Source organism: Helicobacter bilis, from assembly GCF_900198365.1.
In the GTDB taxonomy this organism is placed as follows: Bacteria; Campylobacterota; Campylobacteria; order Campylobacterales; family Helicobacteraceae; genus Helicobacter_A; species Helicobacter_A bilis_B.
The window spans coordinates 1-57,671 of record NZ_FZMS01000006.1; the positions used below are offsets into that span (position 1 = coordinate 1).

At 35.5% G+C, this 57,671-nt stretch carries 60 protein-coding genes and 3 pseudogenes (1 of these 63 running past the window's edge); 32 read left to right on the forward strand and 31 right to left on the reverse strand.

Going from position 1 to position 57,671, the window contains the following annotated elements:
- Positions 1-454 precede the first annotated feature (454 nt).
- The 4 genes from C6H08_RS00800 to C6H08_RS00815 all read right to left on the reverse strand — a co-directional run bounded on the left by C6H08_RS00800 (position 455) and on the right by C6H08_RS00815 (position 5,883).
- The gene (locus C6H08_RS00800) at positions 455-2,608 is read right to left on the reverse strand and encodes a RelA/SpoT family protein (RefSeq protein WP_034580407.1); all 2,154 of its coding nucleotides are present in this window, start codon (positions 2,606-2,608) and stop codon (positions 455-457) included.
- Between the two features lie 53 nt (positions 2,609-2,661).
- Positions 2,662-2,883 (reverse strand): DNA-directed RNA polymerase subunit omega, encoded by a 222-nt coding sequence (locus C6H08_RS00805; protein WP_004084069.1) that lies wholly within the window; start codon positions 2,881-2,883, stop codon positions 2,662-2,664.
- Positions 2,884-3,295: 412 nt separating this feature from the next.
- The gene (locus C6H08_RS00810; protein ID WP_104686066.1) at positions 3,296-4,720 is read right to left on the reverse strand and encodes an anaerobic C4-dicarboxylate transporter; all 1,425 of its coding nucleotides are present in this window, start codon (positions 4,718-4,720) and stop codon (positions 3,296-3,298) included.
- A 296-nt stretch (positions 4,721-5,016) separates the two neighbouring features.
- Positions 5,017-5,883, reverse strand: coding sequence for a hypothetical protein (locus C6H08_RS00815; protein WP_104686067.1), 867 nt, complete (start codon positions 5,881-5,883; stop codon positions 5,017-5,019).
- A gap of 328 nt (positions 5,884-6,211) precedes the next feature.
- Here C6H08_RS00815 and C6H08_RS00820 point away from each other — a divergent pair, with 328 nt between their 5' ends.
- Entirely contained in the window at positions 6,212-6,817 is a 606-nt protein-coding gene (locus C6H08_RS00820; protein WP_233708408.1) for an outer membrane beta-barrel protein, read from the forward strand.
- A 259-nt stretch (positions 6,818-7,076) separates the two neighbouring features.
- Here C6H08_RS00820 and C6H08_RS00825 read toward each other — a convergent pair whose 3' ends face one another.
- From C6H08_RS00825 to C6H08_RS00850, 6 genes are all read right to left on the reverse strand, one after another.
- Positions 7,077-7,580 (reverse strand): ribosome maturation factor RimP, encoded by a 504-nt coding sequence (locus C6H08_RS00825; RefSeq protein ID WP_034565645.1) that lies wholly within the window; start codon positions 7,578-7,580, stop codon positions 7,077-7,079.
- A gap of 4 nt (positions 7,581-7,584) precedes the next feature.
- Positions 7,585-7,956, reverse strand: coding sequence for a 30S ribosome-binding factor RbfA (gene rbfA, locus C6H08_RS00830; RefSeq protein ID WP_004084965.1), 372 nt, complete (start codon positions 7,954-7,956; stop codon positions 7,585-7,587).
- Positions 7,957-8,033: 77 nt separating this feature from the next.
- A complete protein-coding gene (locus C6H08_RS00835) occupies positions 8,034-8,483 on the reverse strand; it encodes a hypothetical protein (protein WP_034565647.1) in 450 nt (149 codons plus the stop codon).
- Between the two features lie 10 nt (positions 8,484-8,493).
- On the reverse strand, positions 8,494-9,228 hold the full coding sequence (locus C6H08_RS00840; protein WP_034565648.1) for a hypothetical protein: 735 nt from the start codon (positions 9,226-9,228) through the stop codon (positions 8,494-8,496).
- Between the two features lie 182 nt (positions 9,229-9,410).
- Positions 9,411-9,893, reverse strand: coding sequence for a DUF2147 domain-containing protein (locus C6H08_RS00845; RefSeq protein WP_034565650.1), 483 nt, complete (start codon positions 9,891-9,893; stop codon positions 9,411-9,413).
- A gap of 102 nt (positions 9,894-9,995) precedes the next feature.
- Complete coding sequence (locus tag C6H08_RS00850) at positions 9,996-10,898, reverse strand: aspartate carbamoyltransferase catalytic subunit (RefSeq protein ID WP_034565651.1); 903 nt, start codon at positions 10,896-10,898, stop codon at positions 9,996-9,998.
- A gap of 82 nt (positions 10,899-10,980) precedes the next feature.
- Here C6H08_RS00850 and C6H08_RS00855 point away from each other — a divergent pair, with 82 nt between their 5' ends.
- The gene (locus C6H08_RS00855) at positions 10,981-11,481 is read left to right on the forward strand and encodes a hypothetical protein (protein ID WP_034579684.1); all 501 of its coding nucleotides are present in this window, start codon (positions 10,981-10,983) and stop codon (positions 11,479-11,481) included.
- 235 nt (positions 11,482-11,716) lie between these two features.
- Positions 11,717-11,992, forward strand: coding sequence for a HypC/HybG/HupF family hydrogenase formation chaperone (locus tag C6H08_RS00860; RefSeq protein ID WP_034565652.1), 276 nt, complete (start codon positions 11,717-11,719; stop codon positions 11,990-11,992).
- Between the two features lie 559 nt (positions 11,993-12,551).
- Here the strand turns inward: C6H08_RS00860 and C6H08_RS00865 are convergent.
- Positions 12,552-13,265, reverse strand: a complete 714-nt coding sequence (locus C6H08_RS00865; RefSeq protein ID WP_034564991.1) for an SIR2 family NAD-dependent protein deacylase — start codon at positions 13,263-13,265, stop codon at positions 12,552-12,554.
- Positions 13,266-13,411: 146 nt separating this feature from the next.
- Positions 13,412-14,476 carry a pseudaminic acid synthase gene (gene pseI / locus C6H08_RS00870; protein WP_034564993.1) on the reverse strand — a complete coding sequence of 355 codons (1,065 nt, stop codon included), beginning with the start codon at positions 14,474-14,476 and terminating at the stop codon, positions 13,412-13,414.
- 195 nt (positions 14,477-14,671) lie between these two features.
- Between pseI and C6H08_RS00875 the strand changes: the two genes are divergently transcribed.
- Complete coding sequence (locus tag C6H08_RS00875) at positions 14,672-15,859, forward strand: sugar transporter (protein ID WP_034564995.1); 1,188 nt, start codon at positions 14,672-14,674, stop codon at positions 15,857-15,859.
- Here the strand turns inward: C6H08_RS00875 and lspA are convergent, their stop codons facing one another.
- Positions 15,860-16,339 carry a signal peptidase II gene (gene lspA, locus C6H08_RS00880; protein ID WP_020995988.1) on the reverse strand — a complete coding sequence of 160 codons (480 nt, stop codon included), beginning with the start codon at positions 16,337-16,339 and terminating at the stop codon, positions 15,860-15,862. It lies immediately after the preceding gene.
- Between the two features lie 403 nt (positions 16,340-16,742).
- Here lspA and C6H08_RS00885 point away from each other — a divergent pair, with 403 nt between their 5' ends.
- Positions 16,743-17,837, forward strand: a complete 1,095-nt coding sequence (locus C6H08_RS00885) for an NAD(P)-dependent alcohol dehydrogenase (RefSeq protein ID WP_034579682.1) — start codon at positions 16,743-16,745, stop codon at positions 17,835-17,837.
- A 96-nt stretch (positions 17,838-17,933) separates the two neighbouring features.
- Here C6H08_RS00885 and C6H08_RS11655 read toward each other — a convergent pair whose 3' ends face one another.
- From C6H08_RS11655 to C6H08_RS11670, 4 genes are read right to left on the reverse strand one after another with little or no spacing between them, the layout of a single operon-like run.
- Positions 17,934-18,134: a hypothetical protein gene (locus tag C6H08_RS11655; RefSeq protein ID WP_233708409.1), complete on the reverse strand. Its 201-nt coding sequence runs from the start codon at positions 18,132-18,134 to the stop codon at positions 17,934-17,936.
- A complete protein-coding gene (locus tag C6H08_RS11660) occupies positions 18,113-18,580 on the reverse strand; it encodes a hypothetical protein (protein ID WP_233708410.1) in 468 nt (155 codons plus the stop codon). Before C6H08_RS11660 ends, C6H08_RS11655 begins: the two co-directional genes overlap by 22 nt.
- Positions 18,489-18,767 carry a hypothetical protein gene (locus C6H08_RS11665; protein ID WP_233708411.1) on the reverse strand — a complete coding sequence of 93 codons (279 nt, stop codon included), beginning with the start codon at positions 18,765-18,767 and terminating at the stop codon, positions 18,489-18,491. Before C6H08_RS11665 ends, C6H08_RS11660 begins: the two co-directional genes overlap by 92 nt.
- 57 nt (positions 18,768-18,824) lie before the next feature.
- Positions 18,825-18,971, reverse strand: coding sequence for a hypothetical protein (locus tag C6H08_RS11670; protein WP_233708412.1), 147 nt, complete (start codon positions 18,969-18,971; stop codon positions 18,825-18,827).
- Positions 18,972-19,127: 156 nt separating this feature from the next.
- Here C6H08_RS11670 and C6H08_RS00895 point away from each other — a divergent pair, with 156 nt between their 5' ends.
- From C6H08_RS00895 to C6H08_RS00915, 5 genes are all read left to right on the forward strand, one after another.
- Positions 19,128-20,090 carry an HTH domain-containing protein gene (locus C6H08_RS00895; RefSeq protein ID WP_034579557.1) on the forward strand — a complete coding sequence of 321 codons (963 nt, stop codon included), beginning with the start codon at positions 19,128-19,130 and terminating at the stop codon, positions 20,088-20,090.
- Positions 20,091-20,170: 80 nt separating this feature from the next.
- Positions 20,171-20,743 (forward strand): hypothetical protein, encoded by a 573-nt coding sequence (locus C6H08_RS00900; protein ID WP_034579558.1) that lies wholly within the window; start codon positions 20,171-20,173, stop codon positions 20,741-20,743.
- Between the two features lie 200 nt (positions 20,744-20,943).
- Positions 20,944-21,126: a hypothetical protein gene (locus C6H08_RS00905; RefSeq protein WP_233708413.1), complete on the forward strand. Its 183-nt coding sequence runs from the start codon at positions 20,944-20,946 to the stop codon at positions 21,124-21,126.
- A gap of 221 nt (positions 21,127-21,347) precedes the next feature.
- A complete protein-coding gene (msrA, locus tag C6H08_RS00910; RefSeq protein WP_034564263.1) occupies positions 21,348-21,866 on the forward strand; it encodes a peptide-methionine (S)-S-oxide reductase MsrA in 519 nt (172 codons plus the stop codon).
- A gap of 92 nt (positions 21,867-21,958) precedes the next feature.
- Positions 21,959-22,414: a hypothetical protein gene (locus tag C6H08_RS00915; protein WP_233708414.1), complete on the forward strand. Its 456-nt coding sequence runs from the start codon at positions 21,959-21,961 to the stop codon at positions 22,412-22,414.
- 423 nt (positions 22,415-22,837) lie between these two features.
- Here the strand turns inward: C6H08_RS00915 and C6H08_RS00920 are convergent, their stop codons facing one another.
- The 4 genes from C6H08_RS00920 to C6H08_RS11170 form a co-directional block, all read right to left on the reverse strand.
- Positions 22,838-23,107 carry a hypothetical protein gene (locus C6H08_RS00920; RefSeq protein WP_104686068.1) on the reverse strand — a complete coding sequence of 90 codons (270 nt, stop codon included), beginning with the start codon at positions 23,105-23,107 and terminating at the stop codon, positions 22,838-22,840.
- A 160-nt stretch (positions 23,108-23,267) separates the two neighbouring features.
- Positions 23,268-23,426: a hypothetical protein gene (locus C6H08_RS11165; protein ID WP_004087035.1), complete on the reverse strand. Its 159-nt coding sequence runs from the start codon at positions 23,424-23,426 to the stop codon at positions 23,268-23,270.
- A complete protein-coding gene (locus tag C6H08_RS00925; protein WP_233708415.1) occupies positions 23,423-23,761 on the reverse strand; it encodes a hypothetical protein in 339 nt (112 codons plus the stop codon). The genes C6H08_RS11165 and C6H08_RS00925 overlap by 4 nt, the downstream gene beginning before the upstream one ends.
- An 11-nt stretch (positions 23,762-23,772) precedes the next feature.
- A complete protein-coding gene (locus C6H08_RS11170) occupies positions 23,773-23,928 on the reverse strand; it encodes a hypothetical protein (protein WP_158656781.1) in 156 nt (51 codons plus the stop codon).
- A 426-nt stretch (positions 23,929-24,354) separates the two neighbouring features.
- Here C6H08_RS11170 and C6H08_RS00930 point away from each other — a divergent pair, with 426 nt between their 5' ends.
- The 3 genes from C6H08_RS00930 (at position 24,355) to gdhA (ending at position 28,467) form a co-directional block, all read left to right on the forward strand.
- On the forward strand, positions 24,355-25,893 hold the full coding sequence (locus tag C6H08_RS00930) for an OmpP1/FadL family transporter (protein ID WP_104686069.1): 1,539 nt from the start codon (positions 24,355-24,357) through the stop codon (positions 25,891-25,893).
- A gap of 59 nt (positions 25,894-25,952) precedes the next feature.
- Positions 25,953-26,858: a hypothetical protein gene (locus C6H08_RS00935; protein ID WP_199773187.1), complete on the forward strand. Its 906-nt coding sequence runs from the start codon at positions 25,953-25,955 to the stop codon at positions 26,856-26,858.
- Between the two features lie 256 nt (positions 26,859-27,114).
- Entirely contained in the window at positions 27,115-28,467 is a 1,353-nt protein-coding gene (gdhA, locus tag C6H08_RS00940) for an NADP-specific glutamate dehydrogenase (RefSeq protein WP_034580080.1), read from the forward strand.
- A 257-nt stretch (positions 28,468-28,724) separates the two neighbouring features.
- Here gdhA and mqnE read toward each other — a convergent pair whose 3' ends face one another.
- Complete coding sequence (gene mqnE / locus C6H08_RS00945; RefSeq protein ID WP_034580079.1) at positions 28,725-29,825, reverse strand: aminofutalosine synthase MqnE; 1,101 nt, start codon at positions 29,823-29,825, stop codon at positions 28,725-28,727.
- 165 nt (positions 29,826-29,990) lie between these two features.
- On the opposite strand from mqnE, the gene C6H08_RS00950 reads away from it, so the two are divergent.
- The 16 genes and pseudogenes from C6H08_RS00950 (at position 29,991) to C6H08_RS01015 (ending at position 47,991) form a co-directional block, all read left to right on the forward strand.
- Complete coding sequence (locus C6H08_RS00950; RefSeq protein WP_034580078.1) at positions 29,991-31,367, forward strand: potassium transporter TrkG; 1,377 nt, start codon at positions 29,991-29,993, stop codon at positions 31,365-31,367.
- Between the two features lie 24 nt (positions 31,368-31,391).
- Positions 31,392-32,042 (forward strand): potassium channel family protein, encoded by a 651-nt coding sequence (locus C6H08_RS00955; protein WP_004084985.1) that lies wholly within the window; start codon positions 31,392-31,394, stop codon positions 32,040-32,042.
- Between the two features lie 146 nt (positions 32,043-32,188).
- A complete protein-coding gene (locus C6H08_RS00960) occupies positions 32,189-32,479 on the forward strand; it encodes a DUF3240 family protein (RefSeq protein WP_020995636.1) in 291 nt (96 codons plus the stop codon).
- A gap of 142 nt (positions 32,480-32,621) precedes the next feature.
- Positions 32,622-33,734 carry a GDP-mannose 4,6-dehydratase gene (gene gmd, locus C6H08_RS00965; protein ID WP_005219077.1) on the forward strand — a complete coding sequence of 371 codons (1,113 nt, stop codon included), beginning with the start codon at positions 32,622-32,624 and terminating at the stop codon, positions 33,732-33,734.
- Between the two features lie 28 nt (positions 33,735-33,762).
- Entirely contained in the window at positions 33,763-34,719 is a 957-nt protein-coding gene (gene thiE, locus C6H08_RS00970) for a thiamine phosphate synthase (protein ID WP_034580077.1), read from the forward strand.
- 17 nt (positions 34,720-34,736) lie between these two features.
- The gene (locus C6H08_RS00975; RefSeq protein WP_034580076.1) at positions 34,737-35,993 is read left to right on the forward strand and encodes a cytochrome-c peroxidase; all 1,257 of its coding nucleotides are present in this window, start codon (positions 34,737-34,739) and stop codon (positions 35,991-35,993) included.
- A gap of 220 nt (positions 35,994-36,213) precedes the next feature.
- Positions 36,214-37,149: an ACP S-malonyltransferase gene (fabD, locus tag C6H08_RS00980; RefSeq protein ID WP_034565595.1), complete on the forward strand. Its 936-nt coding sequence runs from the start codon at positions 36,214-36,216 to the stop codon at positions 37,147-37,149.
- Between the two features lie 8 nt (positions 37,150-37,157).
- A complete protein-coding gene (locus C6H08_RS00985) occupies positions 37,158-37,967 on the forward strand; it encodes a hypothetical protein (protein WP_233708416.1) in 810 nt (269 codons plus the stop codon).
- Positions 37,968-37,977: 10 nt separating this feature from the next.
- Positions 37,978-38,877 (forward strand): UDP-3-O-acyl-N-acetylglucosamine deacetylase, encoded by a 900-nt coding sequence (gene lpxC, locus C6H08_RS00990; protein ID WP_034565593.1) that lies wholly within the window; start codon positions 37,978-37,980, stop codon positions 38,875-38,877.
- Between the two features lie 324 nt (positions 38,878-39,201).
- Positions 39,202-39,570: pseudogene (locus C6H08_RS11675) on the forward strand (glutamine amidotransferase-related protein); the annotation flags it as partial.
- Between the two features lie 72 nt (positions 39,571-39,642).
- Positions 39,643-42,888 (forward strand): annotated as a pseudogene (locus tag C6H08_RS11680) (GNAT family N-acetyltransferase); the annotation flags it as partial.
- 372 nt (positions 42,889-43,260) lie between these two features.
- Positions 43,261-44,163, forward strand: a pseudogene (guaA, locus tag C6H08_RS12490) (glutamine-hydrolyzing GMP synthase); the annotation flags it as partial.
- Positions 44,164-44,236: 73 nt separating this feature from the next.
- On the forward strand, positions 44,237-44,980 hold the full coding sequence (locus C6H08_RS01000) for a hypothetical protein (protein WP_138154565.1): 744 nt from the start codon (positions 44,237-44,239) through the stop codon (positions 44,978-44,980).
- Positions 44,981-45,014: 34 nt separating this feature from the next.
- A complete protein-coding gene (locus tag C6H08_RS01005) occupies positions 45,015-46,013 on the forward strand; it encodes a hypothetical protein (RefSeq protein ID WP_034580074.1) in 999 nt (332 codons plus the stop codon).
- Positions 46,010-46,795 (forward strand): restriction endonuclease, encoded by a 786-nt coding sequence (locus C6H08_RS01010; RefSeq protein ID WP_034580073.1) that lies wholly within the window; start codon positions 46,010-46,012, stop codon positions 46,793-46,795. Before C6H08_RS01005 ends, C6H08_RS01010 begins: the two co-directional genes overlap by 4 nt.
- A gap of 8 nt (positions 46,796-46,803) precedes the next feature.
- Positions 46,804-47,991 carry a site-specific DNA-methyltransferase gene (locus C6H08_RS01015; protein ID WP_080745692.1) on the forward strand — a complete coding sequence of 396 codons (1,188 nt, stop codon included), beginning with the start codon at positions 46,804-46,806 and terminating at the stop codon, positions 47,989-47,991.
- 167 nt (positions 47,992-48,158) lie between these two features.
- Here C6H08_RS01015 and C6H08_RS01020 read toward each other — a convergent pair whose 3' ends face one another.
- The 7 genes from C6H08_RS01020 to C6H08_RS11175 all read right to left on the reverse strand — a co-directional run bounded on the left by C6H08_RS01020 (position 48,159) and on the right by C6H08_RS11175 (position 54,753).
- Positions 48,159-49,199 (reverse strand): methionyl-tRNA formyltransferase, encoded by a 1,041-nt coding sequence (locus tag C6H08_RS01020; protein WP_034565586.1) that lies wholly within the window; start codon positions 49,197-49,199, stop codon positions 48,159-48,161.
- 9 nt (positions 49,200-49,208) lie between these two features.
- The gene (locus C6H08_RS01025; RefSeq protein WP_034580072.1) at positions 49,209-50,060 is read right to left on the reverse strand and encodes a hypothetical protein; all 852 of its coding nucleotides are present in this window, start codon (positions 50,058-50,060) and stop codon (positions 49,209-49,211) included.
- Positions 50,061-50,136: 76 nt separating this feature from the next.
- Positions 50,137-51,447: a hemolysin family protein gene (locus C6H08_RS01030; protein WP_080732245.1), complete on the reverse strand. Its 1,311-nt coding sequence runs from the start codon at positions 51,445-51,447 to the stop codon at positions 50,137-50,139.
- 172 nt (positions 51,448-51,619) lie between these two features.
- Complete coding sequence (locus C6H08_RS01035) at positions 51,620-52,564, reverse strand: hypothetical protein (RefSeq protein ID WP_034580071.1); 945 nt, start codon at positions 52,562-52,564, stop codon at positions 51,620-51,622.
- A gap of 27 nt (positions 52,565-52,591) precedes the next feature.
- Complete coding sequence (locus C6H08_RS01040; RefSeq protein ID WP_052100018.1) at positions 52,592-53,929, reverse strand: metallophosphoesterase family protein; 1,338 nt, start codon at positions 53,927-53,929, stop codon at positions 52,592-52,594.
- A 207-nt stretch (positions 53,930-54,136) separates the two neighbouring features.
- Positions 54,137-54,586, reverse strand: coding sequence for a 7-cyano-7-deazaguanine synthase (locus tag C6H08_RS01045; RefSeq protein ID WP_233708417.1), 450 nt, complete (start codon positions 54,584-54,586; stop codon positions 54,137-54,139).
- A gap of 17 nt (positions 54,587-54,603) precedes the next feature.
- Positions 54,604-54,753, reverse strand: a complete 150-nt coding sequence (locus tag C6H08_RS11175; RefSeq protein ID WP_158656782.1) for a hypothetical protein — start codon at positions 54,751-54,753, stop codon at positions 54,604-54,606.
- A 153-nt stretch (positions 54,754-54,906) separates the two neighbouring features.
- Here C6H08_RS11175 and C6H08_RS11180 point away from each other — a divergent pair, with 153 nt between their 5' ends.
- The 3 genes from C6H08_RS11180 to C6H08_RS01055 all read left to right on the forward strand — a co-directional run bounded on the left by C6H08_RS11180 (position 54,907) and on the right by C6H08_RS01055 (position 55,878).
- Positions 54,907-55,065, forward strand: coding sequence for a hypothetical protein (locus C6H08_RS11180; protein ID WP_158656783.1), 159 nt, complete (start codon positions 54,907-54,909; stop codon positions 55,063-55,065).
- A gap of 5 nt (positions 55,066-55,070) precedes the next feature.
- Entirely contained in the window at positions 55,071-55,301 is a 231-nt protein-coding gene (locus C6H08_RS01050) for a hypothetical protein (RefSeq protein ID WP_034580070.1), read from the forward strand.
- A 289-nt stretch (positions 55,302-55,590) separates the two neighbouring features.
- Positions 55,591-55,878: a Fic family protein gene (locus C6H08_RS01055; RefSeq protein WP_052092605.1), complete on the forward strand. Its 288-nt coding sequence runs from the start codon at positions 55,591-55,593 to the stop codon at positions 55,876-55,878.
- A 38-nt stretch (positions 55,879-55,916) separates the two neighbouring features.
- On the opposite strand, the gene C6H08_RS01060 is transcribed toward C6H08_RS01055, so the two are convergent.
- Both C6H08_RS01060 and pyrC read right to left on the reverse strand, forming a co-directional pair.
- Positions 55,917-57,203, reverse strand: a complete 1,287-nt coding sequence (locus C6H08_RS01060) for a hypothetical protein (RefSeq protein ID WP_034580069.1) — start codon at positions 57,201-57,203, stop codon at positions 55,917-55,919.
- 9 nt (positions 57,204-57,212) lie between these two features.
- Positions 57,213-57,671, reverse strand: the final stretch of a protein-coding gene (gene pyrC / locus C6H08_RS01065) for a dihydroorotase (protein WP_034562487.1). The gene runs 597 nt beyond the window's last position; the window shows 459 of its 1,056 coding nt (coding positions 598-1,056); its start codon lies beyond the right edge, outside the window — the gene reads right to left on this strand; its stop codon occupies positions 57,213-57,215.

Consider the following 57,671-nt stretch of genomic DNA (forward strand, 5'->3'; position numbering starts at 1 on the left):
CAAAAAATACACTGATGACACAAATTTTGACACACATACGCATTTTATGCCCTATTTTGCGGACTTTGGATAGAATTACAATTCCAACAATGAAATCTTAAGCTATTCTTAAGTTTTAAATAAAGCTTTATTTAAGCTAGATTATAAAGGCTATTGACATGCTATAATCATAAACAACACAACACACAAGGGGAATTTTACTCTTATAATAAAATGCAATTACCCATTTATGCTAACTCACTTTATATAAGTTACAATATTACACATAAGCATATAATTTTTAAAAATTTTTTCTAGCTAACTCTTATAAACTTACATAACTAGAGAAAATATCGGTTAGAATTTTGGGTGGGGATTTAGAATTTAAACAAATAGTATTGTACGAAAAAGTTACAAAATCAGCAAACAAACTATAAATCTTTTAACACTTTAATAAATATCAGTAAGCTTTTATCTACTCTTGATACGCATCTTTGAGATTTACAAACTTAATGATTCTATATTTTTTTTGTAACGCTTCTTTGATTATCTTTGTATCTTTTTGATCAGATTCTATGATAACTTCACACACAGGTGAAAAGCTATTTTTATGTCCATCATATTCTACTTTTATGACATTATAGTTATGCTTTGCTAAGGTTGTTAGAAACTCTGCGATTGCCCCATTTTTATTTTCAAATGAAACGATAACCCTAAAGCTCACTTTTACATGTTTTGCCCATGTTACAAATAGCTGATTTACGCCTTGATTAATTCTCTCATTTGCTTTATCACAAAGCTTGTGATGCACGATTGCCCTTTGTCCATTCTTTATAGCAACTACCGAATCACCAAATTTTGGATGACAGCAATGATCAAAAATTAACTCACTAATACTTCCATTTGTATGTAGGATTAGGTTGTCGAATTTTTGCTCTTTTAGATTCAGTGTCTTAAAACGCATAAATGCAAAAAAGCTATTATCAATCTTATATTCTCGCTTAAAATCATTCTTAATTTCTTCCAAAAAGGTTAAATCTGTTGCAGCTTGCCCTATGCGATCTTCTAAGTTGTGATTCCTTATAAACTCATCAAAAAACTTATGTTCTTTATCAAAAATGGTGGTTAAAATATTTATAGCTACTTTTTTATCAATTTCTTTTATTTTATTATGACACATCGTCCGCATGTGAATCTTTGCTTTTGAAGTTTTCACAGAATCTATCCAAGTGCAACGCGTCTGTGCGACTTCACCCTTTTCGATTTTTACAATATCGCCACTCTTTAATTTTTGCAGTAAAGATACCCTTTGATTATTCACAAATGCTTTTTCAGCCATATCTCCTACATCACTATGCACCGCATACGCATAGTCAAGCACCACAGAGCCAACAGGCAAGCTAAAAGTCTTCCCATCTGGACCAAAAACGACAATATCTTCTCTGTAAAGATCATTTTTTGTTACTTCATAAAACTCTTCGGCACTTTTGCTTACACTGCTACTCTCTTTCATATCTTTTAGCCAATTAAGATTTGGCGATACACTGCCACTTTTATATTTCCAGTGTGCTGCCATACCCATTTCGGCACTTTTGTGCATATCATAGGTGCGAATCTGGACTTCATAAACCGCTCCATCATCAAACACGGTAGTATGTATTGTTTGATAGCCATTCTCTTTTGGCAATGCAATGTAGTCTTTAAGCCTTGAAGGTATAGGATTTAGATTAATATGCACGATACCTAAAGCGCGGTAGCAATCTATCTGATTTTTTACAATGATACGCACCGCAAGTAAATCTAGCATTTCGTCCATACTAATGCCCTTTCTTTGCATTTTTAAATGTATGGAATAGTTGCGTTTAATTCGGCTTTGAATCTCAAAGCTATCCCGCAGAAAGCCATTGTTTAATAAAAGCTTAGAAATCTTTTGTGTGAAATCATTTAGACGCAATTCAAGATTCTGTCTTTTCGCATTCTTTTCTTCTTGTATCTTATTGTAAGAATCAGAATAGATATAATAAAAGCTTTTATCTTCTAATTCATTTTTTAATGAAGACATGCCGAGTCTGTGAGCGATAGGAGCATAAACGACAAGTGTTTCTTCTGCGATTCTTATCTGCTTTGCCGTGCTTAGAGCATCAAGCGTTAGCATATTATGCATTCTATCGCTAATTTTTATGACAAGCACCCTTGCATCTTGTATGCTTGCTATAAGCATTTTACGGAAAGATAGGGCTTGTGCTACAAGCTTTTCATTGCTTGTATCCGAAGTAAGCTCTTCGTTGCGTATCTCAACAATCTTTGTCAAAGCATCTACTAACGCTCCGACTTCTTCGCCATAACTCTCATGGATATAGTCAATCTCACACAATGTATCTTCTACAATATCATGAAGCAACGCAGCACACACCATTGCTTCATCGCCGCCATAATGTGCTACAATACAAGCCACACATATAGGATGCACAACATAGGGTATGCCACTTTTACGCAATTGCCCCTCATGAAACCTTTGTGCGTCCTCTATGGCTTTTACAATTTTTGGTGTAATTGTTTGCAAGGATTCTAATTGCTTTAGTGCATCTTCTATTGTCTCAATTTGTGCTAAATTATCAAAAAAATCCATGTAGCAACCTTAAGGCTTATTATTGTCAATGGCTCAATACTTTGTAGAATCTATTAAAGGTGATTTGCAAGTGTTACTTTACCATCAGCTATTTCTTGCAAGGCAATATCACATGGCTCCATTTTTCTTAGATAATCATCTGGATAATTTAGCAACGGCTGTGCCCCAACACTAAGCTCTTTCACTCTTGCAAACACTAATACAGAAAGCTTATATCTATCATTCCCTGTTTGCTCTAATGCCTTAGCAATTACTTGTTCAGTCCGTGTTACCATTCTATTCTCCAAACACAAAAATAATAAAAGCTTGTATTGTAGCAAAAAAATATTAATTTATATGAATCTCATTTTTATATCATATCGCTTTGTTTTCAAAAAAAATCAGTTCCTTAGCATATTGATTTGATAAGTTTTTTATTCTGTATCTCAAAACTTCATAGCTTACTCAAATAAATGATAAGAACTAGATTTTATGATTCCGTATCCTAAACCTTCCGCCAATCCATAAAAGCAGAGAATACGGAATCTATCAAGTTATTGTTATTTTGATTTTATCGTTCTGTTGTAAAAAAAAATACAACTTCAACATGTGATGTAAGTTTGCAACCCTATTTATTGCAAATCCCGACACACACACAACACCAAAAAAACTTGTGCTTTGTGCTATTATTTAAGCCAAACATCAAAATCACAAATATCCAGCCACTAAAGCTAGAAAATATCCAGCTACACAAGAGCTAAAAACACCGATTAAGCCCGGTAAAATGAAGCTATGATTGATAACAAATCGTCCAATATGCGTTGTGCCACTTCTATCAAACTGAATAGTTGCAAGATCGCTTGGATAAGTTGGCAAAATATAATAGCCATAACATGCTGCTGCAAAGGCTACGATGATTCCAGGTTCAACCCCGATATTTAAAGCTAATGGTACAAATGCTGCAATTGCTGCTGCTTGAGAATTGACAAACTTTGAGATTAAAAGCAGCATAATCGCATAAGTCCAAACATGCGTTGTTACAATATTGCCGAGTGCATCTTTCATCATCGGCGTATGCACAGCAAACATTGTATCCGCCATCCATGAGATTCCAAATACAGCTACAAGTGCAATCATACCAGATTTAAAAATCTCATTGCTACCGATTTTTTTCACATCAGTATTTGTAAAAATAATAATAAGTGAGCCAGCAAGTAGCATAAACATCTGAATCACTGCTACCATTGAGAGTGAATCTATTTTAGGATTCCCCAACGCATCAACTTGTGCTACGCCATTTTTCATTATTTGCCCCCAATTTGGTCGTAAAGAATCAAAAATTCCAAGCAAAGCCACACAAGCAATCGCTGCTAGGAATATCCACATAGCAATCCAGCTACTCTTTGGCAAATCAACACCTAGTAAGGTTTTGCTATCACCATAGACATATTTTTTAAATTCAGGATCTTTGAGTTTAGCTTGAAACTCAGAATCTTTATCCAAATCTTTACCTCTAAACCATGAAAAGATTCCAATACACAATACACCAAAAAGTGTGCTAGGGATAGTGATTTGAAGCAGATTGATATAGCCATCAAATCCTGCAAGTTTATGCTCGGAGTTTAAAAGTAGGGCAGTAGGGCTTACAACCGCAACAGACACAGGCGAGGCAATAATCCCCATTTGTGAAGCAATGGAAGCGGCTGCCATAGGACGCTCTGGACGAATATTATTTTTAATCGCAATATCATAAACGATTGGCATAATCGTATAAACCACATGCCCAGTCCCACATAAAATCGTAAGAAAACAAGTAACAAAAGGTGCTAGAATCGTTAAGAGTTTTGGATTTTTTCTTAGCACTTTTTCTGCGATTTGCAGCATAACATCTAGCCCACCACTTGCCTGAAGTGTAGCACTCGCCACAACAACTGCTAAGATAGTAAGCATAACATCAATTGCTGGCTTTCCGGGCTTAATATGAAAGAAAAATACAAGCATTAAGATTCCAATACCGCCTAAAAGCCCAAGTGCAATACCACCTTTTCTTGCACCATAAAACAGACATATAAGCACGACTAAAAGCTGAATGCCAAACTGCCAACCTTCACTAAGATTTGTGAGAAAATCCATACAACGCTCATAAAATAAAATATGCGAAGTATAGCAAAAAAGCCCTTAAGCTTCATAATAATACTATGTGGTTTTATGTTATTAAATTGTCATTATTGTTTGTGGTGATGGGTAGATTCTATGCTTGAGGCGATAGGGTTATATCATAATAACCTTTTCAATAGATTAAATGGGGGGGGGGGGGGATTCTAAGTTTTACATGCTGGTAAGTTGTTTTACACAGCACGCAATGTAAATTTTATAACAAGTTTCTGCATACAGCCCACAAATATCATATAACAACTACACTATCTTGATTATTCAAAGTTAAGGGCGTGATTCCCTAAGTATTCCCTTGTGGGATGACCGCTTCTAAAGCTCATTAATCGCATGGGATTATAAAGCTCTTTTGGGCTTTGCAAGGCAAAGAGATTAGAATCTATTAAGTCATTTCGCACAAAAAAAGCATTTATACCATTTAAGTTTGTAGCAACTAACCTATAACCTTTTTTCTCTCCAAGATCTGCTAAAGCCTGCAGAGACGCCCCCTGTCTATCCGTGCCATCCCATACATGCTCTTTGTTGTAGGGCATAATCCAGCGAGCTGGTGGTGGGAACTTCGCATTATATTCCACGACAATTACACGCGGATGAATACACTCAATTGCCTCAAAGATATAATAATCATTTCCATCAATATCAATCGACAATAAATCAATTTCATCAATCTTTGCAGCACCATTCTCTTGCATAAGATCATTAATGTTTTCACGCGTGATAAAGGCATTCATCACCTTTAGTCGCCCCTCACTTATTGGACTAGCAAACTTCTCTTGAATCTGTGCTACATATTCACTGCTGCCCTCCATAAAGACGCCATTCCACCCTTGCAGAAGCAAAAAATGTGTATTACTCTCTAGCCCATCTTGCACGCCAAACTCCACAAAGAAGCGATTTGTCGTGCCTATACGATTAAATATCTCTTGTATGATTCCATCTTCATCATTTTGACTATATGCTTTATATCCAAAATGCTCAAGTCGCCTAGGATCGCTGTATTTTTGCGTTGAAAGTAATTGTGTTTGCAGGATTTCAGCTTGCAGTGCATGAAGATTTGAGGTATACCAACCTTGTTCTGCCATATACCCCTTTATTCGCCTTTTAAAAGTAGTGCTTAGAAACATGAGATTCCTTAAATTTAGAATATAGCCTTTACATAAGCAAACGCAACTATACAAAAAAAAAAAAAACGATTCAAGGGTTTTTGGTGTTTTCTTAATATTACATGAAATTTATCTCGCAAACATACAGAGTGGTTTGAGTTGTGATAATATGAAATGCAATTACATTTTTCTCTCTTTACATAATGTTTTATTTACCCTTGATTTGTTTTTTTTTTTTTGTAGAATGCCAAATTCATTACAAATTTTTAAGGAGAAATCATGGGATTTGAAAAGAGTATAAAGGCAAGTGTTTTATCTTTAATGCTTGTTTCTAGTATGGCTTATGCAAGTGAAAGCACAGAAGGTGCAGCCAGAGAGTAAAGGCAGGGCATTTGTTGGCTTACAGGCGGGGACTTCTATGTTAAAAGATAAGCACAAATTGATTGCAAAGCATGATAATATTACCAATAAAGATTCTATAAGCGATTGGAATTTTAGCGTTGCATCTTATGGTGTGCTTGGTGGTTATGAATATTGGTTTAGTAATAATTTGGGAGTAAGGGGATATGCCTTAGTGAGTATGTCTAGCACTTATAGAATGTATGCAACGCATTTTGGGATTGGTGCTGATGCTATGTATAATTTTGTGGAAATTGCTGGCGGAAATATTGGCGTTATTGGTGGATTGCAATTAGGTGGTGTATATTGGGGTAAAGGATATTATATAGCTTATGAACAAGATACGATTAAAAAGCCTCTTGCATTTGATATAGCGTTAAATATTGGTTTGCGTTATTCTCAAGATAAGCATGTGTTGGAGTTAGTCGGTAAGATTCCATTTATAGAATCACGCATTGGCACAAGGGATATTAGCAGGGCTACTGCTTATGCAAGCGATGAAACCTATGCTAGAGAAGTGTATTCAATCACCGCTCGTTATATGTATAGGTTTTAAGATTTGTCATTTTTACTATCCGTATTCGACCATAAAGATATGGAATCTAAGTTATGCCATTTGCGTGTAGCGAAAAATCCTTTAGAGATTTTACTACTTTAAGATATTTCGCTTTTTGTAAGCAATTGTTTATAACTTGCCATCTACTGCCGCATTTTGTATTCTATGTGCTTACTTGCGGCTAAATATTCTATACAACGGAACTGGACTATAAGATTATAGCAAAAAGCAATAAGAGCAGATATGCTACCAAATTTATTTATAAACTATAACTATCCCAATCAAAAATAGTCTTTACCTTTTTGGTTTCATTCAGTTTTATTATATGCGTTTTAGCTTCTTGTGAAGATTCTTTTAAATTATTTTGCTTTTTCTTTGCTGGTTTTAGAATCTCTTTTATAGTTATCTCTTCTGTATTATAAGATTCTAAAATGCCATTTATAATCGCTTTATTTGACATGGTTACTGCGACTTTCTGCCCTATGCTGCATAAAAAATGCTTTGGCTTTTTTAGATTTCTCTCAACACCGGGCGAACTCACCTCTAGATGATATGCCTCCAAATCGCTTAATTCTACATCTAAAAGTGGTGCAATAAGTGTGCTGATATTCTCACAATCATCAAGGCTAATACCCTCTTGCTTAAAGATTGAAATGCGTAAAATCATGCTTTCATTTTCTTTTAATAGCTCAATATCATAGAGTTCTAAGCCTTTTTGTGTGATTAAAGATTCAATCTTATCATGCAAATCTTGTGTTATCATTGCTTTATTCCTTATTTTCGTTATTGCTTGATTTGGCATTAATTTGTGCAAAAATTTTATCAAGATTATTTTGTATTTGCAAACTTTCATCAAACACTAAGGTAATCTTTGGGGCAGTATGCCATGAAGTTGCACTCAAAATGTATTCTTGTATGATGGGACGAGCTTTTTTGAAAGCTTGTAAAATCTTATTTTGCATAGCTTTATCTATGCTGCTTGATTCTATAAATACTTTGGCATCATGTTTGCCTTTTGAGCATTGCACTTTTGTAACTTCTAGTGTGTTAAGCAGACTATCGCCCAAACTTCCTAACGCTTCATTAACTATCTCTTGCAGGAAAGCTTCCCTGCGTTCCTGTAAAATCTTGTTTTGCATGTATTCTCTCTTAATTTAGATTTTATTACCCCGCACTCTAAACCCAGTAGCCATCTACAAGGAATAGATTCTATAATCTAAGCATTGAATAAATGTAGTATTTTGTTGAGATTTGCTCTCTTTGCTTTCGGCATGATAAGAAACATATCAAGCCCCCACCATATTGCCACGCCCACTAAGCCCACATAACCTGTGATAAGCAGACTGAGCGAGACAATGGCTAAATCTGACAAATGCGTAAAAACCGCACTAATCATCAATAAAGCATAAGAGATAAGCAAAAGGCTAACTTTCAACGCACCAATAACCCGATCTCCAATCATAAAGCGACCTACACCAAAAATGCCAAGTATTACACTGCCAACCCAAAACACCATTTGGACATTATAAAGCTTAAGTAAGGGCAAACCTATAACGATTTTTGCAAGCCCCACTTTATCAAGCTTTTTTAGCTTATTTTTCACAAGCGTAACGCCCTCATTTGGAATCTTGTCGTATAGATGTAGCATAATAAGTGATGGGACCATAATTTTCCTTTTACATTACAAGATTTTTTAGTTTGTTTTTAAAAAGCAAACCAAGAATCTCTTCTTCTTTGATTTGATTTGTATGGATTGTGCGTTTATGTTTTGTGCTTAAAATCTCACACAACTCCGCTATACATACAGGACAAACACGCAAGGGATGCTCATAAAAAAGCCTTGTATCTACGCCACTAGAACGCACTCGATAATCAAAGGCATTTTTTGTCGGCACACATACTTTTATTAATTCTTGTGATACTCTTTTTATTGATTCACACCGAATGAAATGCAAGTGCGGTGAATCTTGCTTTGCAAATGTGCGTTCATCAAGAACATAAATATAAGCAGTTGCCAAGTGAAGCTCTGCCCCAATGTATAACTCAAAAAATTTAGAATTGCTGTTAGATAAATCAATTTTCATTCCTTTTTGCAAGGTTTCACTATCAAAAACACTTAAATTTGCTAAATGTTGTAATATTGTTTGTGTTTTGGAAAAAAGTTGCGAATCTTTTAATGATTTTTTTATCGCATGATTGCTTTGTGCTGTGCTTGTGATATTAGATTCTATATGAGTTTTTGTAGGGTGTTGCGTTTTAGTAGAATCTATTGTTTCAATAGATTCTTTTTGTATGGGATTTTGGGTTAAATCCATGTTTGAATTTTGCAGTATGCTTGTATCTGGTATGACTATTGGCTTGATTGGATTTTGAAAGGTTTTTAGGAAAGCATGTTGTGCATTATCTTGCATTATTCTAGTCCCTTTTGGTTGCGTGTTTTATAATTGTATATTTTGGTTAGCATTCTTTACCTTTAATTTTCTTAAAAGATTTTAGCTATCAAACATTACATAAAGTCTAAATTTTCATAAGACTACAAAAAACATGATATATAAAATAGATTCTATTTCTCAATGAAAATCTCATATATTTGTCATTTTGGTAATTGTAAAGACTCTATATTTGGTCTTTTTGCTTGATAGGGTGCGATCTCTTTTTCACTCATTTTTTTCCAAACAAGAGTTTTGCCAAATACGCCTTTTTTATCCTTACTTACACGCACTTTTAGCTTACCATTATCCCACTCTGCATTTACATGATAGGTTGTGCCATTTTGAAAGTTATAGAGTTTACCATTATGATATTCATTATCTTCTTTATTATATGTAAGATTCCATAAAAAGACACTTCCACCGACTTTTCTATCGCGAAGCTTTGGATCGGGATTTTTCACATCATTGCCAGAATCTTTGCCACTTTTATTTGCAAAGCCCACACCATAAAATTTGCCATTTTTTTGAAAAATCTCAACATAAGATTCATCATCTTTTGAAGGTATTGCATACACACCAGCAATATCACTTGCAAACAACACGGAGCTAAAACACAGCATAAAACAAGTTAGAAGAAAACGCATAAAAAACCTTTAATAGAATCTAGTAAAAATAGTTGAGATTGTAACATACAAAAAAACCATATTATAAATATGTCTTACTTTGTGATATATTTTGGAGAATCTCTATGTATCATGGCATAAAAACTCCATGACAGCCATGCGGATTTTCACACCATTTTGCACTTGTGTCAGCACCTTGCAACAAGGACTTGCTAATACATCATCATCAATATCAATGTTTCTATGCACAGGTCCGGGGTGCAGTACGACAATATCTCTTCCTTCAATTAAGTCTTTAGTAATACAGAATCTATTCGCATAATCTTTCAGGCTACCATAGATTTGCGTGTTATGCCGCTCTGTTTGTGTGCGTAATGCCATGATAATATCTACTTCATCAATCACATCTTTTAGGTCATGTGCAGTTTGCAATCGTGTTTTGTATAGAAAATGTGGCGGGGCTACTAGCACGACATTTATACCAAAACGAGTGAGTAACTCAATATTGCTATTTGCTACCCTTGAGTTTTTAATATCACCAACGATTGCCACCTTCTTACCTTTTAGCACAGATAACCCACGCAAACAATCATTATCGCCAAAATGATTTGCCATTGTGTAAAGGTCAAGCAGGGCTTGTGTCGGGTGTGCGTGTGCGCCATCACCCCCATTAATGATGGGGCAGGAAGTAAAATGTGCTAGAAAGTTAGGTGCGCCAGCACTTTTATGTCGCACTATGATTCCATGTGGTTGCATAGCATTTAGCGTCGCAGCGGTATCTGCCATACTTTCACCCTTGGCAGTAGAGCTTTTTGCTACATCAAGGCTTATGACTTCCCCACCAAGATTCTTAATGGCGATTGCAAAGCTACTTAATGTGCGAGTGGAGTTTTCAAAAAATATGGTAATAAATCGTTTATTTTTTAGCGTTTCTCTATTGTCAGTCATGGCTGCAGTGCGTTCAAATATATGCTTAATCTCTTCTACATGTAAATCAGTGGTTTGTATGAGATGCCTTATACTCATGTTTTACCTTAAAGTGTAATTTAGCTAAGTATTATAACAAATTTGCTAGAATACGCAGTAAATCTTTATATGAAAGCCATGTATGCGGATAGTTTTTAGGAATCTTTTATTATTGTTTTGTGTGTTGTGTTTTGGTTGCTCATCATATTTCTCAAAGTCTGAATTTTTAGATACGCCGACTGAGCTATTAGCACAAAATAGTCGCATGGTTTTACTTTCAGGTGTTGATGAAAAGCTAAAGATTGCCGCGAGATTAACGCATTTAAACAGCCTTGATAGTAGCATTTATAATGGTAGGGAATACTTTTTTTTAGAGATATTTAACGATGATGAATATGTTATAGTCCCAGATTCTATGCAGCTTAGCATGTTTGGCAGAAAGCCCTTGTGGATACGCCCGGTAGAAGCTAGAGAGTTTGATGACTTACTCACTTTATATAATAATCTATCTAATGGCTATCTCATTGCGTTTAGATACCCATCTGTTTTTGAAAAAAAGAACATGAAAATAGAGCTTAATATAGAGACCTTTAAACCAGCAGTATTTGACTTTTCATATATTATATTGGATTCAAAGTTGTGAATTTACATGATTTTTATGAGATTCTGTGTATAAATAATTTGAAATCAAATGACATAATATTTTGCTTTCATTATAGGGAATACTTTAGTTCTATATTTTATTGCGACATGGATTTTAGTTTGTCAATGCAAGAATTATTTAATGGCAAAGTTTCTATTTGTATGGTTTTAAGTGGCATATTATTCTTATTATGTTAGCATTATGATTTTGAAAGATTCTGTCTCAAGGAAGTAATATGTGCTTAGCAATCCCCTCTAAAGTCATAAGCATAAATAAAGAAACAAATATGGCAACACTTGATACACTTGGAGTGCAGCGTGAGGCAAGCCTTGATTTAATGCAGGATAATGTGGCTATCGGCGATTTTGTCTTACTGCATGTTGGCTATGTTATGGGTAAAATTGATGAAGAAGATGCGATTGAGAGTCTAAAACTCTATGCAGAAATGCTAGCAGCCATGCAGGAAGAAGATGAAGAGCGACTTATGCTAGAAAAGGCAAATGGATTGTGAGTAGCACTTCATTTAGATTAGTTTATTTGAGGCTCTAGAGTATTTACGCTTGTGATGCTAAACATTAAACAGGATGCGTTCATGTTAAAGATTAGATTCTTCTATAAACCTGTAGTATTAGGCGTAAGGCAAATCTATATTCAGTATTTACCTAGCACTATATTCCACACCTCAAACCATCCAAATAATCATGCTTCGAACATCCGATACCCCCCCCTATTTTTTGAAACACTCTTGGTATGCTAGAAATGTTTTAAAAAATAAGCAAAGGAAGATGGGATGCTGAAAAAATAATTAGTGTGTAGCGTTTTAGCTTAAAATGGAGGCCGTGGTTACATAATTATAAACGATGTGTATGGGATTTGTTGAATCTTAACCGTGTAAAATTAAAGAATATGGGAATATGATATACTAACAACTATTATACTAGGGCTTACGAGTAGCGGTGTATGTTTTTTAGCGATATTGGAGTTTTTTGTAGATAGCGGAGCGATGAATTTCTAGAATATTGGCTGATTGGGATTCCAAGCCCACAAAAATCTAACTTGCCTTATAAGCTTTAGGCTTGCATAAACTCTCTCACAAGTCTCTCAATCTTTGGAGCAGCACTCACAGCAGATTCTATAAAGCACATACTAAAATACTCATCAAACCAGCTAGATTCTAAGTTATTTAATACACTCTTTTTTGCGTATTGGCTAAATTGTGCGACATTTAGCACTTCCCCACTTGTGCCAATGCAGACAAATAAGCTATTATCCGCCGCCCTTAGTCTCTCTAGCTCCCTATCTAGCAGGGCATAGTTTGGGGCATATTCGCTAAACATTACAATATTATGCCGCAAAGATTCTTCCCCACAAGATTCACATATAAGTTTTGGCATAGCCACATAGCCGATATTTGTAATAGTTTCGCAAGATTCACAACGCACTTCAGGTAAGAATCCGTGCAAATGAATGACATCTTTACACCCAGCCAGCTCTAATAAATCATCTACATTTTGTGTAATAACCACTATTTCTTTTGGATATTTTGCCTTAAGATTTGCTATCATCTTATGTGCGGCGTTTGGGGCGACTTGCCCTAATTGTATCCGCCTTTTATCATAGAAATCTAGCACCTTTTTTCTATCCTTAGCAAAACCACTCGCACTACATACTTCCATAATGTCAAACTCTTCCCATAAGCCATCATTATCACGGAAAGTCCGTAATCCACTCTCCGCACTAAGTCCAGCTCCGCTAAATATCATCACTCGTTTAGAATCTTTCATATTACCCCTTTTGCCTTAATAAAAAGTTGAGTTCTATTTTCTTATTATTTTGAGATAAAGTAAAAACTTTTTTCTATACTCAATGCTTCATTACGCTCAATGCAACAAGACACTTAGAATCTAATCCCTACAACCTATATTTATTTTCACTCAATATAAGATTCTAAAAGCGGCATACCACCTTGTATATCCTTACTAAAAGTTTTGCCAAGTATGGAATCTAGCTTTAATGGCGACATGCCAAAACAAGGTCTCACACATGCAATATTCTCAAGGCTTATTATCTCTCCAGCCTTAACATCTTTTGAGACAAACAGGCTACGCCCAAAGTTTCGCCCCTTTTTCTCTTTAGAATCTATATGAGATTCTATAATGGGTAGCAATCCTCTCTCTTTATCACACATTTTAGAACCTGTATCACAGAAATCTTTTGCTAACTCACAAATATCACGCACGCTATTTACCATAAGGCTAAATTCATTCACATCAAGGCTAAATGCACTATCCACACCACCTAAATTCTTATCTAAAATAAAATGCTTTTCAATCACACTCACACCACAGAGTGTCGCCATAAGTGGCACACTAATGCCTAGAGTATGATCTGATAAACCAACCTTTACATTATAGCTTTTCCATTGCTCTTTTATTGCTTGAATATTTGTGAGTTTTGCATCACTCAATGCGGCAGGGTATGCGGATATGCAATAAAGAAGTGTGATAGATTCATTATCCTTTAGAATCTCTAAAGCATTTTGTATCTCATCATCATTTGCTATTCCAAGTGAAAGAATCACGGGCTTTTTTGTCGCTGCTACTGCCTTTAAAAGTGGGGTGTGCATGACTTCAAAGCTTGCGATTTTATAGATAGGGCAGTTTAGATTTTCTAAAAACTCCACCCCTTCCACACTAAAAGGTGTGCTAAAAGATTCTAAACCTAAAGTATGTGCTAGGCTAAATATCTCTTTATGCCACTCCCATGGCATTTGTGCGTCTTCATAAAGCTCCCATAAATATGAATCTTTCCATAATCCATCATTAATCTTAAAATACTCATTTTTATAAGGCAGGGTAAGGCAGCTTGGCTTATATGTCTGCACCTTTATTGCATTTGCACCTGTTTTTGCGATGGCTTCTACACTTTTTAGGGCAATGTCTAGGCTTTGATTGTGATTTGCACTAAGCTCTGCGATAATAAATGGCGTTTGCATGTAATCTCCACATAACAGATTCTATTCAGTATTGTAAGGAAAAATCTTTAAGTTCTTGTGATTTGTGCTTGTGATTTTAGAATCTCTTTGTATTGCTATGTTTAGATTTAGCACAAGATAAACTTAGAATAAAAGACAATAATTCACACAAATTTATGCTATAAAACATTTTCATTTTATATTTTAAGGTCAAGCATGTTTCATAATAAATCTAGCATTTTTGCTTGGTTGCCCGTTTTGTGCGTTACTTTTGGTGCGTTTATCTTTAATACTTCGGAGTTTATACCTATTGGGCTTTTAGGTGCGATTGGCAATGACTTTTCTATGAGTGATTCTGAAGTTGGGGTAATGCTAACTATCTATGCGTGGGTGGTAGCCCTTGCGTCCTTGCCGCTTATGCTCTATTTTGCACAAAGCAATCTTAAATCCCTTATGTTAGGCGTTATTTTTGTATTTGTGCTTAGTCATTTCATCTCTGCTTTAGCACAAAATTTCATTATGCTTGTAGCCTCTCGCATAGGCGTAGCCCTATCTCACGCACTCTTTTGGTCTATCGCCTCTGTTATGGCGGTGCGTGCTGCCCCAAAGGGTAAGCAAAGCAGTGCATTGGGCTTTGTGATTACAGGGAGTTCTCTTGCTATGATTGTGGGGCTGCCGCTTGGGCGTATGATAGGGCTGTATGTGGATTGGCGGGTGAGCTTTTTGTGTATTGGACTTGTGGCATTATGCGTTGGCATTGCTTTCTGGCGGGTGTTTCCTACTATGCCAAATACGCAAAATATTTCGCTAAAAACGCTTCCTACACTTTTGCATAACAAGGCATTTATGAAGATTTGCTTTCTCACACTTGTATTTGTGAGCGGACATTTTAGTGCATATACTTATATTGAGCCATTTTTGGAGAATGTGGCTGGGTTTAGGGCTAATTCTGTTACTTTTATCTTGTGTTTGTTTGGGCTTATGGGTGTGGTAGGGAGTGTGCTATTTGCGAGATTCTATGAGAGATTTCATTTAGCCTTTGTGCGTCTTAGCCTTTTTGGTTTGGGTTTTAGTATGCTTTTATTGTATGTTGTGAGTGAATCTAGTCTAGCTACTACGCTACTTTGTGCGATATGGGGGCTGTGCTTTATGCTTTTTGGTGTGATTTTTCAATCACAAGTGATTGCTGCTGTGCCAAATGCTACGGCGGTGGCGATGAGTATTTATTCTGGTATTTTTAATGTCGGTATAGGCAGTGGGGCGTTGATTGGCGGCTTGGCATATACGCATTTTGGGATAGAATCTATTGGCTTTGTGGCAAGTGGGATATGTGCTTTCGCGGCGTTATATTTTGTGAGTGCTATGGGCTTTGCGAAAGTGTTTAGGAAGTTTAGGCGAGTGTAGCTATTTTTTCTTTTTATGTAAAAGTAAAGTTTGCAAGATAAAAAGGGCAATACCGCAATCAATGATAATATCAGCAAAATTAAATATAGGAAAGTCAAACTTATAATGCCAATAGATATAATCCACAACACCGCCATGTAAGAATCTATCAAGTATATTTGAAGTCCCACCTGCAAGCATAAGCGAAAAAGCAATATAATGCTGTTTAAAAAGATCTTTTTGTGCGAATAAGATTCCAACAATAAGGGCTATAAGACCTACCTGTATGTATTTTAGCCATTCCCCAAGCCATGTAAAAAATGAGAAAGCAACACCTGTGTTAAAGACAAGAGCGATAGAAATTACCGGCATATCAGCAATCATTACAAAATCATGCAAACTTTGTGGCTGTGCGATATAAATCATTGTGTATTTTATAGCTTGGTCTAGGGCTACAAGGAAAAGAAAAAGTATGCTAAAGTGTCGTATTTGCTTTGACATATTAAAACCTTATGTGAATCTAAAATAAAAGCGGCATTGTAGCAAAATGATATAAATATGTCTTTGTAGTTTTGGAAGCCATGTCTCTGCAAAATAAATACAATGGTAGAATAATCGAATATGGAGGCTAGGACCAAGGCAAACTCAATCAAAATGATTTGTTTTTCAAAAGTTAAACATATGAAGCTATATTAAATTTTTGTTTGATAAGTCGGTATAGTCCATAAAGGATATCACACAACCCTTTTATTTTTTGACATCTTCTCTCTTGACAAACACTAGGTGTTAGGCTTTATAATATCGCTCTTAAAGATTTTATGTGTTTGTCTAAACCAGCTTGTTAGCATTTTTCATAGACAGATATTATAGAATCTTAGCTATTTTACTACCCAAAGGAATTTTTATGCTTTTAGAAGAAAACTTAGCCCAAGCAAACAATGGGCAAAAAATCACCGCAAAAGGCTATGCGATTACGCATAAAGATGACACATTTAAGCCATTTCACTTCACTCGCCACGCAATGGGGGCGAATGATATTTTACTTGAGATTCTCTATGCTGGAATCTGCCATAGCGATATACACTCCGCTAGAAGTGAATGGAAAGAGGGAATCTATCCTATGGTCCCCGGGCACGAGATAGCCGGGCGTGTGGTGGCTGTAGGTAAAAATGTGAGTAAGTTTAAGATTGGCGATTATGCGGGGGTTGGCTGTATGGTGAATTCCTGTGGGGAGTGTAGTGCTTGCAAGCAGAGTCAAGAGCAGTTTTGCGAGAATGGCAAGGCGGTTTTTACCTATGACTGCCTTGATTGCTTCCACGATAATGCCCCAACTTATGGAGGCTACTCAAATAATATCGTTGTGAGTGAAAACTTTGCGATACAAGTGCCGCAAAATGCCCCACTAGAGAAGATCGCCCCACTGCTTTGTGCTGGGATCACCACTTATAGCCCCTTAAAATTTAGCAAAGTAAAAAGGGGCGATAAGGTCGCAGTAGCGGGATTTGGCGGACTTGGGCTTATGGCGGTGAAATACGCCCTGTATCTTGGGGCGGAAGTGAGTGTCTTTGCACGAAATACACTTAAGGCTCAAGTTGCTAAGAATCTAGGCGTGAAAGCCCTTTACACAAGTGCGAGTGAATGCAAAGAGCGATTTGATTTTATCATCTCTACCATTCCTACGGCTTATGATGTCAATAGCTATGTGGATTTGCTGAAATTTGGCGGTGAGATGGCGATTGTGGGGCTGCCGCCTGTGGAGCTAAAAACGCATATTGATGTAACAAGGCTTGTTTTTTCTGCGGGGAAAAAGGTGTATGGCTCGCTTATTGGCGGCATAAAAGAGACGCAAGAAATGCTAGATATTTCCGTGCAGCAGGGAATCTACCCTGAAGTAGAAATTATTAGTGTAAATGACATTGACAAAGCATATAGCAATCTTACAAACGGCAAGGCAAAATTCCGCTATGTGATTGATATGGGAAGCTTGGAGGGGGAGTAATTTTAGTAGATTTTAATTCTCCGTTTAGACGGGCTATCTCATATACCCATAACCCACATAGATTTGACAGGAAATCTAGCTAGATTCTAATACTTTTTACTTATCTTTTGGTGGGTTATCATCGTGCATTTTTTCTGGCTTGCTAGGCACTATGCTCGCATCATCGCCTAGCTCTTTTGGCTCTGGCATTCTGCCATTATCAAGGTGGCTTAATAATGCCTTTTTAAACGCTAAGGTAGAATCCACTTTATAGTATTTTCCGCCGCTATCCTTGCTTAAGCCTTGCAAAAACCCCACTTCTTCACCCAAAGCAAGCTATGAAACACCACTTGATTGATAGCAAGTTCTGGCTTTCCTTGCGTGATGTTGCGATTGAGACTTTTCATCGTGCTAAGAAGTGTTTGTGCGCGGAAGCTATCTGGAGGTGTTGGGTTACTTGCAAAAATATATAGCTCTTTTACCAGCCCATTATCCTTAGTGAAATGCTTCATACTCTCAATCATAGCGACATTAAGAAGATAGAGATACTGCGGATTTAGGCTAATCTCTTGCACCGCTTTATCAAATGATTTTGGCTCATAAAATGGTCCAAGCGGGTTTGCAAGCATACTTTTATAGTCATTGACAATCGCCTTTGTGAAGTGCTTAGGCTTATAGATTCGCTTTGCAATATAGGGGGGGGGGGGTGATTTCCTTGAAAGCCTTAATATAGAGGTGCAAACTAAAAGTGTTGCAATACACAAAGCCCATTTCCTTATAAGGCTTTTCACGCAAATAGATTCCAAAATCGCCATTTTGTTGCGAGAAATTTACTAGCGTAAAGCTTGTCTTTTTACACACAGAAGTGATACGCAAAAGCCCAGCCCCACTAGTATCAAGGCTATATACAAACTGCTTATCATCACTCATATAGCTCCCATCTTTTTGCAAGATTCCACCATTTAGGATTCTATCTGCAAAGCAAATTTTTTTATCCGTGCTAGAAGACTAGATACTCTGCCCATCTTTAGCATAAATCACGCCTTGTTGCTCTTTATGCTGCTCTAAACTCTGCTTAGAGCAGTCCATACCATTGATAAGATTATTAAGCTTTTCAAACACGACTTTTTCATCAATTTGGTCAAACTCTGTCATTTTCACTTCCTTTATGCGAGATTTACTTGTCTTTAATCATTGCGTATTTTTCACTAATCAAAGGCAAATACGCGTAGTAATAGCGGACTTTGTAACTCTAAAGTTACTTTTGGAATCTAATGCTATAATTTTATTTATATTATTTTAAGGATAAAAATGCAAAAGAAAATGACATATTTGGAAGTGGCAAAAGCTGTGTTAGAGAGTGTAACTACTCCGCTTAAAGCACCGCAAATTTGGGATATAGCGGTAGAAAAAGGATTAGATAAGAATCTAAAAAGTATCGGCAAAACCCCACAAGCAAGTATGGCAGCATTGCTATATATAGATGTCCGCGATAGGCAAGATTCTATCTTTATGAAAGCCTCTACTAAGCCCACAACCTTTTGGCTAAAGGCGAGAGAGAATGAATTGCAAAAGGGATTAGAATCTCTAATGCAGACAAGCAAGACAAACTATGAAAAGCAAAAAGAAAGGGTGCTTAAAGAGCGGGATTTGCACCCGCTGTTTGTGCGATTTGCAAAAGATTATTTTGATGTGTATGCAAAGACCATTAAGCACGAAAAAAGCAAAAAGACACAAAGCAGGCAGGATAAGTGGAACTACCCTGATATTGTGGGCGTGCATTTTCCTTTTAATGATTATAGTGAGAGAGAAACGCTAGAGCTAAGTCAGAATCTAAACCGCCGCGATTTTAAGATTTACTCCTTTGAGCTAAAAGTTTCACTTGATTTTAGCAATTTGAAAGAGAGCTACTTTCAAGCGGTGAGTAACTCTAGCTTTGCAAATGAGGGGTATTTGGTCGTATTTGAAGAGCTAGATTCTGAAGTGTTTGATGAGCTAAGAAGGCTTCATAGTAGCTTTGGCATTGGGCTTATAAAGCTAGAGCTAGAGCCTACTGAATCTTCTGTGCTTTTGCCATCGTTGGTAAGAAACTTAGACTTTAAAACCATTGATATGTTAGTGAATAAAAATGCGGATTTTAGGGAGTTTATTGACACGATAAATGGCGATATACAGACAAATGATAAAAGGCGAATTGCTCTGCAGTATTATGACAGGGTGCTAGATGATGAGAGTTTGGATAGGTATTTGAGTGAGAAGGGCTTAAGGGGTTAAGCTTTTTTAGAATCTTGCTTAAACTTTTGTGGGGAGAAGCTTGATTTGGGGTGAAAACTGAAGCTAGAAAAGGGGTGTTTATGCGACTTGTTATGATTATGCTATGTGTGATTTGGGCGATAATGACATTAGAGGCTAGTGCTTTAGAATCTAAGCAAAAATGTCTTACCCAAGAGCAGATAGAGCAAAAAGCCTTTGCTGTGCGTGTAAGCAAGGAGTGGTTTGACATAGATAAAGTGGAATCTATGTTGAGTAGGCTTAAAAGTTTATATCCGCAAGTCATATTTGTTAGGGCGTTATCGTGGGGGAATGAGAGCGAGATTCTAGCTTTTGAAGTGCCTGTAAGAGATGTGCGTGTGATAGGGCATAAGGATGATAAGAGTAGCGTTGATGATTGGTTCCCTAATGGCAAAGGGTATTGGGACTTTAGGATAAATGGGCGTGAGATATTGTCTAAAGAGCATTTGCCAAAGGGCAGTGTCTTAGCAGTCCAAAGTGCTACGCCCGGGAGTGCGAGTATTGGCGGGGTGGTGGAGTTTGTGCTTGAAAATGGGGTAAAGATAGAGCATAGAATCCACGAAGATGCCATAGGCACGGATTATTTTTACAACGCACAAGGGGAGATGTTGGTAGAGTGCAGTGCGATAGATTAAAGATTTTTTGTGTGAGATGAGAATCTTAATGGACTAAAATCACTTTAAAATATAAGAGTCTAATACAAATCCACTAAAATATAGAAGTGGAGAAAACGGACTAGATTGGCTTTGAAAAGATAAAAAAGCTTACTCTGGCAGAGGAGAAGGGATTCGAACCCTCTGAATCTTCCGTGCTTTTGCCATCGTTGGTAAGAAACTTGGATTTTAGAACTATTGATATGCTAGTGAATAAAAATGCGGATTTTAGAGTGTTTATTGACACGATAAATGGCGATATACAGACAAATGATAAACGGCGAATTGCTCTGCAGTATTATGATGAGGTGCTAGATGATGAGAGTTTGGATAGGTATTTGAGTGAGAAGGGCTTAAGGGCTTAAGCTTTTTTGCAATCTTGTGGGACTAAACTCTTGTGCGGTTTGTTGCGATTATGATTCTAGTGCTTAGCGTATTGGGAGTTAAATTTTAGAATCTTAAAAGCTTTTTAAGAGATTTTATAGGCATATAAAATAAATTTATTTCTTTGTGGCTATTTGTGTTTTATATAAACAATATAAGTAGGATTATGTCTCAAAGAAGTTTGTTGTATTAAGGGGCAAAAATGGCGGTGATTTATCTTGCTGGTGGTTGCTTTTGGGGAGTGCAGGGCTATTTTGATAGGCTTAAAGGTGTGCTAGATTCTGTTGTTGGCTATGCGAACTCTCAAATTGCAAATCCATCTTATGAACTTGTGTGTAGTGGGACAAGTGGGGCGGTTGAGACCTTAAAGCTAGAGTATGATGAATCTGTGCTTTCATTGCGTGAGATTATGGAGCGGTTTTTATCTATCATTGATCCTTGTGCGTTGAATTATCAAGGCAATGATAGGGGGACGCAGTATCGCAGTGGTGTGTATTATGTGGATTTAGAGAATGAGAATGTAATAAGAGAATGCTTGAGAGCGTGGGAGCAAAGGCAGAATCGCAAGGCAGTTACAGAGATTCTGCCTTTAGTTAATTTTTATGAAGCAGAAAGTTATCATCAAAAATATTTAGAGAAAAATCCAAATGGCTATTGCCATATTGATATAGATACTGCTTTGCGAAGTTTTGGACGAGTTCAAATAGAATCTGAGGAATAAATAATAGTTTCGATGAATTGTGATGAACTAATAATTGAATTTCGTAAAAGAGTTTCTGAAAGATCGAGCTATTTAGGGGGATATTAGATGAGATGAAGCAAGGCTTAGATGTAAGCAATCTAGGCGATGAAGCCTATCAAAACAAGCTAAAAGGACAAAGGATAGAAATGCCCGGAGGCAAAGGCATTGGCAGTGATGCTGGTATAAGAAATCGCATAGATATAAATACAATCAAGCAGTATTTTAACACTATACAAAATAGCAAAGCCTTAAAAGAAATCGCCGAGCTTTTAGGTAGACTAGAAAAAGAAAAGGAAGAAAGTGAAATACAAAAAATAAAAGAGTTAAAAAGCTATTCCTATACGCAAATAATCCCCACAAAACGCTACAAAGAAGAGATATGCGGGGTAACTTTAGGCAGAGATTTAGAGAATCTTTTACCACAAGAATTAGCAATACTAGAAGATGGGATTTTAGAACTATTGTTTACTTTAAAATATTTCACAACTGCTTGTTTTTGCTATGAAAAGCAAGGTTATCACTTTTAACCGAAAGCTTGAGTATTTATTAACATTAACCTTTTTACTTTTAAAATTCACTACGCAAAAACATATCAGCCTCCCTTTTTTTACTTTCTTTGTTTATGTTGAAATAAGTTTTTATCATTATTTTAAATATTAAAATCTATTACTTTATTGATATGTTAGCACCAATATAATGCGTATTATTTGTATAATAAATGCTACATTAATACTATTTTGTAGTTTATTTGATTAATTTTTATTATTAAATAAATATATTATTATGTTAATAAAATATTTATTTTTGATTATTTTTATGTAAAACAATATACAAATAAGTAAATTATAAACACTATATTATTATTAAAGTATATGTATATAAGGCTTTAAATAACAAGAAAATAGATATTTATATTAGCCTTATATGTGTTTATTTTCTACTTTTAGCATTTAAGCTTTATAATTTTTAGCATTCTTAGGTTCTACATGTGGCGTAGGTGTAGCAGTAAAGCCTCCATTTTGCATAGCTTGTAACATTCTCTCTTGGTAGCCTTGTCTATCTCTACCTGTTTGTCCTGCTATTCTTTGTGCCATGCCACTCATGCCCATTGCACTTGCTACCCCACTTGCTATACTTCTGCCAACGCCATTTTGTCCGCCTGTTTTATAGTTTAAATCATTTTTTGCTTGTGTATAACCTTTAAAGCCTTGTTTTGCCATAGCGCCTGCCCCTTTTATTAGAGAATTTTATTGAGTAACCAAAGTAATATTTTTATAAAACCTATCTTTGAAGCTAAAAATATAATTACAATAAGAATCAATAGAATAATTTCACTTTCAAACCAAACCTTTCCTATTTCTACAATTATATCTGTCATTTCTAGTTCCTTTTACTCTCAAAAAATGTTGATGTGAAGTCAGGTTGTCCTATGTCATTACGCTTAAATTTTTTAATTTTTTCAGGTTTAATTGTGTCTGCTTTCGCAGGATTTGTTTCTTTTATTGTATCTAATGCCATACTTGCATATAGAGTATTCATATTTTGGCATTCATATTTTGCATAACTTCATATTGTGATACTAAAACTTGCAATATCATGCTTTGTGTTCTTAGCAAGGCTTCTTGCTTTTCCTTATCATTCATCGTTCTAATTTTTGTATCGCTTAGTTGTTTTTGAATCTTACTCATCATTTCTTGTGTGTCTTTTCTGTAAAGCATGTTATATTTACTGCCATTGCTTGCACTGCCCTCTGTGTAGAGATTGTATGAGTTTAACACTTTATTGACACTTTCATTTTGTGTTTTTGCAATATTTTGTTTTCGTTTATCTTCTACTTCTTTTGCTTTTACAATCTCTTTGCGATAATTATCCATATCTCCATTTTTTAAATATGTTTTTGCATTTGTATTGCATGATTTTCTTTATTTTCCTCATGTTCTTGTTCCTTAGTAGCTGTGGGTTGTATAGTCGTAGTAGTTGCAATATCTTGCGTATTTTCATCATGTTCCTTTATATTAGAATCTTGTGTTTGCTGTATCATCTATATTCTCATTTTTACCTTGCAGCAAAGGGGATACATTAAACCTTCAATCTGCAAATCAATATGTAAAAGTTTTTTTTCACATTGTGGAAAACTTGCAACAAGCCTTTCTATCACACCTTTTTCAAGCTTGCATTATAAGCTAGGACAAGGGCATTTGGCGGGATAGAATCTAGCAGGGCCTTGATGAGATTAATTCTTGGGTCAATACCACTTTGAGCTAAAAAACTCCTTGTGTTCTAGCTTACCATATGCCTAAAATAATAAATTTATAAACTCCAAGTAAGCTAAGTGGAAAGAGACTTGAGATATTAATAATAGTTTGATTTCTAGGAAATATGCTTGTTTTGACGGCAGTGCTTTACAAAAAAAACGATGTTATAATTCTACTTCTTTTTAAGGAAAGTATAAAATTTGGAGGAATGTATGTTAAGACATAACAAAAGAGCAGTGGGCGTTATTTGTGGGTTGGCTTTAAGCATGGAATCTATGCTAGGTTCTGGTTTTCGCTTGACAGAGCAGAGCTTGAATGGCACGGCACTTAATTCAGCATTCGTTGCAGGGGCTTATGGAGCAGATTCTACCTACTATAATCCTGCAAATATGAGTTTAGGTAGGGATAGTGATAAGTGGGAGTTTGAGGCGAATGGGACACTTATTTATATCCCTAGTTTTTCATTTGATACTGAAAATAGGGATATGGGGATAAATGTTGAAGCGTCTGGTCTCAGTGGTTTGGTAGCTAATGGGCATTTCTGTGAAAAAGATGGACATTCAAATAAGGTAAATAATAAAGTAGAACCCGGTGTGCCTTGCGGTGCTGCAAGGGTTGGTGGATATGCGACTACAACCTTGCAGCCGGTCCCAAAATTCTTTTTAAAATCTCGTGCCTATGAGTTACCATTGGGCATGAAAACAAACTTTGGCTTTTCATTTACTACACCTTCTGGTCTTGCTATGCAGTGGGATGGTGTCGGTGGTGGATTCCTAAAAGATGTAAGTATTGCTATGATGAAGTTTAATCCTGTTGTATCTATAGCTTATGATAATATTTTTGCCTTTGGTGCTGGTGTAAGGGCGATTTATGCCTTTGGTGATTTTTCTAATACGCTTTTTGTGCCGATAAAACAAGATGTAAATATGGGAGCTATTCTTGGTAATATTCATAGCTATGGCACGACAAGAGTTGAGCAGGTCTCAAATGCGAGTTCATGGGGATTTGGCTATAATCTTGCAGCGACTTTACAACCATTTGCAAAGCTTGAAAATAATATGTTTCAGAATCTAAGACTAGCGGTTACATATCGCTCTAATGTGCATTGGGATATGCAGGGCAAACTCTCGGCGAAGTCTTATATCTATCAGGGTAGTGGCACGGGGCTTACTGGGACATTGGTTGAGGGCTATATCGGTATGAATGCGGATTTGACACTTGCTACTGATTTGCCGCCTATTATAAATGTCGCCTTGTCGCAAGATTTTGGGAATCATAGAGTAGAGTTTGTGTGGGAACATACGCTTTGGGGCAAAGCTAAAATCTTTGAGTTTGGCTATGCAAATCAAGTGTTTGATACAAGCAATCTCACTGGAAGTAGTACAGCTTTAGGACAGATTAAACCTGATGAAATGCTGGATGCGGCTGACTATTCTGCAGTGGCGTATGGAAATGGCTGGAAAGATTCTAATGCGTATCGTTTGGGATATACATATTTTGGGGAATCTTATAAGATTATGGGAAGTATCGCCTATGATGAGACACCAGCCCCACAAGGTAAGTTTGGCATACCTGATGCAAATGCATATATGTTTGGCTTAGGTTTTAGGAAAAGATTCTTAGATGATAGGCTAGATTTAGGTTTGGCTTATTCACTTGCACTAAAAGATAATAGAAAAAGCTTTATAGCTTCTCATGATGGATTTGGGCAGTTGCATTTGCTTACTCTTGGGGCAAAATATTTATGGTGATATAAGGTGTCTCTATATAACTTGTGATATAATACGACAAACCGCATTTAGGGGATTTTATGTCAAAAGTATATTTATGCTCATTTGCTGATACAAGACTTTGTTTATCAGCTTTAAGATTCTATCAGCAAGCAAAAGCTATGCAAGTTTTTGACTATATTTTCTTATACAATGAGACAAATTTGGATAAAGAGTTTAGAGACGCCATGAGTAATCAAGCGTGTATAAACGGGGGGGGGGGGGTAACCAGAGGCTTTGGCTACTGGTGCTGGAAACCACAGATTATCTTACAAACTCTACAACAAATGAATGAAGGTGATGTTTTATTCTATATTGATATAGGCTGCGAATTTCAGATTGAGGGCAGAAAGCGACTACAAGAGATGATAGATGAGATAAGAAAAAATGAGATTATGGGGGTAATGGTGGGTGGACATCACATCGAAAAAGTATGGACAAAAGCAAGTGTATTTCAGCATTTTGGCGTTCTAAATGACAAACATTATACAGATACAAGACAGATTGCTAGTGGTCTTGTCATGCTATGCAAAACACAGAGAACACAAGCCATTATGCAAGAGTGGCTCAATGTCTTTTATCATCATTTTGAACTTGTTGATGATAGCCCAAGCCCTATACCCAATGATGAAAGCTTTATAGAAAATAGGCATGATCAAAGTATTTGGAGTATTCTCAATAAAAAACATAATATTGTAAATTTTGATGGTGTTGATTTTACGCAAATGGCAGTCAATCCAGAACAGCATCCAATAGTTACTGCGCGTAATGCAATATATTGCAGCTTTATCACATCATCTACAAACTCTACTGCAAATAGATATTTAAAGGTTATGTGGATAATACCTGCTTTAATTAGCAAACTACACCCTATTCGTTCAGGCAGAAGATATGCACACACTTTGAAAAAGTTTTTATTGCATTATTCTTTCGTTCATAAAAATTAATAACTTGTATTAACTTCCTTATTTTAAAAATCAACATAATAAAAAACCAAATGTGAAAAATATTCACACCAAATAATTCTTCCGTAATATTTCACAAACGACTATATATAGGCATTTTCATAACTTTGTAAAATAGATATTCCGTTAATTTGTAAGAAAATTTATATTAAAGTTGTAATTTTAGTTTTTATTAAGTTCTAGCTATGTTATAATTAAAGGTGTTAAGCATATTTTATTAATAAATAAAGGAGATATTATGTCATACGCAAGTAATGTTCTCAACAAATTAAAAGAGCAATATCCTTCACAGACACTTTTTCATCAAGCTGTGGAGGAAGTTTTTGAGTCCCTTGAACCGGCACTTCAAAAGGATAAGAGGTATGAATCTTATGCCATACTTGAGCGTCTTACGATTCCTGATAGAGAGATTCATTTTCGTGTAAGTTGGGTTGATGATAAGGGCAAGATTCAAACAAATCGTGCCTACCGCATTGAGTTTAACTCTGCTATTGGACCATACAAAGGCGGGCTAAGATTCCACCCAAGCGTAAATGATAGCGTGATTAAATTTTTGGGCTTTGAGCAGATTCTAAAAAACTCCCTTACAACACTTGCTATGGGCGGCGGTAAGGGCGGAAGCGACTTTGACCCAAAGGGTAAAAGCGAAGGTGAAATTATGCGGTTTTGTCAAAGCTTTATGAATGAGCTGTATCGCCATATCGGTGCGACTACCGATGTCCCAGCGGGTGATATTGGCGTAGGTGGGCGAGAGATAGGCTATCTCTTTGGGCAGTATAGAAAGCTTACAAACCGCTTTGATGGGGTGCTTACAGGTAAGGCTATCCCGTGGGGTGGAAGCCTTGTAAGGACAGAAGCCACAGGCTATGGTTGCGTGTATTTTGCACAAGAAATGCTAAAAGCACGAGGCGAAAGCTTGGAGGGTAAAATTTGTAGCGTATCTGGTGCTGGAAATGTAGCCATTTACACAATTGAAAAGCTCTATCAACTTGGGGCAAAGCCTGTAACGGCAAGTGATTCTCAAGGTATGATTTACGATAAAGATGGCATTGATTTGGCATTATTAAAAGAGATTAAGGAAGTCAAAAGAGCGTCTTTAAGCGAATATGCAAAAGAGCGACCACAAGCGGTTTATACGCCAATTAGCCAGTATCCAAAAGATAGCAATCCTGTGTGGGCTGTGCCTTGCTTTGCGGCATTCCCAAGTGCGACACAAAATGAGCTTAATGGCAATGACGCAAAAACTCTTCTTGCTAATGGCTGTAAATGCGTGAGTGAAGGGGCGAATATGCCTTCAACCATTGAGGCGGTGCATCGGTTTATTAACGCGAAGATCTGCTATGGACCGGGCAAGGCTGCAAATGCTGGTGGTGTGGCGGTGAGTGGGCTAGAAATGGCACAAAATGCAAGTATGAATCCGTGGAGCTTTGAAGTGGTGGATAAGCGATTGCATAGCATTATGGAAAGTATTTTTACAAATGCAAGTGAGACGGCAAAAGAGTTTGGCGATCCTACAAACCTTGTGCTTGGTGCAAATATCGCAGGATTTAGAAAGGTTGCTGGAGCGATGATTGATCAAGGCGTGATTTAACCCCTGCTTGTAGATTCTAATACCTGCAACAAATTGTTATGTTGAGCGAAGCAAAATATCTAATCACATGGAATCTAAAAAAAAAGATTTTTGCCTACGGATCAAAATGACAGGGATATAGATTTTGTATTGTGAGAATCAAGCATTTTTCTCTTAAATACAGTAAAACCTCTTAAAATTATAAGAAAGCACAAAATGGCTTTACTGCCACACAAGCACAACTCATAAACGAAGTTATAGAAATTAAAATTATAACATTATGATACTTCCTTATAGCTTTGTAACTCATTATACAAACTATCGCGTTCTATGGGTATAAAACCTGCATCTTTTATTTGATAAATCATTTCTTCCTTACTCACACCATTGCGACTTTTCGCCCCAGCGGCTGATTGTATGCTCTCATACTCGATTGTCCCATCCATATCATCTGCACCAAATTCTTGAGATACAATGGCAAGGTTAAATGAGAGAGACGCCCAGTAAGCCTTTAAATGCGGAATATTTTGCAATAAGATTCTAGCAATCGCCATAGTTTTTAGAATCTCTTGTGCGCTTGGGGCTTCCTTTGCCTTTAAAAAGTTATTATCCCGTTGATACAGCAGGGGAATAAAGGCATTAAAGCCGCCTTGTTTATTATTGGCTTGTTCTAATGAAGTCTGAATCTCTCTTAAACGAAGCATGTGATCTATCCTGTGATGTCTCTCTTCAATATGTCCAAAAAGCATAGTTGCATTACTCATTTTGCCAAGCTTGTGCCATAGTTTATGTATGCTAAGCCATCGTTCTGCATTTGCCTTACCATGACAAAGTGTTTTTCTTATCTTTTCATCAAAGATTTCTGCACCACCGCCGGGCAGGGAATCAACTCCAGATTCTATTAAATCATTTATGACTTGTTCTAAAGGGAGATTAAACTTTCTTGTGAGATAGTCAATCTCTGCTGCACCCATTGCTTTTATGTGAATATGTGGCACAGAATCTTTTACTGCACGAAACATATCTAAATAATGCTGATATTCATGCGTTGGGTGATGAGCTGCTACAATATGCACCTCTTTTGCACCATTTTTATAGGCATTAACACAGAGATTTACCACCTCATCAATACTCATGCTATATGGATTTGGATTCTTACGACTTGCTGAAAACGCACAAAATTTACACACATCAGCACAAATATTTGTAGGATTTATATGGCGATTGATATTAAAAAATACCTTTCTATCAAAATAAGATTCTCGTATTGAATACGCTGCATTCCCAAGCTCATAAATATCATAATCATAAAGTTTAGCAAGAGTTATTGCATCAAGGTTTGCTATATCACCACGCACTGCTTTATCAAGTAAATCCATAGTATTCCTTTTTATTTTGTAAAGCGTAATTATACGATAAAATCGCAAGGAAACATAAGTCATACATGTATTTCTTTACATAAAAATGCTAATATGTGCGTTTTAGATTCTACAAACTAAAGATGATTACACATATTCACATAGCAAAGATGAAAAAGGAATAGAGTGCAGATTCAGAGTATTAAGGTTTTACTTGCAGGGTATTTAGGTGTCATTTTGCTTGGGACATTAATCCTAAGTATGCCGCCTATGTATCATACGAATGTGAGCTTTTTAGAAGCGCTTTTTACAAGTGTTTCGGCGATGACTTGCACAGGACTTGCTATAAAGAATACAGGACTTGACTTTACTACTTATGGACAGATTGTTATTTGCGTGTTAATTCAGCTTGGTGGCTTTGGACACATGAGTATGGCTGGAATTCTTTTCTTACTTATTGGCAAAAGGCTTAGTGCTGCTGAAAAAGATTTAATAAATGTCGTTGATAACCTTAATAATAACTCTGTGCAAGGCATTGATAAAGCGATTTTAAAAGCAATTGTGTTTGTATTAATCGTGGAGTTAATCGGGGCGTCCCTGCTTTGCCCTTATTTTGTATGGCAGCTTGGCGATACTAAAGAGGGCATGTGGGTTGGAATCTTTCATGCTATTTCTGCGTTTAATAACTCTGGATTTACCATACTAAAAGATGGCTTATTGCCCTACCAAGCAGATATTGTCGTGAATCTTGTGATCCCTATGCTTATTATTATCGGTGGTTTTGGCTATCTTTCATCACTGGAATTTTCACATTTTTGTTATGCAAAGGTGCGTTATAACCGCTTATTTACACACAAAGCCCCCCGAATGCGATTAAGCCTTAATACGCGTATTGTGTTTGTTATGAGTGTGTTATTGCTTATTTGCGGTATGATTAATGTGCTTATTTTTGAGTGGTCAAATCCTAGAACACTAGAAAATGTGCCATTTTGGGATAAGATTATGAATGCCTTTTTTGTATCTACAAATTATAGGACTTCTGGTTTTCATATCTTTGATATTAGTGGATTTGAAGAGCGGACAATGTTTTTTTCTATCTTTTTTATGATGATAGGTGGTGGACCGGGGGGAACTGCTGCGGGGATTAAGGTTACAACCTTTGCGGTGCTTGTAGCCCTATCTATTGCTATTGTTAAGAATAGGAAAAATACTACGATTTTTGGACGCACAATACCGCAAGATATTGTGTCAAAGGTATTTTGTGTATTTATTATCGCCCTTGTTTATCTTTCAGTAGCGACCTTTTTTCTGGCTATATTTGAGCCAAACATTCCTTTTTTACCACTTTTATTTGAAGTGGTATCAGCATTTAGCACCGTTGGAATGTCAATGGGCGATGGAGACTCCCTTAGTCTTTGTGCGGATTTTAATACGATTGGACTACTTATTATTATGATTTTAATGATTTCTGGTAAGATTGGAATCTTAGCCTTTACGCTCATATTTATGGGTGGGGCAAGGACAAAGCATGTGCAGTATGTGCAAGAGAAGGTATTAATTTAGAATCTTTAATTTAAAGGATAAATCATGGCAAAAAGTTACGCAGTGCTAGGGCTTGGTAAGTTTGGCTATCATGTAGCTCTTGGACTTGTGGAAAATGGTGAAAATGTGATTTTATGTGATAATACAGAATCTAGCTTTGTTAATTTACGCGATAAAGCAGAACAGATTTATATCATCGATTGCACAGATAAAATCGCTTTGAAAGAAGCTGGGGTAAATGAACTTGATATAGTAATCGTAAGCATAGGCGAAAACATTGAGGCAAGCATACTCACCGTTATGGCATTAAAAGAATTAAATAATAAAAAAATCATCGCAAAAGCTATATCAAGCACACATGGAGCAATCCTAGAAAAGCTTGGTGTAGATGAAGTGGTATATGCAGAAAGACAAGCGGCAAATCGATTGCTTAGTGAAATCACAGAATCTAATGTCGAAGAGATTGAGCTAAGTGCAAATATGCGTGCATGTAAGGCTATTGTAACAAGCTATTTTGTAAAGCGAAGTGTTGGCACAATACGAGAAGAAGATAATGTAAAAATCGTTGCTGTGCGTAGAGGTGAAACTTGGAATATTGATGTAGATTCTGATTTTATTTTACAAAGAGGCGATGTGGTGCTTTTCTTAGGACTGACAGAACATATAGAAGCGATTATGCAGACTTTGGAAGAGTAGTATTGTGTAGTTGATGATAGATGGCTTTGTAATGATTTTATGATTTATACATTTTCTGTTTTATATAATATACGCAATATCTAAGGTGTAATCTTAAGAATCTAGGTTTTATGCAACTTGTTTTAACACAATAAAAGGACAATAAAATGATAATGCTTGATGTTTATATGCGTTTTGAGATAAAGGATAATGTTATTGATTTGCTACTTGCAAATGGCTATGATGATTTCTTTTTCATTGAGGCAAAGAAGTATGCAGCAAAAAATATGCTTTTAAGCGATGAAGAGCAAGTAAGTGGGCGGCAAAACTATGCTATTATTAAGCTTTACTTAAACGACACTGCTGCGGGTATGCTTGCAAGTCTTATTAAAGAAGAGTTTAAAGATGTGCGTGTATTCGCAGTAGAGTGTCAGCCTCTTGCATTTTTTGGCATGTAGTTTTAAAGGTATGAGTTTATACGCAAAGTGAGAATCTTAATAAAGTTTTATATGGGACTTTTAGATGAAATCGTTTAAATAGCCATTAACACAATCTTTTTACGATATAATCAAGGCTTTATTCAAAGTTAAAGGAATCTATATGGCAAAAGTCGCATTAATCACGGGTATAACAGGGCAAGATGGGGCATATTTAGCAGAGTTTTTACTCAATAAAGGCTATGAAGTGCATGGCATAAAGCGTAGAAGTTCGCTTTTTAACACCGATAGAATCGATCACATATATCAAGATATTCACGCAGAAAATGTGAGATTTCACCTGCATTATGGGGATTTGACAGATTCTACAAATCTTATACGCATTATGCAGCTTGTAAAGCCAGATGAGGTGTATAATCTTGCCGCAATGAGTCATGTAGCTGTTAGTTTTGAGACACCAGAATATACTGCAAATGCCGATGGTATAGGCACGCTTAGACTTTTAGAGGCGATTAGAATCTTAGGCATGGAAAATAAAACAAAGATTTATCAAGCTTCTACAAGTGAGCTGTATGGCTTAGTCCAAGCAGTCCCACAAAATGAAAATACGCCATTTTATCCACGCTCACCTTATGCGTGTGCGAAACTCTATGCTTATTGGATTACGATCAATTATAGGGAGGCATATAATATTTTTGCGAGTAATGGGATCTTATTTAATCATGAAAGTCCTATTCGCGGTGAGACATTTGTAACGCGTAAAATCACACGCGGTGTGAGTAAAATCGCACTTGGACTGCAAGATAAACTCTATTTAGGCAATCTTTCTGCAAAAAGAGATTGGGGACATGCAAAGGATTATGTAGAGGCGATGTATCTTATCTTGCAACAAGACAAGGCACAAGATTTTGTCATCGCAACAGGTGTTACCACAGAAGTAAGAGATTTTGTGAGATTAAGCTTTAAAGAACTTGGCATAGATATTGAGTTTAAGGGTAGTGGTGTAGATGAAGTGGGCATTGTAGCAAAATGTAGTGGTGATTATAAGCTGCCTATTGGTAAGGAAGTCGTAGCGGTTGATTCTCGCTATTTTAGACCTACTGAAGTGGATTTATTATTAGGTGATCCAAGCAAGGCACAAAAGATTCTAGGCTGGAGTCCAAAATATGATTTATCAATGCTTGTTGCTGACATGATGCAAAGCGATTTAAAGCTGATGCAAAAGGATAAATATTTAAAAGATGGTGGCTATACGATTATGCGATATTTTGAGTAGAGGTTTTAGATTCTAAAGAGAATGCAATATGAAATATACAAGACTACAAGGGTTATATGGTATCAGTGATACAAAGCTAACACCTACAAAGATTTTAATCCCACAATTACAAAAAGCAATACAAGGTGGTTTAAAGATATTTCAATATAGAGATAAAGATTCTAAAGATAGTGAGATTATAGGATTTGTGGGGGAATTACAAGCCTTATGCAATGAAAATAATGTGCTTTTTGTGTTAAATGATAGATATGAGCTTGCTATAAAGCTTGGGGTAAGTGGGCTGCATTTAGGCAAAGATGAAGTATCACAGCTTTTAGATATTAGAGAATCTTTTAAGGGTATTATAGGGGTGAGTTGCTATGATAGCATAGAATTAGCACAACGCTATGAGAATGCTGGGGTAGATTATGTAGCTTTTGGGTCTCTCTTTCCCTCACCTACAAAAAGGGACGCTAAGCCTTGTGCTTTAAGCGTTATAACAGAAGCTAAACATAAATTAAAGATTCCAATATGTGGCATAGGTGGCATTTGTGTAGATAATGTATCTTTACTAAAAGAATGTGATATGATTGCGGTTATTTCTAGTTTGTGGAATATAGATTCTAAAAATTACGCCCCAAACCCCATAGCTCAACCAAATCTGGCGGAGAAACTAGATACTAAAACAACCGCTTGTCATACTGAGTCTTTAGGCGAAGTATCTAGCATGGAATCTAAAAAAGATTTTTCGCCTATGGCTCAAAATGACAATAAACAGATTCTAGATTCTATAAAAATGCACTCTAAACCCTGCACCCACACAGATTTGGTAGAGAATCAAGATTCTAGTCAAAATGCACCCCTACGCCCTGCACCCACCCAAGCGGTTAAAAATCAAGATTCTAAAAATCTTGCACCATTTAAGGCAGAAGATCTAAAAGATAGCGATTATAATTACATAACTGCTAATGCAAAGAATCTTATAGCCGCATGGCAGACTAAATAATCTAAAAGGAATGAGAATTGAAAAAAGTTACATATATTATTACAGGCTTTTTGTGTGCGTATATGCTAGTTAGCATTACTTCATTACAGGGCGTTGTATATGCACATACAAAAGAGGGCGATCAATATAATGAATATAGAGCAAAGTATAGCAAACCAGTAAGTGAATGGGAAAAACCACATATTGATGATGGAATCTCTTATGAAGAAATGCAAGCCCTGCCAAAAATAGCAAAAGATACAAAAGACAATCCCTACACAGAGGCAAAAATGCTACTTGGTAAAAAACTCTTTTTTGAGCCAAAGCTTTCAAAATCAGGACAGATAGCTTGTGCGAGTTGTCATAATCCAGAGTTAGCCTTTGGTGATTCTATAAAAACTAGCTTTGGACATGATAGACAAAGGGGAAAACGCAATGCACCAAATATTATGATGAGTGGCTTTTTTGATGAGTTATTTTGGGACGGAAGGGCTAAAGGTTTAGAATCTCAAGCCCTTATGCCGATTACAAATCCTATTGAAATGGCACATGAGCTTAATGCTATGCAAGATTCTATTGCTAGATTAAGAGAGTATTATCCCTTATTTATCCTTGCCTTTGGGGAGACGCAAAAACAATATGAAGTCTTAAAGATAGAATCTAAAGAAGAGTTTAAAAAAGTCTTATTAGATTTATTAAGCCTAGATTTACAAAATAAAGATTTAGATTCTCTTCTTCAAAGCAAAACTCTATCAAAAGAGCAAATCACATTAGCCAAAAAACTTATCACAAAAGAGAATATAGCAAAAGCCATTGCGACTTATGAAAGAAGTCTTGTGTCTAAAAATACGCGTTTTAATCGCTTTTTAAATGGTGATTATAAAGCCTTGAGTGATAAAGAGATTTATGGATTACATATTTTTCGCACAAAAGGGCGGTGTATGAATTGCCATTATGGAGTGGCATTAAGCGATGGGGAGTTTCATAATATTGGCTTAAGCTTTTATGGTAGAAAGCTAGAGGATTTAGGACGATATGAGATAAGTAAAGATGAAAAAGATTTAGGTGCGTTTAAAACACCTTCACTTATCGCAGTATCAAAAAGTGCGCCCTATATGCACAATGGTATATTTCCTACATTAAAAGGTGTTATCAATATGTATAACGCCGGATTCCCCACACATACAAAAACACAAAATACCACATTAACCCCAAAGACTTCAAAGCTTATACAGCCATTAAATCTTAGTAAAGAAGAGCTAGAAGCCCTAGAGGCATTTTTACTCACATTATAGAATCTAGTAGAAATAGGGCAGGGTAGGGCGATATTATGCAATATCTATAAAAATAGAGTTAGTATAAATAGAAGTTAAATAGATATGAAATAATGGTTGTCATAGAGAGAATAAAACATAGCTTTATTATGTAACTTTGCAAAATAATGTTATACTTAATGTTTTGGATTTTTCGCTATTAAACATGTAGAGTTTAAGTTAAATAATGAAAGGAAAGAGAATGAAATACGCCTTTATTTATCCCGGGCAAGGCTCACAGACTAAGGGCATGGGTAGAGACTTTGTTGAAAATTTTTCTATTGCAAAGATGCTTTTAGAAGAAGCAAGCGATAGTTTAAAACAAGACATGGCAAAGATACTTTATGAAGATGAAGAAAAGCTAAATGAGACACAATACACACAACCAGCTATCTTTCTAGTCAGTGCAATGGCGCATAAAATTGTAGAAAAAGAGTATGGCATAAAGGCAGAGATTGCTTTTGGGCATTCACTAGGTGAGGTAAGTGCGTATTGTCTTAATGGTGGGGCAAACTTTGGAGATTCTATATATTTGACACATAAAAGAGGGCAGTTTATGGCAGAATCTTGCAAGGGTAAAGCGGTGGGTATGCAATCTGTCGGCATGATGGTCTGCTTGGGACTTGCTACAAATGTATTAGAAGATATCTGCATAAAAGCACAAAAAGAGGGCAAACAAGTCTGGGCAGCAAACTATAACATGGAGGGGCAAATCGTATTAGCAGGGATTAAAGAAGACTTAGAATCTGTAAGCGACACTTTGAAAGAGGCAGGGGCAAAACGCACATTATTATTAAAAATGAGTGTAGCAAGTCATTGTCCTTTACTACAAGATTCTATACCGCCTTTCAAAGAGCTTTTAGAAAAAAGTATTTGTGATAGCAAGATAGAGATTATTTCAAATGCAAATCTTTCTTTATACAAAACAAAAGAAGAAGCCTTGCAAAATCTCACACAGCAGCTTATAAAACCTGTGCTATATCATCAATGTGTAAGCAAGGCAAAAGAGCTTGGAATAACAAAATTTATAGAGTTTGGCAATGGAAGCGTATTAGCGGGATTAAATAATAAAATCAGCGATATACCTACAATAAGCATAAATTCAGTGCAGTCAATACAAGGGCTTGGGTCATTATAATGGTAAAAATGCGACAGAGACATCTTTGTGTGTTTGAGTTTGAGAAAGGCTCATTTGATGAGATTCTTGCCTATATTCAGTATAATGCGGATTTTATGCGGGATAGATTACTTGCGTTTCATGATGATATTACGCCAGAAATACGCGATTTTCTATGTGATTTAGGGGCTATGCCCTTTAAGGTTGAGAATAAAAAGATACTACAATCAGGCAAAGTAAAACAGCTTATCACAGAAGCCCCTATACAAGAGAACAGCACTACTTCACATGATGACAAGCAAAATACTGCGGTAAAAAAGATTAAAATCACTCTAGATTCTAATGACTTAGCAAGAGTTGTTATGGATAGTAATGATGAGAATATTAATCAAAAAAGTATAGAATCTGTTTCTATTAGTAACACTTTGAAAGATAGCAATTCTAAAGTTTCTAAACTAGATTCTACACCTATAAAAGATTCTATAAAACAAGCACGAAATGGCTTGATAAGTGATATAGAATCCATGCCTATGGTAACCTTTAAACGCACTATCCGCAGTGGCGAAGAAATTATTTTAGAATCTCATGCTGCTTTTATTAAGGATATACATGAGGGTGCTTTGATAAAAAGCAGTGGAAATTTACATATTTATGGTAAATGTCATGGAATATTAGAGTGTTTTGGCGATTATATTATCATTGGAGAGTTTGATATGGGTAGAATCTCTTTGCAAAATGTCATTGTGGAAGGGAAAATGCTTGAGCGGCTAAAAAGTAGCAAAAAGCTAAAAATGCTTACCATAGAAAATGGCGAAATCTCTCTATGTGAGCTTCTATAAAAGGATAAATATGAAACAAAGAACGATAGCAAAAAAAGTGGAGCTTGTAGGCATTGGACTGCATAAAGGTGTGCCAGTGAAAATGATATTAGAGCCATTGCCAAGTGATAGTGGCATTGTCTTTTATCGTAGTGATATGGGGGTTAGTATACCGCTTAAGATAGAAAATGTGATTGATACGACTATGGCAACTGTTATTGGTAAAAATGGGGCAAAAGTCTCTACAATCGAGCATTTACTCTCTAGCATACATGCCTATGGTATTGATAATATACGCATTATCCTTGATAATGAGGAAGTGCCTATTATGGACGGATCAAGCATAGGATTCTGTATGCTATTAGAAGAGGCAGGGATACAAGAGCTAGATAAACCAAAAAAGGCTATTGAGATTAAAGAAGTTGTAGAAGTAGAAGAGGGTGGTAAATTTGTGCGACTTATGCCAAGTGATTCTATAACCTTTGATTTTACGATTAAATTCCCACATCAGGCTATAAGAGAGCAAAGCTATAAGTTTGAGTTTAGCACACAAAAATATAAAGAAGAGATAGCAAGGGCTAGGACTTTTGGGTTTTTACAGGAAGTCAATCAGCTTAGGGCTATGGGCTTAGGGCTTGGCGGTAGCTTTGATAATTGCATTGTGCTTGATGAAAAGGGCATTATGAATGCTGAAGGACTGCGATATAAAGATGAGTTTGTAAGGCATAAGATTCTTGATGCAATCGGTGATATGTCCCTGCTTGGTATGCCAATAATTGGTGGATATATCTCTTTTGCAGGTAGCCATAAACTAAATCACTTTTTAACAAAAAAGCTTTTAAGCGCAGCCCATGCGTATAGCATTGTAGATTTACAAGACAAGGTAAAAGACACACAAAAAGCCTATGTCCCTGCAAAAGTAAAAGCTTAGATTCTAAGTAAAGTATAGAATCTCATTTTACAAATATGCCCTCGTTTATTTAGCATTTTTAAGGGCTAGACTTTTTTGTTTTTTTGTATAGTTCTGTCGAAAATCAAGCTTTGTTGTTTTAAGTGTATATTCTAGTGTTTTTTATTGTTGTCATGGTTATATTATAAAATCAACTTCATTCTGTATTTTTATCAAAGAGTGCATTTTTATTTAAGATATTTCACACAAACTCATCATAACTTATTTTTTATTTTTTTTGATATAATCTAGTTAAATAAGACTCTTTAAGTTATAGTTTAGTTATATAGTATAAGAGGAGATATTATGAATAATCCGCAGATTTTAGTCCTTGATTTTGGTTCTCAATATACACAGCTTATTGCAAGAAGATTGCGTGAATATGGCATTTATACAGAGATTGTCCCCTATTTTGAAACGCTAGATTCTATTAAGGCAAAAAATCCTAAAGGTATCATTTTAAGTGGTGGTCCAGCAAGTGTGTATGAGGAAGGGGCGTATAAGCCAGATTCTAGAATCTTTGATTTAAATATCCCTATACTTGGTATTTGCTATGGTATGCAGTATATCGCACACTTTTTTGGTGGGAGTGTGGTAAAGGCTGAAGCACAAGAGTTTGGTAGGGCGGTTTTAACGATTTTAAATGGAGATTCTAAAACTTATGATATGGAATCTCATAGCACACATACAAACAATATTGAAAGCAATAATATAAAGCAAATAACAAGCGATACACTCATTTTGCGAGAGTTTGTTTCAAGTGATTTAGAGGATATAGAATCTATGCTGCTAGATTCTGAGGTGATGAGTGCTTGGGGGAGAGCTTTAAGCAAACAAGAGGCAAAAGAATGGCTAGATAAGCAAATGCAGTCATATAGAAAGTATGGCTTTGGCTTATTTGCAGTCGTTGAAAAAAGTAGCAATGAGATAGTAGGGCAATGTGGCATTACATGGCAGGGTGTGCAAGATTCTAATCTGTACGACACAATTAAAGCGAGTTTGCATAATACAGACTATTTAAACCATGCAGCACAACACGCCATGCAAACCTTGCTAGATTCTAAAGCACCATTATTGCCTGAACTAGGCTATATCTTTAAAAAAAGTCATTGGCATAAAGGCTTGGCAAGTAAGGCAGCTAAAATGTGTATGGAATATGCGTTTAAAGAGCTAGGTTTGCCCCTGCTTATAAGCCTTATAAAAACGGATAATATCGCTCCACAGAATCTAGCTAAACGCCTTGAAATGCGTATCATAGGTAAAAGTAATAAGACCTTTGATAATAAAGATATAGCGCATTTTGTCTATATGCTAAAAGCAAGTGATTATATAGGACTAGATTTAAATGCAAATGATTCTAAAAAAGTCTTGCTTGAGTTTGCAAACTATACAAAAAATAATCCTATGAGTAGCGATACAAAAGATGAGCTTTTAGGGATATGGAGAGATTCTGTGCATGCAACTCATCATTTTTTGAAAGCAAAGGATATTGATGAGATTGCAAATGATATGGAGAATCTTTTAGATTCTGTTTGTTTGGAATCTAGTTTGACACAGAATCTAGATTCTACAAAACGCACAATGAAGAGTCCTGCGGAAGTATCTTTAGGCAATTTTGCAGGTTGTGTAGATATTGCAACAAGGAGTTATCTAGACGATAATGACGCAGTTGCAATATCAAACTCCTGCAAAAGTGGCAAAGAGACAACACAGTCAAACAAGAATCTAGATTCCACACATATTATTGTAGCAAGCGATTACGATAAAAAGCTAGGCTTTATCGCATTGCGAGGCAATAAGATTGAAGCCCTATTTATAACCCCTAGTGCTTTTAAAAAAGGCGTTGGAAAAGCATTGATATCAAAGGCTTTAGAATCTGGCTTAGGTGATTATGATTATATTCTAGTTGATTGCAATGAAGCAAATACTGATGCGATTGCATTCTATCATACGCTAGGCTTTGCTATCTTTGGACGAAGTCCTAGAGATTCACATAATAGAGATTTAGCTCTCGTGCATTTTAAGGCAAGTAATGCCTTACTCATGCGATATTTTAATCTTTGCTATGATATGCCTTTATTTGAGACAGAAAGGCTTATAATAAGGGCTATGCGTAAAAGTGATACAGCAGGGCTTAATGCTATGCTGCTTGATCATGAAGTGATGAGTTCATGGGAGTATAACTTTAATGATTCAAGTGTGCAAGAGTGGCTTAATACGCAGTTAGAGAGATATAAAAAGTTTGGCTTTGGGCTTTGGGCGGTGATAGAGAAAGAAAGCGGGGCTATGATAGGACAAGCAGGACTTAGTTTGCAAACCTATAATGATAAAAAAGTGCTTGGCATGACCTATATCATCGCAAAAAGCCATTGGAAAAAGGGCTATGGTGCAGAAGTCGCACTTGGGTGTAAGCATTATGCTTTTAGCGTATTGAAAGCAAAAGAGCTATATTTGCTTATTAAAGAAGATAGTGAGGCATCAAAGGCAGTAGCAAAGAAACTACAAGCGTATTTGCTTGGAGAGACGACTTGGACTTATCGTGGCAGAGAAATGCAGCGGCTTGTATATAGAATCAAAAACACAAATACAACGCATTTTAGCCTTGAGACAAACCGCACGATATTGCGTCCTTACAAAGACTTCGATTATCCTATGCTTAGGGCAATCTTGCAAGATAAAGAGACTATGCAATCTTTCAATGGTGCATTAAGCGAAGAGGAAGTGCAGACTTGGATAGAGAGAGAACAAAGCAGTATAGATCGATTTGGTGTTGGCTGGTGGGTTATCACTGATAAAAATAATGGCAGCGTGATTGGACTTGCAGGACTGCATTATACAAAATATCTTGAAATGCAGTATGTATTACATAAAGACCATTTACATAAAGGCTATGCTATTGAAGTAGCCCTTGCATGTAAAGAATATGCCTTTAAGCATTTGCGTGTAAAAGAGATGTATTCACTATGCAGGGAAGAAGATATTGCTGCACAAAATGTAGCAAAGAGAGTTGGCATGGAAAAAATGGGGATTGTAACTGATGAAAATAGCAATACAAAATACATAGAGTTTTGTGCTACAAGCAGGATAAATCCACTCTCTTATACAAAATATAGCTACACAGATTCTATGGAATCTCTAGAATCTTTGCAAAAAAATCTTAGCAGATTAAATCTAAAAATTAATTCATTGAATACGCTAGATTCTAAAGAAGTGCTAGATTTAAGTGCGTTATGGCAGGAATACTTTGCAAAAACGCATACGCATGTATCACAAGAAGCAATCATTAGTAGTGGTAAAAATATGCAAGACATTCTCTCAAAATGTCATCAATGCTTGGTTATTGAAAGTATAGAAGAGAATGCGAAAGAAAATGAAGCATTAGGCTTTTTAGTCGTATATGATAAAACAGATAAAAATAGCTTTGTAGAGATATTTTTATGCACGAAAAAAGCAAAGCTAGAAAAAGAGGGTATAGCATTATTACAAGCATTATTGCATACAAATGAGAGTGAGACAATTACGCTACCTTGCCTTTTAGAGCAAGATGAAGCGGGGCTATTATATGAGTATCTAGGCTTTATTAAAAGCAGTAACGAGTCGCATTTTAAACACATTGAAAATGAAATATCAAATGTAGATAAAAATCTCGTGTATAACTATCATAATACAGAATTGCCCTGCTTTATTTATGGAGTTACAAAAGACAAGCTGAAACTCTCATTGCGTTCATTCTTATTGCAAGATTCTCTCTATTGCGATAGAGAATCTTTACTCATAAGCACACAAGCAACGCTAAGAGACAATACTCATAATCATATAGAAAGCAATAATAAGAAAGCATTGTTTGCTAATGTCAAGCAAGATTCTATCGTGTGGATGAGCCACGCGGATAAGGTGGAGTCTCTACCTAGTGGCTTTGTGGAATTAGCTAAAAGTGGGAATACACATTATTGTGCTATTGCAGATTTCACGCGGAGAGTGTATGCTTTGCAATTTCACCCAGAAGTTGTGCATAGTGAATGCGGTGGGGAGATTCTAAAAAATTTTGCTGTGGGAATCTGTGGGGCAGATACGAGCTGGAATATGCGGAATTTTGCGGAAAGTGAGATTGTGAAGCTAAGGGAAAAGGTGCTTGGAGAAACTTGCGAAAATAGGGCGGATTCTAAGCCAACGCAAGAAAATCTACAAGAAAAAGGGTTAGAATCTAATGCGGAAGGACTGCAAGAGTGTAACGATACATTAAGGCGAAGTATTTTAGATGAGAAATTGCCGCAAAGAGATTCTGCGAATGAGGCGTATAATGACATACGTCGCAGTGAAGCAGAAACGAGTTGCGGTGATTTATCGCTAAAAGACAAGCCTTTTTCAAAGGTTTTGTGTGCGGTGAGTGGTGGAGTAGATTCTAGCGTGGTAGCAACGCTTCTTTATCGTGCCATAGGAGAAAATCTTATCCCTGTGTTTGTGGATACCGGGCTTTTAAGAAAGGGTGAAAGAGAAGCAGTAGAAGAAATGTTTAGAGAGAATCTAAAAGTGCCTTTGATTGTAGCAGACGCAAAAGAGCTATTTTTAGGGCGATTAAAGGGCGTAACTGACCCAGAACAAAAGCGAAAAATCATCGGCGAAACCTTCATAGAAGTCTTTGAAGCTGAAGCTAAAAAGCATAACACAAAAGGCGAGATAAAATTCCTAGCACAAGGCACACTCTACCCTGATGTGATTGAATCTGTGAGTGTGAAGGGTCCTAGTAAAACGATAAAAAGCCACCATAATGTCGGCGGACTGCCTGAATGGATGAAATTTGAGTTAATCGAGCCTTTAAGAGAGCTTTTCAAAGATGAAGTAAGGGCGTTGGGTAGAGAGCTAGGAATGCCTGAATCTATGCTTATGCGACATCCTTTCCCCGGACCCGGACTTGCCATACGCATTATGGGCGAGGTGAATGCGGCGGATTTAGAGCTATTAAAAGAAGCGGATTCTATCTTTATAGAAGAGCTGCATAAATGGGGCTTGTATGATAGCGTGTGGCAGGCATTTTGTGTGCTTTTAAATGTGCGAAGTGTGGGCGTAATGGGCGATAACCGCACTTATGATAATACTATTTGTGTGCGTGCTGTGGAAGCACAAGATGGAATGACAGCGAGTTTCTCACACTTACCCCACGCATTTTTAGAATCTGTCTCAAATCGCATAATTAACGAAGTAGCAGGGATTAACCGAGTCGTGTATGACATCACTTCAAAACCCCCGGGGACTATTGAGTGGGAGTAAATGGATTTGTTAATGTTGTCTATGATTTATTATAATCTAATTTGGCTATTAATTTTTATGATTGGAGGTACATGTGGCAACCCAACATCAGTTATTGTCAGCTTTAGTTGTCTTTGATTTATTTAAAAAACAAGGAAAACAGTTATCAGACATATTGGAATCTTTTATTATATTTGCTACACAAGATAAAGCTTTTATAAGTTTTACCCATATTGAAACCAATGATTATTTAAAAGATGAATTTGGATTTGAAATACCTACTTCAGTGATTGAACAGCGACTTAAGAAAATGGTGAAAAATGGAATAATAACTTACAATGCCGATACTCGTAAATTCCAACCCAATGATAATGCAAATACGCAATATGAAGAAATACAAGAAAAGATCAATCAGGCAATACAAGATGAAAAAATTTTAATAGAAAAGCTCAAATCGCATTGTCAATTAAGCTTAGATGAAAATATATTGAGAGAAAAAATTGTCGATTATTTTTTAGGCTTACAGGATAATCAAGAAATCAATAATTTTGTGATTAAAAATAGCGAAAATAGTACTCTGCGAAATGTATCTAATGGCATTATCCTTTATAATGGATTGAGATATCACACGCTATATGACAACAAAAGATGGGAAAAGTTGTACATTTACATCAATATGGAAATCATATTTCATTATATGGGATATAATGGAGAAATGTTCTCTTTAATCATCAAGGAATTATTTGCACTTATTAAAGAAATCAACAAAAAAGATAAAAAAGTTATCTACCTTTATTACACATCAAAAGAAGAACAGCGCATAGAAGATTTTTTTTGATGCAATAATTAAAAATAAAAATAGTGAATATACTATGGCTGAAAAAGAAATTAAAAAGAAATGTTTTGGTGATGAAATCAGTATTAGAGCTGAAAAGTTGAGATTATTTGAGAAATTAGAAAAAGAAGTAATATTGAAGAGAGCTATCTGTGAAGTAGATTTTAATTTGGAAAAAAATCAAAAATATAATGTCGCATCAAAAGATATAGAAAAAGAGATTTCTAACATAGGAATCGATAAAATCGAATTTCTTAATAAACTAAATATTTTGAGGGCCAATAATGAAGCAACTATAGAAAATGCTAAATATTTATTTTTAACGGAAGAAAAGGAATATATCGAAATTTCAAAATACATTAAAGCTAACATTGGTGGAAAAATTCCTATCGCCATACAAACAACGCTTTTGACAAATATATTATGGCTAAAGCTTGGGAAATTATCTAAGAATTATAATGGATTGTTAATATTTAAGCCTGATACAAGAGCAAAAATATCGGCGGCACTCAATCTATATCAACACAATATAGATTTACAAGAAGAGCTCAAGAAAAGAAAAAGTCAAGGCTTGAGCGAAAAGATATGTTTGCAAATCTTAAGTGAAATAAAAGAATATGAACAAAAACCAGAAGAAATTAATGAAAACAATATCGATTCTCTTGAAAATATAAGTGGTCGTGACTTAGATTACTTTATAGAACGGCAACAAAAAAGAGAGCAAGAAGTTGAAAATTTAAAAAATGAAAATGAAAAGAAAGAAAATGATAACAAACAATTAAAAGAGGAAAGGGAACAATTATTAAAAATACAAGAAGAAAAATCTAGGGAAATAAAAGAACTAAGGATACTTAATAAAAAAGCAAATTACAGAATAAGACTCAAAGATTATAGAAAAAAGAAATGTTTAAGAATAAAAAAGAAACTAACAAACTATTATCAAAAAAATAAAAGCCAAATTATCAATGGGATAATCGTCTCTATCATTTTAGGTGTAATTGTTTTTATAGTAAAATTTATTTGGGGACACATATGAATCATTTCTTAACTCAAAGCATTGAATTAGCTAATCAAAGAGATTATTTAGACCAGCTTTTTAGAGTGTATCCTATGTCGCCAGATAATATTAGGGAAATAGATTCTACAAAATGGCAAAGATTTGAGCAAGCTTTTGCTGAAAATAAACAAAATGAAATCATAGAATCTTTGCTTGATTTTGAACTTTTCCCCATCAAAGATTCTTATATTGTTTATTTGAGACGCGATAAAAATGCGATTGAGAGAAATCCACTAACGATTGCTAGAATCTGTGGGCGATTAAAAGAAATGGGGCTAAATAAAATTTATGAAAATCTTTCACAGCCAAAAGAAACTAACAGGCAAATTGGTCCTCTTTTTAAGCGTTGGGTAAATAGTGGGGCTTTGGGATTAGAATCTGTTGGTATCAATGATTTTTTACATACAAGAGATAATGCGATTTTAAATGCTTCTGATTCTGTGATGAAACATTATGCAAAAGAATATTTAGGCTATGAGAGAGAAAAAGGACTTGATTTTATTGCACGATTTAATGGAAAGATTATCATAAGTGAAGCAAAGTTTTTAACAGATTTTGGGGGACATCAAAACGCTCAGCTTGAAGACGCGTTGCAGCTTTTAAAATGTCCTTTAAAAGAAAAAGTTGTAAAAATTGCTATTTTAGATGGAGTATGCTATATCCAAAATAAAAGCAAAATGAATGCTATGTTGTGTCAAAAATATGGCGATGAAAACATTTTATCCGCTTTACTTCTACGAGATTTTTTGTATTCTTTGTAGGTGGTGGTATGATAGAAGTGTTTCAAAAATTGCCAGATTCTAAAAGCATTTTGCAAGATACCTATAAGTATAGATTAAGTGGTAATTTTAATGCGGATAATTTACTTATTTATGATGATAATTTAAGTGCTATGCGATTTTTAGTACAAGAGTTAGATTATAAAAATAGCATTGATTTAGTCTATATTGACCCGCCTTTTGGCACAAATAATATTTTTAAACTCGGTAGCACAATGAGTGCGGAAAAAGATTCTAAAATCGCTTATAAAGATAAATTTAGTTTAGAATCTTATTTAGAGTTTTTATATTGTCGTCTTGTTTGGATTAGGGAACTAATGAGCGAAAAAGGAAGTTTGTATTTGCATATTGATAGCAAAATGGGGTATTATGTTAAGATACTTTGTGATGAAGTCTTTGGTAGGGAAAATTTCATCAATGATATTACACGCATAAAATGTAATCCTAAGAATTTCAAGCGTAAAGCGTATGGCAATATCAAAGATATGATTTTGTTTTATGCTAAAAGTAGTCAATATATTTGGAATGAGATAAAAGATGAAGTGCTAGAATCTGATTTGAAAAAGAGGTTTAATAAACAAGATAGCAAAGGCTATTATACGACTATTCCCCTGCACGCACCGGGCATTACACAAAATGGAGAGAGTGGGCAAGAGTGGAATGGCATAAAACCACCTAATGGCAGACATTGGAGGTATAGTTTAAAAGAGCTTGACAAGTTGCAAGAAGCAGGGCTAATTGAATGGAGTAAAAATAATAATCCACGCAAGAAAGTTTATATAAATGAATGCAAAGGCAAAAAGATACAAGATATTTGGGAGTTTAAAGACTCTCAAAATCCAGCCTATCCTACCGAGAAAAATAGAGCAATGCTAAGGCGTATTATTACAATGTCATCAAATATGGATTCTAGGGTTATGGATTGCTTTTGTGGTGGTGGTGGATTTTTACAAGAGTCCCTAAATTTAGGGAGAAAGTTTATCGGCATTGATGAAAGCATTGAATCTATAAAGCTTAATCAGCAATGGATAAAAGAAAGTGAAAATCATTTATTTAGCCGTGATATTGCTTTGATTAAGAAGTGTATTTCAAATCGCATAATTAATGAAGTGAAAGAAAATAATCATATGGAAAGGATAAGCACTTTAAAACTTCAAAAAATGATTAATTTGGGGTAAAATCCAATTGCCATTATTATAACTCAACAAATTTAAATATATTTTTTGGATAAATATTACTCTCATGGTTACCTGTTCGTAAAATTTTTTATTATGACATTACAAGGGGATTTAAACAACAATAATGCTGGTTCTCACTATGTTTTAATACACCTAAAGATTCACAACTATCCAAACACCAAACTATCACCAACTTTTAGATTTTGAGATTGCAAAAAGCTTGTCATTGTCATTTTTGATTTGTTTTGTGGTGTTACAGATTCTATCCATAATGCACCATTTTCACATGCGATACATGCCATGTTTTGTTTTATTGCTAGGATTGTGCCTTTTTGCTCGTGGGTTTTATTTTGTATAGAATCTTTTGGGATAGAATCTTGTAGTTTAGAATCTCTTAAAGTAGGGTCTTTCAAACTAGAATCTTGTAAAACAGAATCGCTTAACACAGAGTTATCTGACACATAGTCTTGTATCATATTAATTTTTAAAACACTATCTTTATACTTCGTCCATACCCCAATATGTCCTAATGCTAAGAAATGCAAGTAGCAAGTATAAGAGTCTATAAAATCTAAATAGCAATCATTTTTTGTAAGCTTTTTGCAATAGCTTGCAATGTCGTGGTTTTGCGGTGTAGTTTGCAATGTATTGTGCTTTATATCATTAAGCACTTTTTCTAGCAAAGAGATTCCATAAGGTGCTAATATATGAAAAACTTCTGCTACATTTTTCCTTGCGACTATGTCTTTTTCTATTGCTTGTATTGCGGCGATATTACCACTATCAAGCCCCTCGTCCATATAAATCACGCTTAAGCCAAAGTGTTTATAATCATTCATAATACTTGTTTGAATCGGACTTGCACCACGATAATGGGGCAATAAAGACCCATGCAAGTTAAGACAAATATAACGCGATACAATCTCTTTTTTAAGAATCTTTCCATAGGCTACTACAATGATAGCTTCAATCTTTTGCTTTGTGTCTATATTATGTAAAATTTCTATAATATCTATGCTTTTTTCAGGTTGAAAGCAAGGGATATTATTTGCTAAAGCACATTCTTTTACTTCTGGTGCTTTTAGAATCTTTTTTCTACCAAAGGGCTTGTCTGGCTGTGTTATCACAGATAAAATAGTGTGATTTTTCATAAGTCCTTCTAGAATCTCTTTAGCAAATAGCGGTGTGCCTAAAAAAACAATATTCATAATTCCCCCTTATGATGTGATTTGTTCGCTCACAATCTCTTGATTATAAAGCCATTCACTACACCATGAAGCAATGCCTAACGCATAAAGTGTAAGCTGTGCGTTAAAAAACTCGCCACGAAGCATACTGCTACTACATAGCACAAAATATAAAATGCTAAGAGAAAGTAAAATAGCATTTGCATATTCATAGAATCCAAATAGCTTTTTATTGCGAAATAGCACATAAAGTAGTAATATATTTGCCATCACAAAACAAGTAAAATGGATATATTTACTTACTAAGGGTGAGAAATAGGGGTGATAGGCATTTGCACTCATAAATATGATGATAGTCGTTATACTTGGCTCTAAAATAAGCATGGATTTACCGATTCTATGCTCTATATTAATTTTTAGAGAAAGTGCCTTATAAGCTAAAGGCAAAATAATAAATAGAATCCAGCATGTAAATGAGATAAAAAACTCAAATGAAGTGTAGTAAGACTGCCATGTCTGCATGATATTTTCTTCATTAAGTAGCAAATCCATAGAATCTTTTTCAAAAATCTTTCCACTTAGCCAATACAATAATACACATACAATACATAAAAGAATAAAAGCAGTAATGCTAACTATAAAAGGTGCTGTTTTGCCTAGAGTTTGCCTTTGTCTATACATACGGATAGGCATACTAAGAAGTGTTAAAAGCGCAACAAAAAGCAGAATGCAAGAGAATATATCATATATGCGACCATCTTCTGCTAATAGAGTAAAAAGCTGTGAGAAAATAGGCATAAATTCTGCACTCAAAAGAGCTAACGCATTAAAAATAAAAAGAGCAAAAAATAGATAAGAATACACAATAGTATTAAATCGCAACAATATCTCCAAATAAATATTTTCATTATTGTAATAAGAAAAAGCTAACTCATAAGATATAGAATCTAAAGCCTATTTAACCTAGAGTGATTTTTACCCTTTTTATACGAGTTTCTTCAATCTCTAAGACTTCATATTGACATTTTTCATCGCTAATCATATCGCCAATATTTGGCATATCTCCAAAGAGTGTTAGCACATAGCCACCGATGGTAACTTGCATAAACTCTTCATCATACTCAAAGCCAAAGATATTCTCAACCTTTTCTAAATCCACCTTGCCATCAAATTCATAGGTTTTATCATCAAGCTTTTTATAATCAGCATTCTCTTTAGTATCTATTACAATGCTACCCATGATTTCATGCATAATATCTTGTGAGGTGATCATACCTGCTGTGCCGCCGTATTCGTCAATTACAAGGGCGGTATCAACTTTCTTTTTATTCATCTTTAATAGAATCTGCGAGATTGAGGCACTCTCTGGGACAATTAGCATTTTTTTCGCAAAGGAATCAAAGCTAATAGGCTGATAATTATTCTTAATATTTGCTGCAAGCACATCGCGTATATGAATAACGCCTATCACATTATCCTTACTCCCATTACAATAAGGATAACGCGTATGATTTGGACCTGATACAATAGTCTCAATATTTTTTTCATAACTCAAAGTCTTATCAAGGCATATCATATCTTTTCTAGGTGTCATAATCTCTCTTGCAAGAGTATCGGAGAAATCAACCGCATTTTTGATAATCTCCCCTTCAATAGAATCTAAAAATCCACCCTTTAAGCTCTCACCTACAATGATTTTTAGCTCTTCATCACTATGGGCTTCACTATGGGCTTGAACTTTTAATAGCTTTAAAAATAGAGAAGAAGCAAAGTCAAAGAACTTAATCACGGGAAAAAAGATAAGCCAAAAAAGATAAAGCGGACGAGCAATCGCTAAAAAGGCTGTCTCACTTTTAGCAATAGCAATAGATTTTGGGACAATCTCACCTAAAATCACATGCAAAAGCGTTACTAAACTAAATGATATAAGCAAACTAAGCAAACTAATGGTATCTAAAAGCTGCGTATGGACTTGAAAAATCGCATTCATATTATATAGAATCAAAGCGGTGATATGATTCCCCACCCAACCTAGTGCAAGTGAGCTTAGCGTAATGCCAAGTTGAGTAGCGGAGAGATAGCTATCAAGGGAATTAGACATTTTAAGGGCTAGTCTTGCGACTTGATTATTTTGCTTTACAAGCTCTTCTAAGCGAGACTTTCTAACTTTTACCATAGCGAATTCGGATAACACAAAAAAAGCATTTAAAAGAATAAGAATAAATGCCAATAAAACCATACCAATCGAGTGATAACTATCCGTATCCAAAATAACTCCTTGTTACATACAGAATCTTTATGCTAAAACACAGAGTGCAAAAAGGATTCCATAAACATAAAGCAATATTCTAGCATGTTAATCTTAAAATGTGCTAAAACGCACTTTGATATACTTTACTTAAGATTGAAGTATTCATGTTGTAGAATCTACAAACGCATTGCTAAAATACTTTAAAGCGTAACCCACATTCTGCAAATATCGTAAAATCATGCTGAAAATATCTATCGCTAAGCCATGTCCCAACCTTTAAGGCGGCAAATGGCGTGAGTTTTTTATACTGCTTTAGTGGATTATGATAGATTCCTATCGCAAAGATTCCATGTCGCCATATACCCTTATATGAGCCTATCTGCTCTATCACGCCATCAACGCCAAAGCGTATGCCAAGACTTGTGATACTATAAAGCAGCATAATATCATGGGCTACATGCACATCGCTTGGTCTTACTACAACATTATCTGTGGAATAGTATAAAAATGTATTAGGGCTTACATCAAGGGCTTTATATATAGTAATAAAAGGGCGATACACAAACACCAAAAAGTCATCTTTTATCGGCATACCGAGTGTAATATAGGGGACGATTTGAAAAAGCAGGGTATTGCCGCCTGTGCGTATGACTTCTTTTGTGCTTTTTGGTCCGCCTGTAACCGCATGTGCATAATCTCTTTGAGATTCTATAAGCACGGGTTTGCCAAGCTCACTCCATGCCCCTTCATAAGTGAGATTAAACACAATCCCAAAAAAGCTAAATGGTTGAAAATCTACAAAAGCCCCTAATCGCCCATAACTTGTAAAAGTAGCTTCAATCCCGCTATTTATCTCGGCACTCCCAAAAAATAACGGGTGTTTATCTCTAAATAATGTGCGTTTATAGTAGAATTGACTTGTATAGCTTGCACCCAAATAATTGTATTTAAATCCGCCTTTATTTGTGAAATACCAGCCTGTCTTATCGCTTAAATCTGTGATTCTAGATTCTAATTTTTGTGCTACATTATCTCGCAAATGTTTTTCTAAATTCTCACTCTCTTTTGTAGTATCTGCAAAGCCCATAACAAAGCAAAGCATAAAGCATATAATACTTTTTTGAAATCTTTTCATAGCATATTCCTATATGTTAAAACATAATTATTTAAATTCCAAAACAATATTATTATCTTGCGGTTTTAAGTCATGCCAAATATTTATAATCAAATCTCTCTTTTTATGTAGCACAAGCTTGCCAAACATGCCTAACTCTTTAGAATCTGGGATAAGTTTTTGATCTTTTTGTGGCATCTCATCACCCCTGTAATGAGCTATAAAGGCACTGCTGATATAAGGTGCTAATATATCTTGGTCTTTTTTGCTTACAAAGAATTTATCCATAACCGCTTTGCCAAGCACTTCAAAGCCATTTTTTGTATATTCTGTGGCAAATGTTTGAAAGTCTTGTACGCTTGGAATCTCTTTTACAACAGAGGTTGTGATAAAAGCCTTGTTATCCTTTAGTGTTACAAATCTATAAGGCGAAGGTGCGGATACAAGTGAGCCTGTCTCAATATCATATAGCGCCCTGCCATTAAACTCTTGCATACTTATATCATTCGCATGAAAATGTCCCGTGAAAACCATGCGGACATTATAAAAGGCAAACATTTTTGCTATCGCCTGAAAATCTTCTATTAAATACTCGGGGTAAAAAGTCGCATTGCCTGTGTAATGCTCTAATATTCCGTGATGAAAAAAGGCAATGACTGCTTTTCCCTCTCTATTTGCCTCAATTAAGTTTGCTTCAATCCATTGCAGCGTTTGCGGATAAAATTTTCCATCTACAATGGGATCTTTTTTCATGCTATTTTCACGGAATCTCGTGCTATCAAGCCCAAAAATCCATAAGCCCTCCACTGGTTCTATAATATAGCTTAGAGAATCTGGATCTTTTTTTATCGCTTGATTGTAGCCAAAATCCGCATAGATTCTAGCAAAGTCTTCTTTTTGAGCGGACTTTACTTGCTTTGTTGTAGCACCATGAAAGCTTCTTGCATGTGAGTTATTTACATCATGATTGCCCGGGACTACATAGGTTTGAATGCCTTGTGCTTTTAAGTCGTATAAACGCTTTTGTAATAATTCATGTGAGCTTATCTCGCCATCTTTTGTTAAATCCCCTGAAATTAGCACAAATTGTGGCTTTTTTGAGGCAATATCACTCAATGCAGATTCTAGAATCTCTACACTTTGGACTAGCATTTTTCTGTCATTATTGAGATATTCCTTGAAAGCCTCGCCATCTACTCCAAGTTTTGTATCATAGATATGCGTATCGCTTAATACCGCAAAATAGGCTTGTGGATATGCGGGGGCTGCCTTTTCTTCTATGCTGCTTTTAAATGTAGAATCACTCTCATAAGAAAAAGTCGGCAAGGTAGAAGAACACGCACAAAATATAATATTTACACATAGGATTAAAAGAAATTTTTGCATAATACACCTTTCATATAAATTAATGTAGTGTATTCTATCGCTGTAAAATTATTATAAAATGGCTGTAAAAATCATCTCTTAAAGATTTAAAATATTATTTGTGTGATTGTAATATTGATATTGCGTTTAGATTCTATAAGTAGATATTAGACTAGATTCTATGGGTGAAATATTTCTATGATTATGCTAGATTCTATAAAAACAAAGCTATCTCTCTATAACAATGCCATTTGCTAAAAAACTCTCATTAGATTCTATACAAGTAGGACATGTATTACAATGCTTCTCACCGCCTCTGTAACAACTATATGTCTTTGTATAATCAACACCCAAACTTAAACCAAGCTTTACTATCTCTTTTTTATCCCAATTACAAAATGGACTACAAAGCTTAACTGCACCACCACTTCCTTGCATAATACTCTCATTCATAGAATCTATAAAAGATTGTGTGCAGTCTGGATAGAGTGGATGATCTCCTGCATGATTTGCTAATACAATCTCTTTATAACCAAGAGATTCGGCAAGTCCAGCCGCAGCACTAAGAAAGATCCCATTTCTAAAAGGCACAACAAGCTTTGCCATAGATTCTAGATTATAAGAATCTTGTGGAATGCTCTCACTGCTATTTTGCAGCAAGGCACTCTTAAAGCCCACAAATACGCTACTCATATCTAAAAGTGTATAAGAGATATTTTCATCTTTATATCGCTTATGTATGAGACTTTTAGTCCGCAGGATTTAAGAGAGTATTTTGCAGAGTTTGACAGGTTTGCTTTAATAGAGCAAAAAGAAAGGTTTGCATGATTGTTTGTGCTTGTCATGTTATCTCTTTTATCTCACTTTGTCATGTTGAGACTTTGAAAAAGTAGAAACATCTTTATTTTCATGCTAGTGAGATTTTTCGGCTAACACCTCGTGCAATCCGTAAGGATTTCACCCATACTTGCAAAAATGACAATAGAAAAAGGCTCAATATGACAAAAAATGGGCTAGTTTCTAAGTGTCCTAATTGCATAAAATCTAAACCGCCAGAATCCCTACAAGAAATCCTACAAAATGATGAAAAAACGCAAAAAGCTAATTATTTTTATCAATCCACCCTATGCGGAAAGCCACAACTGCCACACAAGTAACAAATATGGATAAAAATAAAGATGGCGTAGCCTTAGGTAACGCCACTTATGAACGCTACAAAGATTCTATGGGAAAGGTGAGTAATGAAATTTCGCACAATTTTTCTTTAGAATCTATAATAGAGATTCCGCACTGCACCCTAGCCACCTTTTCAAAGTTTCAATACATTAACTTTAGCAATTTCATAAAGTTTAAAGCAAAGTTTCTAAAAGGCTTTATCTGCCCAGCTCTTTAATCATATTAAAGGAAACTTCCCTGTAGGTTTTTAATATGGAATTTAAGCCGCAACACAAATATTTTTGCTAGAATCCACAAAATATATTTAAGGAGTAGAAAACGACTTTAATACTAGAAAATGTCAAGCAAGAGTTTCTAAATGACTTTAAAGCCCCAGCGGACAAGGCAGAGGAGGGTTTCGGTGTGAAGCAGACAAAAGTCGATGACTTCCAGCAATTACACGAAGCTATGCTATAAGATTTAAAAAAGTTAGAAAATAGAGCCGTGTTTGAAAGGCTTCAAGATAAATGAGACATTTAAACTTACAAGAAGTTTCAGAACTGCATGATAGAGCAATATGGGCAATGGGCGGACTAAGTGGAACAAACCTTAAGCAAATCAGGCTTTTAGATTCTGCTTTGAAGCAAATCCAAAACGATGACTACTACCAAAGATTCATAGACAAACTTACGTATATAATGTTTGCTTGTGTGAAGTTTCACCTCTTTATAGATGGCAATAAATGCACCCCATTATTTATGGATGATGTGTTGGTAATACTAAATCACAAAGCCACACTAGAAGTAGGCAGATAGCGGAGACAGAATTAAAACCCTCAACTACATAAAACTCCCTATTTCATTGCATTTTGATTTATCGCATTGCGTGATGCAATAAGGTTATTAATATAAGTTTCATTCAATGTGATTATATTGATTTTACTTTGCATATCTTTTGCATAAGCGATATAAGCATAAGGTCCATGAGTAAGTATTTTTGGATTTATAAAGCTCCCTTTTGTGCTTCTATCAAGCTCTTTTAAGGTTATAAAATCGCTGCCATTCCATACGGCTAGATTGATTGTTGTATTCTCTTTATTTGTATAAAGTAGCACGATATAGCGTCCAAACGCTGCCACACTCATAGCCCCAACGCTTAGGTTACTACTCTCTTGCATATCTTCAAATTGCAATGAGCCATTACTTATCTTGCAAAGTTGATAGGCTAGATTTGGCGTATTTTCTTGCACACTCTTATTGCTATATAGAGCTAAACACCGATGCGTTATAGAATCATTTGCTGGATTATTTATATCATAGCTAGGATGCAAAGGTGTTATAATTGGATTTGAATAAAGCGTGTTATTGTGTGGCTTAGCTATTTCTTCTAGTTGGAGTTCTTTATTAAAGATTCCAAAAAATGCTTGATCTTTTTCTATATGTGTAAAAAATGGTAGTATCATGCCTTGTATAGTAGTATTTGTGCCAAAAAAAGTGCTTGGTTTATGCGAGAAAAACGCATTTGTCCTTGCAAATAGGCTTAATGCTGGATTTTCATGCAAACTAAAAAGTGGTTTTGCATTCTCTTGTGTAGTATTAGATTCAATAGCTTTTGCAATATGTTCTAAGTTTGCTTGAAAGATATATGCCCTTGTGGTAAGTGGCTTTTGTAATAGGGTAGCATTAAGAAATAAATAAAGATTAGAATCAATATTTTGAATCAAGGCACTATGCAAGGAATGTATGTGTTGCTTTGCTTGTGCGTTAAGAGTTTTTGTGTCAAAGAGTAGTATTTCTTGGCTATGTGTTTTTGTGTTTGTGGCAATATTTTGCCATGCCCCTTTTTGGGTTAGTATGCTGTATTTGCTTGGGTAAAAAATCATGCCATATAGATTTGTATTATTATCTTTATCCTTGCTTATGTAGCTAATGAGATATTTATCAGGGTTTATTTGTGTGATATCCATTGAGACTAGATTTATAGAATCTAGCTGCCATTGCTCTTTCTCATATACTTCATATCGTGTTGATTCAAAAGTAGGCAGAAAAAAATACATATCAACGCTGCGATTAAAGCTAAATAATCCAATACTTGCTACTATACATAACGCTATGTAAAAGAGATAATCAAGTATTTTCATATATTTAACCTATAGAATCTCTATCTTATCTACTTTGTAGTTAAGTGTAGAATCTCCCATAAATACAGAGATGGCACCTAACTTAGATTCTATACTTTCTCCAAATGTAAAGGGACTTTTTTTCAATGTGATTTGCTTTGTAAAAGGCAATTTTATATCATATATCTTTTGTGCATTAAGGCTTAAAAAATGTGAGAGATTCTCTAACTTATTATGCTTTGCAAAAAGCGTGCATAATGCCTCAAGTAGAATTGGCGCACTAAAGATTCCGGCCGCTCCATCTAGCTTTGCTTGTATCGTGTGTGGCGCACTATCAGATCCAAAGCTAATTTTAGAATCTCCATTCAATGCCGCCTCTAGTATCGCATCTCTATCTTTGGGTGTCTTTACCACAGGTTTGCAAAACATAAAAGGATTAAGCTTACCACCTATAATGTCATCAAGCGTTAAAAGCATGTGATGAAGTGT

Excerpts from the sequence above, each read along its gene's own strand:
- C6H08_RS00800 (WP_034580407.1), bottom strand. The coding sequence starts at position 2,608 with ATGGATTTTTTTGATAATTTAGCACAAATTGAGACAATAGAAGATGCA.
- C6H08_RS00805 (WP_004084069.1), bottom strand. The coding sequence starts at position 2,883 with ATGGTAACACGGACTGAACAAGTAATTGCTAAGGCATTAGAGCAAACA.
- C6H08_RS00810 (WP_104686066.1), bottom strand. The coding sequence starts at position 4,720 with ATGGATTTTCTCACAAATCTTAGTGAAGGTTGGCAGTTTGGCATTCAG.
- C6H08_RS00815 (WP_104686067.1), bottom strand. The coding sequence starts at position 5,883 with ATGTTTCTAAGCACTACTTTTAAAAGGCGAATAAAGGGGTATATGGCA.
- C6H08_RS00825 (WP_034565645.1), bottom strand. The coding sequence starts at position 7,580 with ATGATAACACAAGATTTGCATGATAAGATTGAATCTTTAATCACACAA.
- rbfA (WP_004084965.1), bottom strand. The coding sequence starts at position 7,956 with ATGCAAAACAAGATTTTACAGGAACGCAGGGAAGCTTTCCTGCAAGAG.
- C6H08_RS00835 (WP_034565647.1), bottom strand. The coding sequence starts at position 8,483 with ATGGTCCCATCACTTATTATGCTACATCTATACGACAAGATTCCAAAT.
- C6H08_RS00840 (WP_034565648.1), bottom strand. The coding sequence starts at position 9,228 with ATGCAAGATAATGCACAACATGCTTTCCTAAAAACCTTTCAAAATCCA.
- C6H08_RS00845 (WP_034565650.1), bottom strand. The coding sequence starts at position 9,893 with ATGCGTTTTCTTCTAACTTGTTTTATGCTGTGTTTTAGCTCCGTGTTG.
- C6H08_RS00850 (WP_034565651.1), bottom strand. The coding sequence starts at position 10,898 with ATGAGTATAAGGCATCTCATACAAACCACTGATTTACATGTAGAAGAG.
- C6H08_RS00855 (WP_034579684.1), top strand. The coding sequence starts at position 10,981 with ATGCGGATAGTTTTTAGGAATCTTTTATTATTGTTTTGTGTGTTGTGT.
- C6H08_RS00860 (WP_034565652.1), top strand. The coding sequence starts at position 11,717 with ATGTGCTTAGCAATCCCCTCTAAAGTCATAAGCATAAATAAAGAAACA.
- C6H08_RS00865 (WP_034564991.1), bottom strand. The coding sequence starts at position 13,265 with ATGAAAGATTCTAAACGAGTGATGATATTTAGCGGAGCTGGACTTAGT.
- pseI (WP_034564993.1), bottom strand. The coding sequence starts at position 14,476 with ATGCAAACGCCATTTATTATCGCAGAGCTTAGTGCAAATCACAATCAA.
- C6H08_RS00875 (WP_034564995.1), top strand. The coding sequence starts at position 14,672 with ATGTTTCATAATAAATCTAGCATTTTTGCTTGGTTGCCCGTTTTGTGC.
- lspA (WP_020995988.1), bottom strand. The coding sequence starts at position 16,339 with ATGTCAAAGCAAATACGACACTTTAGCATACTTTTTCTTTTCCTTGTA.
- C6H08_RS00885 (WP_034579682.1), top strand. The coding sequence starts at position 16,743 with ATGCTTTTAGAAGAAAACTTAGCCCAAGCAAACAATGGGCAAAAAATC.
- C6H08_RS11670 (WP_233708412.1), bottom strand. The coding sequence starts at position 18,971 with ATGACAGAGTTTGACCAAATTGATGAAAAAGTCGTGTTTGAAAAGCTT.
- C6H08_RS00895 (WP_034579557.1), top strand. The coding sequence starts at position 19,128 with ATGCAAAAGAAAATGACATATTTGGAAGTGGCAAAAGCTGTGTTAGAG.
- C6H08_RS00900 (WP_034579558.1), top strand. The coding sequence starts at position 20,171 with ATGCGACTTGTTATGATTATGCTATGTGTGATTTGGGCGATAATGACA.
- msrA (WP_034564263.1), top strand. The coding sequence starts at position 21,348 with ATGGCGGTGATTTATCTTGCTGGTGGTTGCTTTTGGGGAGTGCAGGGC.
- C6H08_RS00915 (WP_233708414.1), top strand. The coding sequence starts at position 21,959 with ATGAAGCAAGGCTTAGATGTAAGCAATCTAGGCGATGAAGCCTATCAA.
- C6H08_RS00920 (WP_104686068.1), bottom strand. The coding sequence starts at position 23,107 with ATGGCAAAACAAGGCTTTAAAGGTTATACACAAGCAAAAAATGATTTA.
- C6H08_RS11165 (WP_004087035.1), bottom strand. The coding sequence starts at position 23,426 with ATGAATACTCTATATGCAAGTATGGCATTAGATACAATAAAAGAAACA.
- C6H08_RS00925 (WP_233708415.1), bottom strand. The coding sequence starts at position 23,761 with ATGGATAATTATCGCAAAGAGATTGTAAAAGCAAAAGAAGTAGAAGAT.
- C6H08_RS11170 (WP_158656781.1), bottom strand. The coding sequence starts at position 23,928 with ATGATACAGCAAACACAAGATTCTAATATAAAGGAACATGATGAAAAT.
- C6H08_RS00930 (WP_104686069.1), top strand. The coding sequence starts at position 24,355 with ATGTTAAGACATAACAAAAGAGCAGTGGGCGTTATTTGTGGGTTGGCT.
- C6H08_RS00935 (WP_199773187.1), top strand. The coding sequence starts at position 25,953 with ATGTCAAAAGTATATTTATGCTCATTTGCTGATACAAGACTTTGTTTA.
- gdhA (WP_034580080.1), top strand. The coding sequence starts at position 27,115 with ATGTCATACGCAAGTAATGTTCTCAACAAATTAAAAGAGCAATATCCT.
- mqnE (WP_034580079.1), bottom strand. The coding sequence starts at position 29,825 with ATGGATTTACTTGATAAAGCAGTGCGTGGTGATATAGCAAACCTTGAT.
- C6H08_RS00955 (WP_004084985.1), top strand. The coding sequence starts at position 31,392 with ATGGCAAAAAGTTACGCAGTGCTAGGGCTTGGTAAGTTTGGCTATCAT.
- C6H08_RS00960 (WP_020995636.1), top strand. The coding sequence starts at position 32,189 with ATGATAATGCTTGATGTTTATATGCGTTTTGAGATAAAGGATAATGTT.
- gmd (WP_005219077.1), top strand. The coding sequence starts at position 32,622 with ATGGCAAAAGTCGCATTAATCACGGGTATAACAGGGCAAGATGGGGCA.
- thiE (WP_034580077.1), top strand. The coding sequence starts at position 33,763 with ATGAAATATACAAGACTACAAGGGTTATATGGTATCAGTGATACAAAG.
- fabD (WP_034565595.1), top strand. The coding sequence starts at position 36,214 with ATGAAATACGCCTTTATTTATCCCGGGCAAGGCTCACAGACTAAGGGC.
- C6H08_RS00985 (WP_233708416.1), top strand. The coding sequence starts at position 37,158 with ATGCGACAGAGACATCTTTGTGTGTTTGAGTTTGAGAAAGGCTCATTT.
- lpxC (WP_034565593.1), top strand. The coding sequence starts at position 37,978 with ATGAAACAAAGAACGATAGCAAAAAAAGTGGAGCTTGTAGGCATTGGA.
- C6H08_RS01005 (WP_034580074.1), top strand. The coding sequence starts at position 45,015 with ATGGCTGAAAAAGAAATTAAAAAGAAATGTTTTGGTGATGAAATCAGT.
- C6H08_RS01010 (WP_034580073.1), top strand. The coding sequence starts at position 46,010 with ATGAATCATTTCTTAACTCAAAGCATTGAATTAGCTAATCAAAGAGAT.
- C6H08_RS01015 (WP_080745692.1), top strand. The coding sequence starts at position 46,804 with ATGATAGAAGTGTTTCAAAAATTGCCAGATTCTAAAAGCATTTTGCAA.
- C6H08_RS01020 (WP_034565586.1), bottom strand. The coding sequence starts at position 49,199 with ATGAATATTGTTTTTTTAGGCACACCGCTATTTGCTAAAGAGATTCTA.
- C6H08_RS01035 (WP_034580071.1), bottom strand. The coding sequence starts at position 52,564 with ATGAAAAGATTTCAAAAAAGTATTATATGCTTTATGCTTTGCTTTGTT.
- C6H08_RS01040 (WP_052100018.1), bottom strand. The coding sequence starts at position 53,929 with ATGCAAAAATTTCTTTTAATCCTATGTGTAAATATTATATTTTGTGCG.
- C6H08_RS11175 (WP_158656782.1), bottom strand. The coding sequence starts at position 54,753 with ATGACAAGCACAAACAATCATGCAAACCTTTCTTTTTGCTCTATTAAA.
- C6H08_RS11180 (WP_158656783.1), top strand. The coding sequence starts at position 54,907 with ATGACAAAAAATGGGCTAGTTTCTAAGTGTCCTAATTGCATAAAATCT.
- C6H08_RS01050 (WP_034580070.1), top strand. The coding sequence starts at position 55,071 with ATGGATAAAAATAAAGATGGCGTAGCCTTAGGTAACGCCACTTATGAA.
- C6H08_RS01055 (WP_052092605.1), top strand. The coding sequence starts at position 55,591 with ATGAGACATTTAAACTTACAAGAAGTTTCAGAACTGCATGATAGAGCA.
- C6H08_RS01060 (WP_034580069.1), bottom strand. The coding sequence starts at position 57,203 with ATGAAAATACTTGATTATCTCTTTTACATAGCGTTATGTATAGTAGCA.